Genomic DNA, 57,671 nt, shown 5'->3' with positions numbered 1-57,671 from the left:
GACCGCGAGGACCGCACCGAGCAGCCGCACCGGGCCGCGGTGCGCCACGAACCACCAGAGGCGGCACAGACCACCAGGCCGAGGAGTCCGGCTCCGATGACGACGAGTCCGCCCTCCCCCAGCGCGAGCAGAAGCACGACGACCGCGCCGATCGCCGCGAGCACGGCCAGACGCGCCAGCACTCGCGCGGCGCCGTTCCGGCTGGAGCCGGTGGTGCGCATCCCTCCCATGGCTGCCTCTCCTGCCCGGGCGTGACCGCGAGCCGGTCCGGGGCACCAGCGTGCACCTTCCCGGACCGGCGGGCATCCCAGCGGCGCCGAGCGGACGGCCGTTCGCGCCGCGCCCGGCCCTTCAGACCGTCGTGTGCAACCGTCGCGTACTGCGCCCGGCCTCTGCCGACGACCGCCTGCTGCCGAGCCACCCGAGCAGGAAGGCGGCCGGGACGGAGACCAGGCCCGGGGTGTGGAACGGATACCAGTCGAAGGCCACGTCCGGCCACAGCGCGTACTCGGTCCCGGAGACCGTGGGCGAGAAGAAGGTGAGGACGACGCAGAGCAGCAGTCCCCCGTACACGGACCACAACAGCCCTCGGCGATCGAAGGCCGGCCAGAAGAAGGAGTAGATCAGCACGGGGAAGACGCATGTCGCCGCGACGCTCAGCGAGAACGTGACCAGGAACTCGACGGGGTAGCGGTGGACGGAGACCGACAGCGACACCCCTGCGAGGCACAGGACGGCTACGCCGACACGAAGTACCCGCACCTCTCCTGTGTCGGTGAGGGGTCGCCCGGTCCGGGTGAGGACGTCGTGCGTGAGGGAGACGGCGGCGGCGAAGGTCACGCTGGTCACGGCCGTCAGCACGGTGAGGAAGGCGACGCAGGCCACGGCGGTGATGAGGACCACGCGTGCCGTGGCCCCGTGGTCGAGGACGCCGGAGGCAAGCAGAATCGGGGCCGCCTGACCGTTCGCGTCGACAGCCCCGATCGCCTCCCCTCCGACCACGGCCGCCGCCGCGAATCCGACCGTGATCAGAAGGACGTAGAAGGCGCCCGTCAGTCCCACGGCGATGCTCGTGGCCCGTCGGGCCGCCCGCCCGCTCCGTGACGCGGCTACGCGGAGGATGAGATGCGGCATCATCGCCATGCCGAGGATCACGACCATGTGATCGCCGAGGGTGTTCAGCGGTCCCAGGCCCGCCGTATGCGCCCAGAGCCCCCGGCTCAGGTATCCGTCCGGCGCCGCGCTCCTGTCCACCGCGGCCGAGAGCAGGTCGCCGGGACTCCATGAGAACCTGCGCAGGGCGAGCAGGCTGATCACCGCGAGGGTCAGCAACGTGATGGGCACCTTGACGACCTGCAGAAAGCTGGTTCCCCTCAAGTCCGCCACGGCCGCGAAGCAGGCGACGAGACAGCCCATCAGTACCGTGCAGGTCACCTGGGCCGCGTCGCTCGACATGCCGATCAGCAGCGCCGCGCTGATGCCGGCGGCCCGCAGCTGGACGATGAGCAGGGGGATCGTGATGACGAGCGTCACCACCGCCGCCGCCGTTCGCGGTCCCTGACCCGACACGCGCAGGGAGAAGAGACCACCGGGCGTGTGACAACCGCTGTCGCGGATTCTGCGGGCCAGGAGGAGCAGGACACCGAGTGCGATGACGCTGTCGACCGCGGAGGCGATGCCGTCGTAGCCGAACAGGGCGATCGCCCCCGACGCCGTGAACAGTGTGACGACCGTGACATACTCGCCCGCCAGGGCGAAGCCGTTGAAGACAGGCGAGAGTGACCGGTCGGCGGTGCAGAGGCGTTCCGGGTGTTCGTCCTGGCTCGCGACGGCGAGGACCCACAGCAGACACAGGCCGATGAAGACCAGAAAGGCGATGATCACAGGGGATCGGGCCGCCGAGCCGACCGGGTCGAGTGCGCCCGAGCTCAGGAGGAGCGGAGTCTTCACCGGCTCACCACCCGGGCTCTCGCGCGGCAGGGCCGCCGGCTGTTCCGGCCGGGGGCCGTTCGACGGGATCGCACAGTCGCGCGGACCGGGCCTCGTACCACCACACGCTGCCGAGGAGGACACCGAGTTGCAGGACGCCCCATACGACGCCGAGGGTGAGTCGCCCGTACACGGTGGCCCCGCAGAGCGCGGTGGAGCAGGACAGCACGACGCCGATGGCGAGGGGCACCGCGTTGACGACCAGGAACCTCCGCCGGACGTGCTGGGCGGCGCGGCCAGGGTCGTCGCCAGGGCGCCGCGTCGGCGGTCGGCCGGGTGGACCCGAGACGGGGGAGAAGGGCACTAAAGCCTCCGGGCAGTGCGGGTGATGCGGGCAGGAAGGGGGACGGATGCGCAGCGGCCTGGCCGGCCACCGCTCCACGACCGCCGTCCGGGCCCGTGGGACGTACGCGATCCCGCCCCGGTCGAGGACGGCGGAGCGTCGAGGCGCGAAGGTCGGCCGCTTGCGCCACAGGGCGGCGAGGTCCTCGTGGAACGCGTCACCGGCGAGCCGGTCGGCGAGCAGAGTGCCGAGGCAGGGCGCCTGGGCGAGGCCGTGGCCGTGGCCGTCGCAGCCGATCGCATGGCAGACGTTCTTGGCGGCCTCACCGGCGACCGGAAGCGCACGACGGCGTCAGCGCGCCCCACTCGTCCATGGACCGTGCGGTCCGCTGGTTCGGGATTGCGATGGTCCGAGCCGCTGCGGGCCAACGCGATGGCTGCTCGCCGTCAGTCGCTCTCGGTGACGGCGATCCACTCGTCGTAGAACGGCGGCATGGTGGAGGCACGCTGCGTGAAGCGCGGGGAGCGCTTCTCACGGAAGGCCGACACTCCCTCGGCTCCATCGCCGATGCTGGCGTAGAACATCGCCAGGGACTCCACCCGGTGTGCGTCCTGCGGCCGTTCGAGGTTCGCGTTGCGGACCGTCATCTGCCGGGTCAGCGCGGTCGCCACGGGTGAGCGGCCCAGCGTCCAGCGGTCCGCCAGCGCGCGGGCCTCCTTGGCGAGGCGGTCGGGGTCGTGGACCGCGTTCGCGAGTCCGACGCCCTCGGCGGCCTCCGCGTCGAGGATCTCGGCGGAGTACAGCAGGTCCAGCGCCTTGGGCATGCCGACCAGGCGGGGCAGGAACCAGGTCGAGGCGGCCTCGGGCGTGATGCCCAGACGGCCGAAGACGAGGCCGAACCGCGCGTTCGTCGACATCAGCCGGGCGTCCATGGCCAGCGTCATGGTCGCCCCGATCCCGACGGCGGGACCGTTGATCGCCGCGATCACGGGCTTCCGGCAGGCATGGATCGCGAGCGTTACCCTGCCGCCGGTGTCCCTGACCCGGCGGATGTCCGGGCTGTTCAGATCGCCCATGTCGGCGTACGTGGGCGTGCGGGACTCGTCGAGCCCGAACACGTTGCCGTCCGAGCCGAGGTCCATGCCGGCGCAGAACGCCTTGCCCGCGCCGGTGACGACGACTGCCCGTACGTCGTCGTTCTCGTTCACCTCGGTGAACGTCCGCTCCAGTTCCCCGGCCATCGTCGGCGTGAAGGCGTTCAGGCGGTCCGGCCGGTCCAGGGTGACGGTGAGGACGCCGTCCTCGATGCGGTGATGGAGGGTGGTCCAGGTCATCTTCAAGGTGCTCCTGCTTCGTACGGCGGGCTGCGTGGCCGGGGTCATCCGCGGAGGTCGGCGAGCCGGCCGATGATCTTCTCGGCGTCGGCCACGATGCCGCTGACGATCTCGTCGCAGGTGGCCACCGACTCGATGAGCCCCTGCGCCTGGCCGGCCCACCACAGGCCGTCGTCCATGTGCCCCTGCTCAAGGACGCGGGTACGGCCCCGGACGCCGGAGGCCAGCTCGGCGACGTCCTCGAAGACCGCTCCGGGACGCCTCGACCGGGCGACGATCTCCTCGGAGATCGCGTTGCGCGCGACGCGGCCGGTGTTCCCGAACTCGCGGAAGACCAGCTGGGTGGCCCGTTCGTCGTTGGCGACGATCTGGTCCTTCACGTTCTGGTGCACCGGCGCCTCCGCACTGGCGACGAACCGGGTGCCCATGTTCACCGCGCATGCCCCGAGCGCGAGTGCGGCGGCCAGTCCGCTGCCGGTGGCGAAGCCGCCGCTTGCGACGACCGGGATGTCCAGCCGGCGTACGGCGGCGGGAATGAGCACCAGGCCGGGGATGTCCTCCTCACCGGGGTGCCCCGCGCACTCGAAGCCGTCGATGCTGACCGCGTCGACGCCGAGGGTCTGCGCCTTGACCGCGTGCCGCACGGCCACCGCCTTGTGGATCACCTTGACGCCCGCGGCCTTGAAGGCGGCCACGTGCTCGGCCGGGTTGCTGCCGGCCGTCTCCACGACCCGTATGCCGCTCTCGATGATCGCCGCCCGGTATTCCGCGTAGGGGACGGGCTTGAGGGTCGGCAGGATGGTCAGGTTGACGCCGAACGGCCGGTCGGTCATCTCACGGCACCGCGCGATCTCCCGCGCCAGCGCCTCCGGGGTGGGCTGGGTCAGCGCGGTCAGGAAGCCGAGCGCACCCGCGTCGGCCACCGCGGAGATGAGTTCCGCGGTGCCCACGCCGGTCATGCCGCCGCAGACGATCGGATGGTCCACTCCGAACAACTCGGTGAAGGTAGTCGAAATCATGGGTGAGGCCGGCCAGGGCCCTCTCCGTTCTCCAGCCGTCGCCGTACGCGAGTCCCACGGCGACCTCCGTGTCGCCGTCGGCGTGGCGGGCCGAGAGCGAGATTCGATCCCGAATCGGGTTCGAGTTTAGAGTCGCCCAGTGAGCAACTGTCAAGGCCCCGACGAGACCGCAGGCCGGCCCGACCGACGACCGCGGTCCGGACAGGCGGGCGACCGATTCCTTGGATACGTTCCCTTCATGGAGAAGGACGTCTCCGCCTTCCTCAGCCGCCTTGCGCACGAGCTGAGACCACGTTCGGATCAGTGGGCCGGCCTCCTGATGGAGCGCATGCGCGGCGAGCTTCCCGAACTGTGGCAGCACGAGGACCTCGCTCGGCTCGCATTGAGGGAGACGGCCGACCACGTCACCGCCTTCCTGGATGCCCTGGAGCACGGCCGCGACCTGACCGAGGCGCAGGCACCTCCCACCGCCCTCGAACTCGCCCGCGGGTTCGCCGAAGACGGCGTACCGCTCAGCGCCCTGCTCCGCACCTACCGCCTCGGGCACGTCAGCCTGCTCCAGCTGCTCCAGGAAGAGGCCACCCGGCTCACCGACGACCAGCAGCTCACCCACGCCGCGACCCTCCAGCTGATCGCGGCGGGATTCGCGTACGTAGACCGCAGTTCGGAGCAGGTGGTCGCCGCCTACCAGGAGGTGCGCGACCGGCGGGTGCAGCGCAGGCTCATGCTGACCAACGAGGCGAGCAGGCGGATCGGGACCACCCTCGACACCGCCCGCACCGCTCAGGAGCTGGCGGAGGTCGGCGTCGACGACTTCGCCGACCTCGTCACCGTCGACCTCCTCGACTCCGTCCTCCACGACGGTGAGTCGCAGCCGCCGACGGATGCGCCGGTGCTGCGACGCGTCGCCCAGAGGTCCGTCCTGGACGGCTGCCCGGACTCCCCGGTCGGCACGGGGCGATCGCACGTCTACCCGGCCGAGTCGGCGCCGGCGGAGGTACTGGCCACCGGGCGTCCCCTCCTGCTCCGCGTCACGGCATCGGACGTGCCCACGTGGCTGGCGCCGCCCGGCCCGCCCGTCTTCGGCTTCCACTCGGTCCTGCTGCTGCCCCTGTACGCGCGGGGAACCACCCTGGGCCTCGCCCAGTTCGCCCGCCACCGCAGGACCACCCCGTTCGACGACGAGGACCTTCTCCTGGCGCAGGAGATCGCCACGAGGGCGGCGGTGAACATCGACAACGCCCGGCGGTACACCCACGAGCGCACCACCGCCCTCACCCTCCAGCGCAGCCTGCTGCCGCAACGCCCGGTGGACCATTCCGCCGTCGACACCGCCGCCCGCTACCTTCCCAGCGGCTCCCGGGCGGGCGTGGGCGGCGACTGGTACGACGTGATCCCGCTGTCCGGCGCCCGCGTCGCCCTCGTCGTGGGCGACGTCGTCGGCCGCGGACTGCACGCCGCCGCCACGATGGGCCGCCTGCGCACCGCCGTCCGCGCCTTCGCCGACATCGACCTGATACCCGACGAACTGCTCACCCACCTCGACGACGTGGTCATCCGCCTCCAGCGGGAGGAGGCCCGCGAGGACGGCGAGCTCAGCGCCACCTGCCTGTACGCGGTCTACGACCCCGCCACCCGTCTCTGCTCCCTGGCCAGCGCCGGGCACGTCCCACCAGCCGTGGCGACGCCCTCGGCCGCCGCCTTCCCGGCCCTGCCGATCGGTCCGCCGCTGGGACTGGGCGGCCTCCCGTTCGAAACGGCGCAGTGGGAACTACCGGAGGGCAGTCTGCTCGCCCTGTACACCGACGGCCTCGTCCAGAGCCGTACGCACGACCTGGACACCTCGCTGACGCGGCTGGGCGACGCCCTCGCACAGACGTCAGGGTCCTCGATGTCGCCGGACGAGGTCTGCGACCGGCTGTTGGCGACCCTGCTGCCGGGGCGTCCCGCCGACGACGTGGCCCTCCTGGTCGCACGCACGCGGGCACTCGATCCCGGCCACGTCGCCACACTGGACCTGCCGTCCGACCCGGCCGCGGTCTCCGGAGCGCGTCGCTTCACCGCCGAGACGCTGGGCGCTTGGGGGCTCGACGAGCTGTCCTTCACCACGGAACTCATGGTCAGCGAGCTGGTGACCAACGCGATCCGCTACGGCAAGCCCCCCGTCCACCTGCGGCTCGTCCTCGAATCCACCTTGACCTGCGAAGTGTTCGACGCCAACAGCACCGCGCCCCACATGCGCCGTGCCCGGACCTTCGACGAGGGCGGCCGCGGTCTGCTGCTGGTGGCCCAGCTCGCCGAACGCTGGGGCACGCGGCACACCCGCGAGGGCAAGGTCATCTGGGCGGAGCAGGCCCTCCCGTAGGGCCTCCTCTCCGGCCCCTGCGGTATCGAGCCGGTCTCATCGACAACCAGACCTTGACGGCACTTCACCGGAAGCTAAACTCGAATTCGATTCGGAATCGAGTCACGCGCCCTCGGCCTGCCGGGCCGGCCGCGACACGGGAGTCGCCGCGCGTGTACGGCGACGGAAACAGAACGGAGCGGGTCATGGCCCACTGTGATGACGTTGTGGTGTTCGAAGCCGGGGTCGTCGCATGACGGCGCGGCGGGTCGTGTTCATCGGCGCCGCGGGCGAGATGTGCAAGGTGGCCATCGAGCGCTTCGCCCGGGCGGGAGGCGGCTGGGAGCTCACCCTCTGCGACATCCGGCCCGAACTCCTGCAGCCGCTGGTGAAGCGGCTGCCCGCCGGCCGGGCCAGGGTCCGGCGGCTCGACCTCTACGACCGTGACGCCCTCCTCGAGGTGGTCGACGGCGCTGCTCTCGTCGTCCTGGGTGCGGGGCCCTACATCCGCACCTCCGAGCCGGTGATCTCGGCCTGCGTCGAGGCGAAGGTGCCGTATCTCGACTTCGACGACGACGTCGAGAGCACCCAGCACGCGCTGAGCCTCGCCGAGCAGGCCCAGGAGGCGGGCATTCCGCTCTACATCGGGTGCGGCGCCTCGCCGGGCATGAGCAACGTGCTGGCCGTGGACGCCGCGAGCGAGCTGGACACCGTCGAGGACATCGAGATGTTCTGGACGGTCGGCGACGAGCGGCCGCACGTGGGCCGGGCCGTGATCCAGCACCTCATGCACATCGCCGCCGGCGACTGCCTGACATGGGAGAACGGCGGGCCGGTCAACCACGAGTCGTACGTCGAGACCGGATCGGCGCCGATGGGCGGTGGCCTGGGCGAGACCCTGCTGTACGAGACCGCCCACCCGGAGCCCGTCACCATGCCCCGTCGCTTTCCCGGGGCGCAGCGCATCCGCTGCCTCGGCGGTATGGACCCGGCGCCGGTCAACGGCCTCGTCAAGGGGCTCGGCCAGGCGATCGAGTCGGGCCGGATGACCTCCGAAGAGGCGGTCGACTTCATGATGGCGATCGTCAAGAGCCGCTTCGGCACTCCCCTGGGCTGGCGCCACGCCCTGGGCGGCATGATCGCCCAGGTCCGCCGCGGCGAGAGCGGATCGGGCGAGCTGCTCAAGTTCCTCGGGGCCTCGGCCGTCCGCCGGCGGTACACCTGGCGGGGCGGCCTGCTGGCCCGCGTCAGCGGGACCCGCAACGGGCGCCCGGCCGTGGCCGTCCGTCGTACGCCGGTCAGCGGGCCGGGCTCGTATCTCGTCGCCAGCATGGCCACGGTGACGGGGACGGCCTGCGCCGCGTTCATGGTGCTGGCGCTCGACGAGGCCGGGAAGCGCGCCGGCTCGTTCGCCCCGGAGGACTGGGCCGAGCCGGAGGCCTTCTACAACGCCCTGGAGCGCGTGGGGACACCGCGCTACGAGATCGTCGAGTCGGTGCACTAGGGACGCTCCCGACTCGACCCTGACCAGGGCATCGCCGCGACCGCGCACTCGGGAGGTCCGCGAGCGGCGATGCCCTGGTCGTCCACCACCCCTTCGTGTGCCGTCCGCCACGCCCTTCCCTGGAGCCGCCGAGATGCCCCGCCCCATCACCCCCGTCCCGCGAACGCGCAACCCCTTCCCTCAGGTTGACCTGGTGAGGGACGCGAACGGGGTCCCCAGGTACCCGGATGCGCCCGCGACGCTGCTCGACGCACTCCGTACGCACGTCGAGATCCGCCCCGACGCGGAAGCGGTCGTCGAACTCGGCGGGGACCGGCTCACGTACGCGCAGCTGTGGCGGCGTGCCACGCGGGTGGCCGGGGGGCTGCGGGCCCGCGGTGTGACACCCGGGGACCGGGTGGCCGTGCGGTACGCGGCGGGCACGGACTGGGCCCTCGCCTTCTGGGGCACTTTGATGGCCGGCGGCATCTCTGTGGCGGTCAACACCCGGTCGGCCAGACCGGAGGTGGAGTTCGTCCTCGCCGACGCCGACGTGAAGGTCGACCTGCCGCCCGATGCCCCGCTGCCGGACGGCGATCCCTACGTCGCCACGGACCTCGGCACCACCGACGTGGCCGCGCTCTTCTACACCTCGGGCACGACCGGGCGCCCCAAGGGGGTGCCGACCACGCACGAGGCGTTCGTGACCAACGCCGAGAATCTGATCCGCTGTCTCGGCATCCCGCGGGACGCCGGCCCTGAGCTGCGGACCCTGATCTCGGTACCGCTGTTCCATGTCACCGGCTGCAACGCGCAGTTCGTCGTCGCCGCCTGTCTCGGCGGCACATCGGTGATCATGCCCACCCTCGATCTGCCGCGGCTGACGGCGGCGTTGACGGAGCAACGGATCTCGTTCGTCGTGACCGTGCCCGCGGTGTACTCCCTGCTGCTCCGGCATCCGGCCTTCGTCGGTGCCGACGTCTCGGGGGTGCGCTGGCTGGCGTACGGCGGTGCCCCGATCGCGCCGTCACTCGTGCGCTCGCTGAAGGCGGCCTTCCCGGAGGCCACGGTGATCAACGGTTACGGCATGACCGAGACGGCGTCGCTGATCACCGTCCTGCCGGACCGGGACGCCGCCGAGCACGCGGACTCCGTCGGCTACGCGGTGCCGTCGGTGGAGCTCGGCGTCGCCCCGATCGGTGACGACCCGTACACGGGCGAGCTGGTGGTCCGTGGTGTCACGGTGACCACCGGGTACTGGCGCAGGCCGGAGGCCACGGCCGAGACGATCGCGGACGGATGGCTGCACACCGGGGACATCGTCCGGATCGACGAGGCCGGGCGCGTCCACATCGTCGACCGGATCAAGGACATCATCAACCGCGGCGGCGAGAACATCTCCAGCGTGGAGGTCGAGGCGGTGCTGCTCTCCGCCCCCGGTGTCGCCGACGCCGCGGTCCTCGCCGTACCCGACGAGGTCATGGGGGAAAAGGTCGGGGCCGTCCTCTTCGGGGACCGGACGGAGATCGACGTCGCCGAGGTGATCGCGCACTGCCGGGACCGGCTCGCCGACTTCAAGGTTCCGCAGTACGCCACGGTCGTCACCGAGGCGCTGCCGCGCAACGCGGGAGGGAAGCTCCTGAAGAACCGGCTGCGCGAACAGGTGCGGTGGGGCGACCCGCTGCGATAGCCGTCCGAGCGCGACGGGGCGCGCCGGTGTCAACCCGCCCCATCAGAGGCATACGTCTCCAGGTACGCGGTGACGAGGCGGCGCGCCTCGTCGATCGTGGCGCCGTCACCAGCGGGCGAGCGCCGGAACGCACTGTCGAAGAGCCGGGTGCCGACCTCGAAGGCGAGGAGGAGGGCGAGCAGGGGCGTGTCGTCGGAGAGGAGGCCCCGCTCGACGAGGTACCGCCAGAGCCGCTCCGCCTGCGCCTCGTCGAAGGCACGCACCAGTTCGTCGAGCGTGGTGTGACGGCCGGCGAACCAGAGCTCCGTGCAGCTCCGGTGTCGGCGGAGGTAGTCGAGGAGCAGGTCGATCATGACGTCTACGGCCTCGCGCAGCGTCTGCGCCCTCGGTTCGGCCAGCGCGGCGCCGATGAGCCTGTCGAGTTCGCTCAGGTGCCGCTGGAGCAGCTCGGCGTCGACCTGGTACCGATCGGCGAAGTAGTGGTACATCGAGGCGATCGGGATGCCCGCCCGCTCGCCGGTCGCCTTCAGCGTGGCGGCCTCGTAGCCCTGCTCGGCGAGCAGGGCCTCGGCGGCGTCGAGGATGGCCTTTCTGCGCTCCATCCCGCGACGCTGCGCCCCTGGGCGGGCCGGGGTCCGGGTTGTCGCATTTTTATCGAACACGATTCGAGATCGTATCAGCCTCGGCCCCGAGCTTCCTGCTCGGTGCGTATTGACAGGCCTTGAACAGCCCATAAACTCGAAGTCGAATCGAGATCTAGTCTACGCGGCGAGCACAGGGAGAAGCCCATGCATCCGGTCCGGGCCGTTCCCGAGCCGCGCAGGCCCCACGGACGCATCCACCTCGCCGGAGGCGACAGCGCACCGATGGGCATCGGAGGGGCCGAGGGCGCCGTGGAAACCGGCGCGAACGCCGCCCGGAACGTCGCGGCGGCGTCGGCCGCCGGCCGCCACTGACCCCCTATCCGTCGAGGAGAAACCATGGCCGAGAGATTCGCGGGACGGACCGCGATCATCACGGGCGCCGGCCGCGGCATCGGGCTCGCGATCGCCGAGCGGCTGGTCGCCGACGGCGCGAAGGTGGTGATCACCGGACGCAAGCCCGATGCCCCGGCCTCGGCCGTCGCCGCGCTCGGCGGCGCCGACCACGCGCTCGCGGTCGCCGGCCACGCCGCCGACACGGCCCACCAGGACGAGGAGCCCGGCATCGGGATGTACGGAGCCGGCAAGGCAATGCTGATGCACCTCACCAAGGAGCTCGCCATCGAGGTCAGCCCTCGCGTCCGGGTCAACGCGGTCGCCCCCGCCGTGGTGAAGACGAGGTTCGCCGCCGCGCTCCACGAGGGGCGCGAGGACGCCGTCGCGGCGGAGTACCCGCTGGCGCGGCTCGGCGCCCCCGATGACATCGCCGGCGTCGTGGCGTACCTGCTCTCCGGGGACGCCGAGTGGATGACCGGGCGGACCCTGGTCGTCGACGGCGGGCTCGCCGCGGCAGGCGGTGCTTGATGGCAGCGCAGGAGGCAGGCGCGACCCCAGGGCTCGACCTCGCCCGACTTCGCCCCTGGTTCGCCGAGGCCGTGCCGGCAGCCCGGATCGGCACGCTGTCGGCCACCCTGATCACCGGCGGCAAGTCCAATCTGACCTACCGCCTCACCGACGGCCGGTCACACTGGATTCTGCGCCGGCCGCCCCTGGGCCACGTGCTCGCCACCGCCCACGACATGGGGCGCGAGTACGCGGTGATGGCGGCGCTCGCCGACACCCCGGTCCCGGTGCCACGGCTGCACGGCCTCTGCCTCGACACCGGCGTCATCGGCGCCGAGTTCTACGTCATGGAGGCGGTCGAGGGCCGGCCGTACCGCAGGGCCGCGGAATTGGCACCCCTCGGTCCCGCGCGGGTGCGGCGGATCTCCGGTGCCCTCGTGGACACCCTCGCCGACCTCCACACGGTCGACGCGGAAGCGGTCGGGCTCGGCGGCTTCGGCCGCCCCGAGGGCTTCCTCACCCGCCAGGTGACGCGCTGGCGCAAACAGCTGGCAGCCTCGTACTCCCGCGACCTGCCGGCCGCCGTCACCCTCCGCGCCGAACTGGAGGCACGGGCACCCGCGATGGACGCGGCCACCCTCCCCGGCATCGTCCACGGCGACTTCCGGCTCGACAACGTACTGGTCGACGGAGACGACCGGCCGCGCGCCGTCATCGACTGGGAGCTGGCCACCGTCGGCGACCCGGTCACCGACCTGGCGCTGATGCTGCTCTACACCCGGCTGGCCCGGCTCGTCGGCCCCGAGATCGCCCCCGACGCCGGAGACGCACCCGGCTTCCTGGGCGAGCCGGAGATCGTCGCCCGTTACGCCGCCCGCAGCGGGCGCGACCTCGGCGGCCTCGGCTTCCACCTCGGCCTCGCCGCCTTCAAGCTCGCCGCGATCCTCGAAGGCATCCACTTCCGCCATCTGGGCGGGCAGACGGTCGGACCCGGCTTCGACCGTATCGGCGAGGCGATCCATCCCCTGCTCGACGCCGGACTCGCCGCACTCAAGGAACACTGATCATGCACTTCGCCTTCGACCCGCGCACGGAACTGCTGCGCGAGAACCTGCTCGACCTGATGTGGAGTCATATCCACCCGGCGGAGCCGGTGTTCGCGCAGCAGCTCGGGGCTCTCGACGACCGTTGGGCCTGGGACTCGGTCCCGGTGCTCGGCGAGCTCCGGGCCGAGTCCCGCCGACGCGGTCTGTGGAATCTTTTCCTCCCCGGCGAGGAGGGCGCCGGCCTGACCAATCTGCAGTACGCGCCCCTCGCCGAGATCACCGGCCGATCTCCCGAACTCGCGCCTGCCGCCCTCAACTGCGCGGCACCGGACACCGGCAACATGGAAGTGCTGTCCATGTTCGGCACCGAGGCCCAGCGCAAGGAGTGGCTGGAGCCGCTCCTCGCGGGCGAGATCCGCTCCGCGTTCGCGATGACGGAGCCCGACGTGGCCTCCTCCGACGCCACCAACATCGCCACGTCGATCGTGCGTGACGGCGACGAATACGTGATCAACGGCCGCAAGTGGTGGATCACCGGAGCGATGAACCCCAACGCCCAGGTGTTCATCGTGATGGGCCGGACCGACCCCGAGGCCGACCGGCACCGACGGCAGTCGATGATCCTCGTCCCGCGCGACACTCCCGGCCTCGAGATCAGACGCGCCATGGAGGTCTTCGGGTACGACGACCACGACCACGGCGGCCACGCCGAGCTGGTCTTCGACGACGTACGGGTCCCGGCCGCCAACCTCATCGGCCGGGAAGGCGACGGATTCGCCATCGCCCAGGCGCGGCTGGGCCCGGGACGGGTCCACCACTGCATGCGTGCCATCGGAGTCGCCGAACGGGCCATCGAGATGATGTGTGCCCGCGCCGAGCAGCGGGTCGCCTTCGGCAGGCCGCTCGCCCGCCAAGGCGTGATCCGCGACTGGATCGCCGAATCCCGGGTGCGGATCGAGCAACTGCGCCTCCTCGTCCTCAAGACCGCCTGGCTGATGGACACCGTCGGCAACAAGGGCGCCCACGCCGAGATCCAGGCCATCAAGATCGCCACACCCCGGACGGTCCAGTGGATCCTCGACAAGGCCATCCAGATCCACGGAGCCGGCGGCCTCTCGCAGGACTTCCCGCTCGCCCGCGCCTACGCCGGCATCCGCTCGCTGCGCTTCGCCGACGGCCCCGACGAGGTGCACAAGAACGCCCTCGCCCGCGCCGAGCTGAGCCGCCGCGCGGCCGCAGGCGACTGCCGACCGGCGGGAGCCGACCCCTCGCAGCCCCTCCCCACCACGGCCAGGAGCCACCCGTGACGAACACGACCACCAGCCGGACCGCGCCGTCGTCCGGACCGTCCACGGACGTCGACGTGCTGATCATCGGCGCCGGGATCTCCGGCATCGGCGCGGCCTCCCACCTCAAGGCCCTCCGCCCGGGCACGTCCTTCGCGATCCTGGAGGACCGCGACGCCATCGGCGGGACGTGGGACCTGTTCCGGTACCCCGGCATCCGGTCCGACTCCGACATGCCCACCTTCGGTTACGGCTTCAAGCCGTGGGCCCACCGCAAGTCGATCGCCGACGGACACCTCATCCTCGACTACCTGCGGCAGACCGTCGACGAGTACGAGCTGGCCCGGCACATCCGGTTCGGCCACCGGGTCGTCAGCGCGGAGTTCTCGTCCGCGCAGGGGCGGTGGACCGTCACCGCGCAGCAGCACGGCAGCCGGAAGAAGGCGAGGTTCACCGCGCGCTTCCTGTTCCTCGGCACGGGCATGTACGACCACGACGCCGGATTCACACCCAAGTTCACGGGCATCGAGGACTTCGCCGGCACGGTGATCCATCCGCAGCACTGGCCGGCGGACCTCGACCACACCGGCAAGCGCGTCGTCGTGATCGGCAGCGGCGCCACGGCCGTCACCCTCATCCCCTCGATGGCCCGCACGGCCGGCCACGTCACCATGCTGCAGCGCTCACCGAGCTATGTGTTCTCGTTGCCGGCCCACGACTCCCTGGCCCACGCGCTGCGGAAACTGGTCGGTCACAAACGGGCGCACCGGATGGTCCGGCGCAAGAACATCTTGTTCACGCGTGGGATCTACAAGGCCAGCCGGCGCATGCCGAAGCTCATGCGCAGACTGCTCATCGCCAACGTGCGCCGGCAACTCCCCCGGCACTTCGACGTCGACACCCACTTCACCCCGCGCTACGACCCCTGGGACCAGCGGCTGTGCGTGGTGCCCGACGGCGATCTGTTCAAGGCGATCTCGGCCGGGCGGGCCTCGGTCGTCACCGACCACATCGACCGGTTCACCAAGACCGGCATCCTGCTGAAGTCCGGCCAGGAACTGACGGCCGACATCGTCGTCACCGCGACCGGGCTCACCATGTCGCCCTTCGGCGGAATCCGGCTGAGCGTCGACGGCCGCGAGACGAAACCCTCGGACACCATGGCGTACAAGGCGATGATGCTGTCCGGCGTGCCGAACCTCGTCTTCGCGCTCGGCTACACCAACCTCTCCTGGACACTCAAGGTCGATCTGGTCTGCGAGCACTTCTGCCGCCTGCTCGACCACATGGACGCCCACGGCTACACCACCGTCGCACCCGTCCTCGACGACCCGACCGTCGAACGGGTGCCGTACATGGACCTGAGGTCGAACTACGTCCTACGAGGCATCAGGGAGTTCCCCCGGGCGGGGACGAGCGGCCCGTGGACGGTGGAGATGGCGTACGAGAGGGACGTCGAGCGGCTGCGTGAGGGGCCGGTCGAGGACAGCGCCCTCCGGTTCACCGTCGGCGGCCCGGTGCCGTCGGCCCGGCCGGAGGCGGCACGGTGAAGCGCGACCTCACCTTCGTCAGCCATGGCGCCCGCTGCGCCGCCTGGCACGTGCCGGCCGGCAGCGACGCCCTGGCCGGCCCGGGCGGACGGCCCTGCGTGGTCATGGCCCACGGCTTCGGCGGCACCCGGGACAGCGGCCTGCTGAACTACGCCGAAGGCTTCGCCGAGGCCGGCATCGACGCATTCGTCTTCGACTACCGCGGCTTCGGCGACTCCGACGGCATCCCCCGCCAGGACGTCTCGGTCCGCCGCCAGCGACAGGACTACCACGCGGCCCTCGCGGCCGCCCGGCGGCTGCCCGGCGTCGACCCGGACCGGGTGGTGCTGTGGGGGGTGTCGTACGCGGGCGGGCACGCCCTCGTCGTCGCCGCCCAGGACGCCCGCGTCGCGGCGGTCGTCTCGCTGACGCCCGTGACCGACGGTCTCGCCTCGCTGGCCCATGTCGTGCGCCACGCCGGGGTCGGCCGGCTGCTGCGCCTGGCCGGGCACGGGCTGCGTGACGCCGCTCGCGCCCTGACCGCCCGGCCGCCGCACCACGTACCGGTCGTCGCGGAGCCCGGGTCGCTCGCCATGATGGGTGTCCCCCACGCGCAGGAGATCTGTGCCTCGTTCGCCGGTCCCACCTTTCGCAACGAGGTGTGCGCACGCGCGGCGCTGAAGGTCGGCCTGAACCGGCCCACCACCTTCGTCGGACGCCTGGCCTGCCCGATCCTCGTGCAGATCGGCACGAAGGACCGCATCGCACCTGCCGGGGCGGCCCGGCGGACCGCCCGGAAGGCCGACCGGCGAGGGGACCTGCGCGAGTACCCCGTGGACCACCTGGACGTCTATGCGGGGCCGGGACAGCGGCGAGTGCTGGCCGACCAGCTCGACTTCCTCGCACACGTCCTCGATCCGGCGCGTTCGCCCCGGTAGCCGGGACGGCGCCGGGCTCCCCGGGTCCCGGTGACCCCTCTTCGTTCGCCATCACGCTGTATTCGTTCAAGGGACGGGATGAGCATGTACGACTACGTCATCGTCGGCGCCGGGTCCGCGGGCTGTGTTCTCGCGGCGCGACTCTCGGAGGACCCCGACGTGCGGGTCGCGCTGATCGAGGCCGGCGGCCCCGACACCGCGCAGGAGATCCACGTCCCGGCCGCCTTCCCGCAGCTGTTCAAGTCCGAGCTGGACTGGGACCTCGATTCCGACCCGGAACCGGGCATCGGCGGGCGGCGGACCTATCTGCCCAGGGGCAAGGTGTTCGGCGGCTCCAGCTCGATCAACGCGATGATCTACATCCGGGGCAATCACGCCGACTACGACGGATGGGCGGCGGCCGGGGCGACCGGCTGGGGTTACACCGACGTACTCCCGTACTTCAGGCGCTCGGAGGACAACGAGCGCGGCGAGGACATCTACCACGGGGTCGGCGGACCGCTGACGGTCAGCGACGGCAGGTCCGGACATCCCCTCGCCTCGGCCTTCGTGCGGGCCGCCGAACAGGCGGGGCACAAGGCCAACGACGACTTCAACGGTGAGACGCAGTTCGGTGTCGGCCGCTACCAGTTGACGCAGCGCGGCGGTCTTCGCTGCAGCGCCGCCGTCGCCTACCTGCACCCCGCCCTCGACCGGCCGAACCTCACCGTCCTCCCCTCGGCCCGCGCTCACCGCGTGGTGATCGAGGGCGGCCGGGCAGCGGGTGTCGAGGTCGAGCGGGGCGGCGGTGTCGAGGTCGTGCGGGCCGAGCGCGAGGTGATCCTCTCCGCGGGGGCCTACGAGTCCCCGAAGCTCCTGATGCTGTCCGGCATCGGTCCCTCCCCCGCCCTGTCCGCCTTCGGCATCGAGGTCGTACGCGACCTCCCGGTCGGGCAGGGCCTCCAGGACCACTACATGACGCTGCTCAACTTCCGTACCGACGCCGAGTCGCTCATCGGCGCGGCGAGCCCCGAGAACGCGGCCCTGCTGCAGAACGAGGGGCACGGCCCGCTCACTTCCAACGTGGGTGAGGCCGGCGGCTTCTTCCGCAGCCGTCCCGAACTGGACGCCCCGGACGTGCAGTTCCACGCCGCTCCTGTGCTCTTCCACCAGGAGGGGCTCGGCGCGCCGATCGGCCACGGCTTCTCCTTCGGCCCGTGCGTGGTCGCTCCCACGAGCCGCGGCGCGGTGACCCTGCGCTCCCCGCGCCCGGACGCGGCACCCCGGATCGTGCACAACTATCTGACGTCCCCCGAGGACCGGGCGAGCATCGTCGCGGGCATCCGGATCGCCCTGGACATCGCCGCGCAGTCGGCGGTGGCCGACCTGGTCACGGGTCCCTTCGACGTACCGGCCTCCGACGCCGACACGGACCTCCTCGCCTGGGCGCAGCGGTCCGGGCAGACGCTGTACCACCCGACGTCGACGTGTGCGATCGGCGCGGTGGTCGACCCGGAGCTGCGGGTGTACGACGTGCCGGGCCTGCGGGTGGTCGACGCCTCCGTCTTCCCGACGGTGCCGCGCGGCAACACCAACGCGCCCACGATCATGGCTGCGGAGAAGGCGGCCGACCTCATCAAGGGAGCCGCGTGATGACCGCCGCCCTGCCGCCCACCGAACAGAGGTGGGCCCTCGACCTGGCCGTCAACGACCTGGTCCGCGGCGAGGCCGCTTGGGCCGCCTGTGACCGGGCGAAGCGACGGAAACTGCTCGAACAGATGCAAGCAGCCACCGCCGAGGCGGCCGAGGCGTGGGTCCGCGCGGCCGTCGCCTACAAACGGCTGCCCGACGACAGCCCGCTGATCGGCGAAGAATGGATCACCGGCCCCTACCCGGTGCTGACCTCCCTCGGCGCGCTCGCCGCAAGCATCACCGCCCTGGAGAAGAGCCGCAGTCCCGTCGACGGGTTCTCCTTCGGCCAAGCACCCGGCGGACGGGTCACGGTCCGCGTCCTGCCGCACAGCATCTGGGACCACCTCCTGCTGAACGGTTTCAGCGCCGAGGTGTGGATGCCGCCCGGCGTCACGAAAGATGAGGTGCGGGAGCGCGCGGGCCTCGCTCTTCTCCGCCCGGCCGACTCCGGGGGCGTGGGCGTCGTGCTCGGCGCCGGGAACATCACCTCGATCCCGATCCTGGACGTGCTCTACGAGCTGTACGCGCACAACCGCGTGGTGGCCCTCAAACTGAACCCGGTCACCGACGGGCTCCTCGACGTCTTCAACCGGGTGCTGGCGCCGCTGATCGACCTCGGGGCGGTCCGGATCCTCACCGGGGGCGCCGACGTCGGCGGGTACCTGGTGCATCACCCGAAAGTCCGCCATGTCCACATGACCGGCAGTGCCGCGACCCATGACGCGATCGTCTTCGGTACGGGCACCGAGGGCGCCGCCCGCAAGGAGGCAGGCACGTCGCTGCTCGACAAGCCGGTCACCAGCGAACTCGGCGGTGTGTCCCCCACGATCGTCCTGCCGGGCGGCTGGTCCGAGGCGGACCTGCGCTACCAGGCCGAGCACATCGCCACCCAGAAGCTGCACAACAACGGCTACAACTGCGTGGCGAGCCAGGTGGTCGTCGTCAGCTCCGACTGGGCGCAGAAGGACCGCTTCCTGGCCCACCTGCGCGCCGCGCTGGCCGACGCCCCCGCCCGCCCCGCGTACTACCCCGGCAGCGACGACCGGGTCGCCCGCGCCCTCGACACGTACGGCGGCGACGCCGAACGGATCGGTACGGGCCGCGTGCTGATCACAGGACTCGACCCGGCGGAACCTGGGCCGGCTCTGACCACGGAGCACTTCGCCCCCGTCCTCGCCGTCCTGGAACTTCCCGGCGACACACGTCAGTTCCTCGCCGAGGCGGTCCGCACCGCGAACGAGAAGTTCGCCGGTACTCTCGGCGCGAACCTGATCGCGCATCCGGGCACCATGGCCGTGCTCGGCCGTGCGCTGGAGGAGGCGATCGCCGAACTCCGTTACGGAACCGTCGCGTTGAACGCCTGGACCGGAGTCGGCTATCTCACCGCGACCGCGCCGTGGGGCGCCTTCCCGGGCCACAGCCTCGACGACGTGCAGAGCGGCATCGGCGTCGTGCACAACGCGCTCCTCCTGGACGGGCCCGAGCGCACGGTGGTCCGGGGCCCGTTCCACCCCGCGCCCCGAGCGCTCCTCCATGGGAAGACGACCCTGTCCCCCAAGCCGCCGTGGTTCGTCACCAACCGCACCGCCGCCACCACGGGCCGCCTCCTCGCCGACTTCGCCGCGGCTCCCCGCTGGTCCGCGCTGCCGAGGATCTTCGCCTCCGCGCTGCGCGGCTGACTCCGCAACCGCCCCGGACGGCCACGTCGGCCGGGGCACACTCGGCGGAGTCACCTGCTGGTGGGCGCCAACTGGGCGCCCACCCCTACGCCAACTCCGTACTCGTGCGCGGCGCCGCCGGGACACTGGTCATCGATCCGTCACTGTCGCTCGTCGGAACGGCGCCGCCTGCGACGTGGTGATGGCCCCGACCACACCGACGGGCTCGCGTCCCAGCGGGGCGTCACCGACGGGCGTCCTCAGCAGCTCCTCCACGACCAGACGGTCGGCAGCAAGGCCAAGTAGCCATAGCTGCAGGGCACTTGCTGCTGCATGGCGCGGGAGACGGGCCAGAGGGTGGCGCTATGCCGGGGTGGTCAACCGGGGCATGTCCTCGGCGCGTTCGTCGAAGCCGACGATCCGTGGGACGGGGACGCGCCCCCGCGCAACAGGCAAAGGAGTGGACGCCGCTCCCGGCTACGCCTCGCCCGTAACGCGCACAGGGGTATGCGCACGTTGCGGGCGACTGCACGGGGCGCGCGAGCGGGTAGCGCTCAGGCTGCTGCTGCAGCGGCCAGTTCCCGGAACTGATCGACTCAGCCGCCGCTCTTGCGCCTGAACGACCGCTGGCTCTTGGCCGGGCCGTGCGCCGCACGCACCTTCGACGCGTCCGGCTTGGCGGCAGCATCATCCGCATCCGCCTGCGCACCGCGCTTGCGCGCCAGGGCCTCGCGGAACTTGCGCTTGAGGTCGTCGTTGCCGTCGCTGTCGGGCGCCAGAGGGGACGTCTCCGGGGCAGCCGGCTCCGAACCTTCCGTCGTTACGGGCTCTGCGGTCATGGTGACCTCCTGGGTTCGGGGGTGGGCAAGCACAGCTTGTCATGCCGGGCGCCGTGCGGGGCGCCGACAACATCATCCTGCTCCGTTTCGGCGGGCTTCCCTGCCGCGGTCGAGCGCGGTCGAGCGCGCTCGCTTCGTGGGCGCGGGGCACAGGACGGGTTTCGGGCCGGGCCGCGGGTTGTCAGCCCTTGGCCCGGGCATACTGCCAGGGCATCGGCTCTCAGCCGTTTCGACGCACGAGGGCGGCCTTGCGGGCCTCGGCGAGTTTGCGGGCCTCGCCGGCCTTTCGGGACTTGCCGCCGGCGCCGCGGGAGGGGTCCTTGCTGGTGCCGAGGCCGCGGAAGGGAGCGTTGCTGTTCTTGGGTCGGGGGACGGCGGGCCCGCCGTCGAGGGGGATACCGGAGGGAGCCTTGGCGCCGGTGATCCGGCTCAGCTCCGCCTCGCCCGAGCGCACCTTGGTGACGGTCGGCTCGATGCCGGCCTCGGCCATCATGCGGCTGGTCTCGCGGCGCCGGCCCGCCGACACGAGCGTGACCACGCTGCCGGACTCACCGGCGCGGGCGGTGCGGCCGGCACGGTGCACATAGTCCTTGGGGTCGGTGGGCGGGTCGACGTTGACCACGAGATCGAGGCCGTCGACGTGCAGGCCACGGGCCGCGACGTTGGTCGCCACCAGGACGGTGATCTGGCCGTTCCTGAACTGCGCCAGGGTCCGTGTGCGCTGTGGCTGGGACTTGCCGCTGTGCAGGGCCCCGGCGTGCACCCCGCTGGCCCGCAGATGCCGGGTGAACTGGTCGACGGCGTGCTTGGTGTCGAGGAACAGCAGTACGCGGCCGTCGCGGGCGGCGATCTCCGTGGTGACGGCGTAGCGGTCAGGGCCGTGGACGACGAGAACGTGGTGCTCCATCGTCGAGACCGTGCCCGCGGACGGGTCGACCGAGTGGACGACGGGGTCGTGGAGGTAGCGGCGGACCAGCTGATCGACGTCGCGATCAAGAGTGGCCGAGAAGAGCATCCGCTGACCGTCGGGGTGCACCTGGTCGAGCACGCCGGCAACCTGCGGCAGGAATCCCAGGTCGCACATCTGGTCGGCCTCGTCCAGCACGGTGATCCTTACCCGTCCCAGGCGGCAGGCGTTGCGCTCGACCAGGTCGTGCAGGCGTCCGGGGGTGGCGACGACCACCTCGGCTCCCTGGCGCAGAGCGGCGACCTGCCGGCCGATCGACATGCCGCCGACGACCGTGACCATCCGCAGCCGCAGTGCCTCGGCGTACGGCGCCAGCGCCTGGGTGACCTGTTCGGCCAGCTCCCGGGTGGGCACGAGGATCAGAGCGAGGGGCCGGTTGGATTCGGCACGCCGCCCTGCGGTACGTGTCAGCAGCGGCAGGCCGTAGGCGAGCGTCTTGCCCGATCCGGTGCGCCCACGCCCCAGGACGTCACGCCCCTGAAGGGCGTCGGGCAGTGTGGCGGCCTGGATCGGAAAGGGGTCGCGCACCCCGAGTCCGCTCAGTGTCCGCAGCACCTCCACCGGCAGTTCCAGACCGGCGAAGGAGGCGGCCGGGGGCAGTACCGGCTTCGTGGACCCGGGCTTGGCGGGACCGCCGTGAGCGGTGCCGGAGTCGTGGGGATGCTTCATGAACAGCCTTCCGCAGGGAGACGTACCGAGGAAGGCCCGGCAGGATTGAACAGCCCGCGCACAAGCGGAGCCGAACAGCAAAATCGCCCACCGCGACGACCACGCAAAAGCATGACGTTAACACAAGGCATGTCATCGCGTCGGGAGGGGCTCAGGCACGAGTACGTCCTCGACCTGCGCACCCTGCGCCAGGCGCCGCTCGCCGAGCGGCCCGGCGAACGAACAGGCCGCCCGCCTGGGCAACCGCACCGGCGCCCACACCCTGCCCACGAACGCAAGATCGGCAGTAGCGACCTTCGGAGCGTTCCGGCGGACGGCACGAAAAACCCGCGTCTGCTGCCGCCGGCGCCTCGTCGCCGGTGCCCCTGTGGACGCCACCCCCGGCCTGCCCGGCCACCCCAGAGGGGCGCCGGTTCGGGAGCTTAGGTACGTTTCCGGTATGGGCATCGATGTCGACGCGTTCCTCCGTCGTCTGGCTGATGAGCTCAGACCCCGGGCGGAGGAGTCGGCCGACCTGCTCCTGCGACGCCTGCGCGTGGACATGCCCGAGCTGTGGGATTACGAAGAGATCGCCGAGCTCGCGCTGGAGGAGACGGCCGGGCACATCACCAGGTTCCTGGACGTGCTCGAAGGACGCATCGACGCCACGGAGGTCGAGGCGCCGCCCGAGGCGCTGGAGCTCGCCCGCCAGGCCGCCCGGCGCGGGATGCCGATCAGCCGGCTGCTGCGCTCCTACCGCCTCGGTCACATGGTCATGGTCCAGCTGATCCAGGGCGAGGCCGCCCGGCTCAGCGACGACTGGGAGCTGAGGAACGCCGCGGCCTCGCGGCTGGTCGGCGCGGCTTTCGCGTACGTCGACCGCGGCTCGGAGCAGGTCGTCGCGGCCTATCAGGAGGAGCGCGACCGGCGGGTGCAGCGACGGCTGCTGCGGGCCAACGAGGCGAGCCGGCGGATCGGTACGAGTCTCGACACCGCCCGTACCGCCGAGGAGCTGGCCGAGTTCGGCACCGAGGACTTCGCCGACCTCGTCACCGTCGACCTCCTCGAGTCCCTTCTCCACGACGGCGACGCCCATCCGCCCGCGCCGGCCACGCGCACGCCGGTGCTGCGTCGTATCGCCCAGCGTTCGGCGCTGGACGACGACGTGGACCTGCCGGTCGCCACCGGCCGGACGCACACCTACCCGGCGGAGTCGGAACCGGCGCGCGCTCTGGCCTCGGGTCAGCCGCGCCTGCACCGCGTCACGGCGCCCGCGTCCGACCACCACTCCGCGCTGCTGCTGCCCCTGCGGGCCCGCGGCGACATCCTGGGCCTCGCCCACTTCCTCCGCCGCGCCACCGCGGCTCCCTTCGACGACGACGACATTCTGCTGGCCCAGGAGATCGCGGCGCTGGCGGCGGTGTCCATCGACAACGCCCGCCGGTACAGCCAGGAGCGCACCACCGCACTCACCCTCCAGCGCAGCCTGCTGCCGCAGCGCGCGGTGGAGCAGTCCGCCGTCGACACGGCGTCCCGCTATCTGCCCAGCGGTGCGCGGACCGGCGTGGGCGGCGACTGGTACGACGTGATCCCGCTGTCCGGAGCGCGGGTCGCCCTCGTCGTCGGCGACGTCGTCGGCCGCGGTCTGCACGCCGCCGCCACCATGGGCCGCCTGCGCACGGCCGTGCGGTCGTTCGCCGACATCGACCTGATGCCCGACGAACTCCTCACGCACCTGGACGACGTGGTGATCCGCCTCCAGCACGAGGAGGCGCGGGACGAGGGCGAGTTGAGCGCCACCTGCCTGTACGCGGTCTACGATCCGGTGTCCCGCCTGTGCACGCTGGCCAGCGCCGGCCATGTCGCGCCGGCCGTGGCAACTCCTCGTCCCGGCCGTGGCGTCGACGCCACCCGGGCGGTCGAATTCCCCGAGATGCCGATCGGACCGCCCCTGGGCCTGGGCGGACTCCCCTTCGAGACGGTGCAGTTCGAGCTGGCGGAGGGCAGCCTGCTGGCCCTGTACACCGACGGCCTCATCCGGAGCCGTGGCCGTGACGTCGACTCCGCGCGCGCCGCACTGTGCGACGCCCTCACCGACGGACCGGACGCGCCGGAGGAGATCTGCGACCGACTGCTGACCGCCGTACTGCCCGGCGACCGCTCCGACGATGTCGCCCTGCTGGTGGCGCGGACCCGGGCCCTCGATCCCGGCCATGTCACCACGCTGGACCTGCCCTCGGACCCTGCGGCCGTCGCAGGCGCGCGCGGCCACACGTCCGAGACGCTCGCCACCTGGGGGCTGGAGGAGCTGTCCTTCCCCACGGAACTGATCGCCAGCGAACTGGTCACCAACGCGATCCGCTACGGCAAGGGCCCGATCCAGCTCCGGCTGATCCTGCAGTCCACGCTCACCTGCGAGGTCTCCGACACGAACAGCACCTCCCCGCACCTGCGCCGCGCCCGCACCTTCGACGAGGGCGGGCGCGGGCTGCTGCTGGTCGCCCAGCTCGCCGAGCGCTGGGGCACACGGCACAGCCGCGAGGGCAAGGTGATCTGGGCGGAACAGGCCCTGCCCAGCGAGGCGGACGGCGTCCTCAGATGACGCCCTGCTCCACTGGTCTCTCGGCGTGAACCGTGTGACCGAAAGCGGACAGGTCGGCGAGATCGCAGTCAAGGGCCACAACGTGATGAAGGGCTACTACGGCCGGCCGGAAGCCACCGCAGAGGTCATCCGCGACGGGTGGCTCCGCACCGGCGACCTCGCACGGCGCGACAAGGACGGCTTCTACTACATCGTCGACCGATCGAAGGACCTCATCATCAGAGGCGGCTTCAACGTCTATCCGCGTGAGATCGAAGAGGTCCTGATGACCCACCCGCAGGTCAGCCTGGCCGCCGTCATCGGCGTACCTCACGACAGCCACGGCGAGGAGATCAAGGCCTACGTCATCCTCGAGCCCGGCTCCTCCCTCGCCACCGATGAGCTCGTCACCTGGGCCAAGGGGGAGATGGCGTCCTACAAGTACCCGCGCATCGTCGAGTTCGTGCCCAGCCTGCCGATGACCGCCACCGGAAAGATCCTCAAGCGCGAGCTGGCCCGCTGAACAATCCCGCGACAGCTCTGTACGGGTGCGGGCAGCGGGTCGGCCCTGGAACGGCGCCGGCCCCCACACCCGCTCCTGCGCGGCCTGCCGAAGGGACCCATCGACGGCGGAACGTTCGACGGCGGCGCCGTCCGTTGCGGAGACCCTGCCGCGAGCCACGTAGCTTCAGGGTTCTTCAGGACTCATGCTGACCGCCGGCCGACTTCTCTGATGCATCGCCAGGCGATTGCAGGAGAGCTTCGCCCGCCCTGCTGGACCCCACCGCGACGAGGCACAAGCCTACGCGGCAGCCGCCGAAGGGCGTCCGTGAGCACCGTCACTCTGGCGGTCTGGGCGGCGGTCAGGAGCGAGGGCGCTCGACCGGGAGCTGGGTCGCGCACCGCCATGGGCCCGCCGGCCCAGGCACCTCCGTTCCGCCTCGGAGGAGGACCCACGGTGCCGCGCCGCCGAGCGGGGCCTGCTCGCTGTGCGGTCCGGCACCTTCACGTCGAGTGGCCGCGGCGGCGGCGTGGAGCTCATGCCGGCTCCCGGCGTGCCGGTCACTGGACCAGCTCGATGTGGGGGTGGGACGGGTCGGCCGGGCAGGCGTGGAGCTGGAGGTTGTAGCCACCGACGATGTCGATCAAGGTGAAGTTGCCGTTCCGGGCGCCCAGAGGAGGCGGGGACGGGTCCGTCCGGTCCTCCTCGGCGATCCAGGTCCCGCTGCCGCCGTCCCATTCCAAGGAGGCGATGGTGAGGAGCGGGACCTCCTCGGTGCCGCACTCGGGGCAGGGGCGGGGCTTGGGGTCGGTGAGGCCCCAGCGGGTCCAGCCGCCGGTCTTCCAGCCGGGGGCGGTGGAGAGGTTGTTCAGATAGAGCTCGCCCGGGTCGTCCGCGTACGTGTTGTACCGCGCGGGGTCGATCGACTCCCAGCGGCTCATGTCGTCCAGCTGGTCCTGAAGTTCCTTGTCCAGCTCCGAGGGGTGGGGGTATTCGGTGACCTGCTCCGGTGAGAACAGGCACGGCTCCGGGAGGTAGCAGTCGCGCTGAACGATGGGCGGCTCGGGCGGTGCGTCGAGGACGTCGGTGACGGTGGCGGAGGAGCGCCAGAAGAGGGCTGTCCGGGGGTGGGCCATCTCGTGGTCGAAGGGGCACCACAGGACCTGGAGGAGATCCGCGCCGGACGGGCGCGGGAAGGAGACGTCGCGAGCGTAGAGCTGGGCGACGGGCAGGAGGGGGATCGGGCCGTCGAACCACGGACGGTCCGCGAGCCGCTCCCAGGTCGCCCGTTCCTCGGGAGTCCACTGGGGTGCCTCGGGGTCGAGGCGCCGCCGCTCGGCCGCTGCGGCGCGGTCGCGGCGGAGGATCCGGACGTCGTCCGGGGTGTGGACCACCGGCGCCGCCCGGCTGTCGTGCGGCTCGTCGCAGTACGGCCACGGCTCGTCGGCGGGCCACAGCAGCGGCCCGCCGACGGAACTGTCGTGCACCGTCGGCGACCCCGGCCGCGGATGCAGCCGGGTCGCCGTGCGCGCCAGCGGGGCCAGCTGAGGGAAGAGCGCGGTCACGCCGAACGGCCGCGGCGGGGTGGTGAAACTCATGCCGGCTCCCGTTGGTGCGAACTGAGTGGGATCAGTTACCGAGGTTGTACAACCCAGTGTTCGCGTAGGTGTTGGTGACGTAGACGTTGGGGAACAGTTCCTCGGTCGTCCCGTTCGCCCGTTGGATATTAGCGTTCATCGTGACGCCCACCGGAATGGTGCTGTTCGCGTCCTTGTAGACGGGTGTCACCTGGTAGAAGATCGCGTCGTTCGTTCCGAGAACCCGAGTGGGATCGTTGCCCTTGACCAGGTCCTCCGCGATCTTCTCGTACGTCCGCATGCTGGGCGAGCCCGTGTTCATCCCGACCTGCCAGCAAGGGACGAGGTTGAACCGAGTCCTCTTGCTCGTGCCCTTTCCACCGAGGACCTTCGGGATGAGATGACACCGGGACTGGTCGTAGGGGAGGTTGTTCGCCTTCGCGTACTCCACCGCGTCCTTCATGCCGGTGACGGGATTGCTGGTATCGGTCCCCTCCTTGACGTTCAGCCCCACGCACGCCTGCGCCCGGGCCGGCCTGAATCCGCCCCCGCCCGCCGGGTCGCTCTGGTTGACGAGAGGAACCGCCTCGGTGGTGTTGTAGAACCAGCCGTCGCCGTTGGGAAGCGAGTTGATCGGTGCGGGGTCGTTCAGGCAGCTGGCCTGCGGACCGGTGTCCGGCAACGAGAACGTCAGCTCGAACTGGTCGGCGTCGATCACCCGCTGGTCCTTGAAGCCGTCGGCGAGCTCGGTGTCGGCGAACTGCTTCTCGGCGGGCGTGACATGGGCCTGCACGCAGGGTGAGGTACGGTCCAGGACGTGGGCGTCGTTCAGGACGTAGGTGTCCCATTCGCCGTTGCCGAGGTTGGGGATCACCGTGACGCACTGCGCGCCGGGGGCACCACCCTCCTTCGCCTCCCCGAAGGGGAAGTCTGCGCAGGTGTCGGGGTCGACGAGCTCCGGCTCGGCCGTGAAGCCGCCGCAGGTGGCGGCGGTGCGGTTGGCCACGCCGTTCGTCGACCGGGTCAGCGGGCTGCCGTTCTTCCCCCAGGCGCCGTCGAGGTTGTTCTGGGCCCAGCCGTAGGCGGCCACGGCGCCGCCCGCGTCCGCGCTCGTAGCCTTCATCGGCACGACGGCCATGACGGAGGGGACGGCACAGCCCGCCACCGAAGTGCCGCCGACCGCGTCGTCACACCTGATCTGACGCGAGTTCTTCCACGATGCGTTCGGGTCGGTCGCAGTCGCGCCCGGGGACGTCACGTACATCGCGTAGGACGTGTAGAAGGAGGCGGAGGAGCCCGTCGTCTGGGGCGAGGAGTAGGTGACGTTGCCGGTGAGGGTCTGGCCGAGGGTGATCGCGCCACCGTACCAGGGGGCGGTCTTGGTGGCCGTGCAGCCGGCGTCGCAGGACGCGCGGAACTTGGCGTTCAGGGAGGTGACATCCCCGGAGGCGCCCGTCATCGTGACGGTCACCTGCTCGCTCCAGGTCGTGGCCGTCGGGGACAGGTCGGCGCCGGTCGAGACCGCCAGCGTGCCGCGTCCGATCTCCAGACCCCTGCTGTCGCGGAGGATGTAGATGACGTTGATGCCGCTCACGCAGTACGAGAAGCGTTCGTAGCTGTAGTTGCCGGGGCTGGTGATGTCGCAGCTGCCGGCGGCCGCGGTGGTGGAGGCGGAGGCGGCGGTGGCGGCGAAAGCGGTGCGGGTCTCCGCCTTGGCAGGGGCGGGGGTGACCGTCACACAGGACTCGACGGCACCCGCGCGGCGCTCCTTGGAGCCCGGCGCGGTGGCGGTGCATTCCTCACCGGAGCCGGCCGCGAACTTGCTGGTTTCGGTGGTCTCCGCGCTGGGCGCTGCGGACTTGGTGGTGGACGAGCCCTTCGCCGTCGCGGGCGGCTCGGCCGCCTGGCTCGTCGCGGCTGTCGTGAGGACGAGGGTCAGGGCGGTGAAGGCGGTCAGGACCGTCGAGCGGGCGCGTCTCCTTGTGGCGCGCCCGCCGCGTATTCCGTGCATGGGGGCAGGAACTTTCCGTGAGAAGAGGGGGGACAGGGGGGCGCCGCCTGGTCGCGGCGCCCCCGGGAGAGCGAACGGGCGGGATCAGGCCGCCCAGTCGTAGAGGTCGCTGAGGCCCTTCGTGACGCTGGAGACCAGGTCCTCGCCGGTGTCTGTGATCTTGCTGACGACGGGCTTGACGATGCCGCCGCCGAGCGCCTTGTCGGCGGCGCCGACCCACTTGTAGGCGCCGAAGGAGACCAGGCTCAGGCCGGTGCCGACGGCGGACTCCCAGAACGCGCCGCTGGTGAAGCCGTGTTCGATGCCCGTGAACAGGCTGCTGAGGGCGCCCGCGCCCGCGGAGACGCCGGCGAAGAAGCCGGCCGCGGCGAGGGCCGGCGGGAAGACGATGGCGGCGAGTGCGCAACCGGCCGCCAGGAACCCGGCGCCGATGCTGACCACGTTGGCGGCGTCCGCGTAGAACTGGGCGTCGTTCCACCACTCGTCGGCGTCGCCGTCCGCGGTGCCGTTCGGGTTGACCTGGTTGTTCTTGTCGCTGTTGGCCGGGTCCCGATTGGCCTCGCGCTCCTCCTGTGCCTTGAGCGCGGCCTCCTTGGCCTTCGCGATCTCCTCGGCCCGCTTCTTGTCGGCGGCGATCTGCTTGGCCTGGGCGTACGCGGCGGCGGCGGCCTTCGCGTCGGCGGAGGCGGCGAGCTCGGAGGCGCGGGCCGCAGCGGCGGAGCGCTGAGCCGAGGCCGAGGAGGCGATGGCCTGGCGCGCCGAGTCGACGGCCCTGTTGGCCGAGTAGTTGGCGGAGCGGGCGGCGCTGCGGGCGGTGGCGGCGGCGTTCTTCGCCTTGGTGGCGGAGGCCTGGGCGGCGGCGGCCGACTTGTCGGCGGCGTCGGCGTTGTCCCGCGCCTGCTGGGCGTAGTCGTCGGCCTTGGCGGCGGAGTCGAGCGCCTTCTGCGCCCACTGCTGGGCCTCGGCAGCGGCCTTGCGGGCGTCGGCGGCGGCCTTCGAGGCGAGGGCCGCGTCCTCCTGCGCCTTCTCCGCGATCTTCGCGGCGGCGGCGATGGCCCCGCGGACGGCGGCGACGTGGGTGGCGGTGTCGAAGTCGAGCTGGGCCGTGCGGTACTGGATCACGGAGATGAAGTTGCGCAGCATCCACTGCGGTCCCTCGAGCGCGACCTCCGCGTAGGCCTTGGTGAAGGCGCCCGCGGTGCTGATCAGCTCGCCGGCCCGGACCCGGTCGTCCTCCTGGATGGCCAGCGGGTAGGCATGGTCGAAGAAGTAGTTGAGGGACTCGGTGGTGTTCTGGTCGAGCGCATCGTTGGCGGCCTCGGTGACGGCCTTGCCGGCACCCTCAGCGATGATCTTGCTGATGGCGACGCGCAGGTCCTCGTCCGAGGCGCGCTTCATGCCGCCGGTGAGGAAGTCGCCGACGGCCTTGGAGTCGGTGCTCTCCAGCGCGGCAGCGGCGGCCGCGGCGACCTTCGGTCCGGCGATCGTCGCCACGTGGAGGGTGGTCTCGCGGTCGTCCTGCTCCTGGGCGAGGGCCCGGTCGAGGTCGATCCAGGCGTAGACGTCGTCGTCGGAGCCGGCGAGGGCGTGCTGGGCGGCCTGCCGGGTGTGGGCCCCGCGGGCGTCGATCAGGGCGACCGCGGCCTGCCGGCCCAGGGTCGCGGCGACCGCCATGTCGCCGGAGTACAGGGCCTGTTCCGCCTTGGCGATGAGGTCCTTGGTCGCTTGGGCGGTGCGCTCCGCCATCAGCCGCTTCTCGCGGACGTCGGAGAGCTCGGCCTGTTCGATGGCGGCGAGCTGCCGGGCCTCCTCGATGGCCTGCTGCTTGTCCTGCTCCAGGGTCTGCGCCTCGGCTGCGCGGGCGTTCTTCTCCACCTCGATGGCGTCGCTGACGGCCTGGGTGGCGGTGTTGGCGGCCTTCACGGCCTCCGCGGCGTGGGCGGTCGACTTGTTGGCGTAGTCGACGGCCTGACCCGCGTACTTCACGGCCTCCTCGGCGGCGGCCGCGGCCTTGTCGGCGTGGGCGGCGGCGGAGTTGGCGGCGTCGCGGGCGGTGCGGGCCGCCTTGGCGGCGGCGGTCGCCAGTGCCTGGGCGGCGGATGCGGCGTTGGTGGCGCGGTTGGCGGCGCTGGTGGCGATGGCGGCCTGGCGCTTGGCCTCGGCGGCCTCCGCCTGGGCGGCACCGGCGGAGACGGCGGCCTGGGCGGCGGCGGTCGCGGCGGCGGCCGAGTTGCGGGCGGCGGAGGCGGCGGCCAGGCCGGCGCTCGAGGCCGCGTCGCCGGCGAGGGCCGCCTTGTCGGCAGCGGCGGCGGCACTGCGGGCCTTGGAGGCGGCGTTGCGGGCGGCGACCGCGGCGTTCTTGGCGGCCTCGGCCTTGCCGGCGTCCTTGGACGCGGCGATCGCGGCGTTGTAGGCGCGGGCGGCGGCGTTGCCGGCCTTCGCGGCGGCCTGGGCGGCGCCTGTGGCGGCCCAGGAGGCGCGGCGGGAGGCCTGCACGGCGGCGTTGGAGGCGTTGATGGCGTTGCGGGCGGCGTCGGCCGCGCCCTTCGCCGCGCTCGCCGCCTTGCGGGCCGCGGCCCCCGACTTCTGCACGTCGCTCTGGGCGGCGGCGGCCTCGGCGGCGGCCTTCTCGGCGGCCTCCTTGGCCTTGGCGGCGGCAGTCTCGGCGCGGGCCCCGGCCTCGACGGCCAGGTTCGTCTCGCGCTCGGCGCGCCTGCCCTCGCGCTCGACGACGGCCACCAGTTCCTCGATGGTCGCCGACTCCTGGTCGCGGGCGCGCGCGATGTGCTGGCCGGTCTCGATGAACCACTCGACGTCCTTCGCGGTGCCGCTGAGCGCGCGGTCCGCGTACTTCTGCACCTCCGGGCCGCCGGTCAACAGCATGGTGGTGACCTGGACCCGGGTGTCCTCCAGCCGCGCGTCGTACTGCTCGTCGCCGAGGAAGGTGATGAGGGCCTGCTCGGTGCCGGCGTCGAGGGCGGCGTTGGCCTCGCGCACCACGGCCTTGCCGCCGGTGGACGCGACGATGCTGGTGGCGACCTGGAGGTCCTCCCGGATGGCGGCGGCGAAGCCCCCCGAGAGGAAGGAGGCTATCGCTGCGTCGCCGTTGTCCAGGGCGGCGACGGCCTCGCGGCGCAGGCCCTTGCCCGCGCGGTCCAGGCTGCGGGCGATCGCGACCCGGTTGTCCTGCACGGTCTGCTGCGGCAGCGTCTCGGCGAGGAAGGTCCGGACCTCGGTGTCGGTCCCGTAGAGGGCCGTGGTGGCGGCGGCCTTGACGCCCTTGCCGCCGGTCAGCCACGCGCGGACGACCTTGGCGCGCTCGGTGTCCGGCAGCGGCACCGGGTCGGCGCCTGCTGTCTCGGCGGCCGCGGCCGTGCCCGGCCGCAGGACCGAGGGGGTGGCGGCGACAGCGGTTGCGGCCGCGAGTGCGCCGAGGACGCGGCGTCTGCTCCAGAAAGCCGTCTGCATACGGGACTTGCCCTTCTACGAGTAATGCGGTGACGTGTCGGATATCTCGCCGGGACGGACCGCGGATCCATGGATCGACGCCCGCCACAATTCGGGAACAGTATCAACGTTGTAGAGATTCTGCGGACGTTGGATCCGCCGGTTCCCCAACGGTGCGTCGATACATGGGGATTTGACGGCTCGGCACATTTTTTTGGCGGAATCACGACGCCAGCCCATACGACCTTCTCTCGGCGTGACGCAGGTCACGGAAAACTTGCTTCCAATGTCCAGGTATGAGCAGTTCACGGCGCTGGACGTGGGTGCGTCGCCGTGCTGGGATGCCAGAGCCGATGACGATCAACGGGGTTCGAACAGTGCGTCGCGGAGGCGTGCCGATGGCACGCAAGGGGGCTTTCATTCCGCGTCTGCGGCTTCCCCCTGTTCGCGACCCGTTTCGCGACCGGTGGTTTTCAAGTCCGGGCGGTGACCACGAAATCGGGGACGCAGTGAAGGAAATCAGCACCAACGTCGGAAAGCCGCGGAGAATGCGGCTCACGGTGCGGGTACTCGCCGCCGCCGGCGGCGCGCCGGCCTGGATCGCGGTTGTCGGCGGCGCGCAGGGCGGAGGCACTGGCACCGCGGAGGCCGCCGACACCGCCGCGCTGGCCGCTGACTGATTTCCTCGGCCGACGCCGTCAGCCTCCAACTCGTGCAGGAAACGCTCAACCACGATCGGCGTGACGGATATCAGCTTCCGTGAACCCGGACGCGGAACGATATGGACGTTGATGGAGCTGTTGACGTGCTCGCCCGTTGAATATTCGGTCATCCGGCGCTGCCGTTCGGCGGTTCACAGGACTCCGGCTTCGGACGGATCCACGGCGAGTAGGGGCTGCGTTGCCTTCACCTCCGTGCAGTCGACGACGGTGCAGCGGTTCACCCCGCCGATCGCGCTGACCTCCTTCGCGGTTCCGGCCGCCACGAGGGAGCGCGCGGTGCGGCTGGCCCGGGCACTCCACCGGCGCCGCTGAGCGGCCGGGCGGCGCCCCGACGGCCGGACCGTCCGGCCGGTCAGGCGTCCAGCAGCGGCGCCAGGTAACGGCGGGCGAAGGCCCGGGCCTGGTCCTCGTCCTCCATCTCGATGCAGCTGGCGGGGTTGAGCAGGAAGGACACGGCGACCCGCACCATCAGCTCGGCGACCGGACGGGGGTCCTCGTCGGCGCGGCCCTCGGCCTGCTGCGCGCGGCGCAGATGGGCCGTCAGGTACTCGACGGTGGCGGAGAGCGAGGAACTGCCCTGCACGGTCGTCGGCGCGCTGCGCTGCCGGGCCCGGCAGGAACGGGACGGCACGTGGGTGATCGACGGTCAGAAGACCTGGATGTCAACGCGCACTTCGCGAGGAGCATTCTGCTGGTGGCCCGGACCGGCGAGGACAAGCACGGCGGTCTGACCATGTTCCATCTGCCCGTCGGCACCCCGGGCGTGGCGGTGCGGGGCATCGAGACCATGCGCGGCCGGGAGGTCAACGACGTCTTCCTCACCGGCGTGCGGCTGCCCGCGGACGCCGTCGTCGGCCAGGTGGACGACGGCTGGGGGCAGTTGATGGCCGGCCTGAACCACGTGGCGCCGACCGCCATCCAGCCGCCGTCGGCCGTCTCGTAGACGCCGTAGTGGGGGCAGCCGCCGTCGAGCAGGTTGCGGCCGCGGGCGTCCTGCCAGGTGCCCTCGGCGAGCATCCCCCAAAACATGGCGGTCAGGTGCGCGGTGCCGTCCACGATCGCGGCATCCAGCACCTGACCGCGGCCGGTGGCGCGGGCGGTGAGCAGCGCGGCGAGGACACCGGTGGTCAGGTAGAGGGAGCCGCCCGCGTAGTCGCCGAGCAGGTTGACGGGGAAGACGGGTTGCCCGTCCGGCGCGCCGATCATGGACAGGGCGCCGGCGGTGGCGATGTAGCCGATGTCGTGTCCTGCCAGGGACGCGAGGGGTCCTCGCTGACCCCAGCCGGTCATCCGGCCGTACACCAGCGCAGGGTTGACGGCCAGGCACTCCTCGGGACCGACCCCGAGCCGCTCCGCGACACCGGGTCGGTACACCTCCAGCAGGATCTCGGAGCGCGCCGCCAACGCCCTCACCGTCCCCGGCCCTTCGGGCGACTTGAGGTCGATCAGAACGGATCGCTTGTGCCGGTTGCACGACCGATGGGAGCTGGACCTCGTCGCACAGATGTGATTTTCGATTAACATAGCGAGGTGTGTTGCCGTCGGCCATGGTGGTGACCGAGGGCTCGCCGCCAATGTCGGCAGCACCGCACAGCGTGCAGCGCAGCGACTGCTGGGGGCGCCTCGCCGGGAGGCCGTACCACCATGATCTTCCAGCTCGGTGCGTGCCGACTGAACGGGTGCTGGTGCAGGTCAGCCGAACGTTCGTCGCGGCCCTCGGGCGGGACCGGATCCGACCGGCCCACCCGGAACCACGGCCCTTCCCCCGGAATGCCTCCCTCTGCGCCGAACGAACGTCAGGGTGCCTTCGGCGGGCGCGCCCGTCGTCGCGGCCGTAGCTTGGGACGGTGACGCCGGACCGGGGATTACGGAGCACGTGATGCCGAACATCGACTACGAGGCCCTGTTCGCCGTGACGCCGACGCCCTGTCTGATCCTCGATCCGCACCTGGTCATCGCCGATGTCAACGACGCCTACCTCGACGTGGTGCGCCACCACCGCGATGACCTGATCGGGCGCCGTATGTTCGACGTGTTCCCCGCCAACCCCGACGACCCCGGTGCGGACGGGGTACCGAACCTGTCGGCCTCGTTCGCCCGGGTCCTGGAAAGCGGCCGCCCGGACACCATGGCGCTCCAGCGTTACGACATCCCGGTGCGGGACCGCCCCGGAGTCTTCGAGGAACACTGGTGGTCGCCCATCAACACGCCGGTCCCCGGCCCGGACGGCACCGTCGCCTGGATCATCCACCGGGTCGAGGACGTCACCGCCTTCGTCCGTACCCGCCGCTTCGGCTCCGCCGACGCCCGGGACGGCCGGCTCAGCACCCGTGAGGAGGGGATGGAGACCGAGCTCTACGCCCGCGCCAGGGAACTGCAGCGGCTCAACGAGGAGCTCCGCAGGGCACACACCCGGGAACGGCAGGTGGCGGTGACCCTGCAGGAGGCGATGCTGCACTCACCCGATCTCGCCCACCATCCCGACATCGTGGTCCGCTATCTGCCCGCCATCGGCTCGCTGAACATCTGCGGCGACTGGTACGACGCGGTGGACCTGGCCGACGGGCGGTTCTCCGTCGCCGTCGGCGACGTCGTAGGGCACGGCCTCCGGGCCGCCACCGTCATGGGCATGCTCCGCAGCGCCCTGTCCGCCGCCAGCCGCGCGGTACCCGGTCCCGCCCAGGCACTGGAGGTCCTCGGACTCTACGCCCGCTCCGTCGAGGGGGCGCTGGCCACCACGGCCGTCTCCTGCCTCGTCGACGCCCGCAGCCGTCTCGTGATCTACAGCAGCGCCGGGCATCCGCCACCGGTCCTCCTTCGCCGTGACGGCAGGTGCGACCTCCTCGACCAGGCCACCGACCCGCCCCTCGGAGCCCGCCCCGAACACGTCCCCCGGCCGCAGGCCGTGGCCTCCTACACCACGGAGGACACCCTCGTCCTGTACAGCGACGGCCTCATCGAACGCCGCGACGAGGACATCGACACCGGTCTGGCCCGGCTCACCGGGATCCTCGCCCGGTGCGGGCACCTCGGGCCCAAGGAGATCGCCGACACCCTGCTCGACCGCCTGGGTCTGACCGCGGGCGGGAGCGACGACATCGTCCTCGTCGTCGTCCGCCTGTGACGGGCCCCGGCCGCCCGCGCCGCTCAGCGGCGGACGAAGGCCAGGACCGCGGCGAGGGTCATCGGGCTGGCGCGTCGGCAGGTACAAGTACGGCGCCCCGCAGGCGGGGTCGGTGATCTGCAGGCGCACCGCTGTCGGAATGCAGGAGCGCAGCGCCAACAGGGCGTGGGGATCGGTGCGGCGCGTACGCCACAGGAACGCCTCGTGCTCGTCGAGGATCTCCACGCTGCCGAGGGCGTCCAGCGGGATCTCCGTGTCCCCGACCGTCAGCGAGTGGTGGGTGAGCCGGACGCGCCGGGCCCCGTGACGGGCGATCGCGGACGCCACCACGGCCGTTCCCACGATCAGTGCGGCCAAGGCACCCAGCGGATGGACCCGCAGGGCCACCAGGGCGAGACCGAGGCCGGCGCACAGGGCCATGGCCCACCACGAACGAGGGACCACCAGCCGCTCTTCGTCCAGGTACATGGCCTCAGTCCGGCATCGGTGTCCGGCCGGGCGACGGCGAGGACCGCCGTGCGGCGGCCTCGCGGGGAGCCCGTGCCGGTTCACGTCGTGCGCCCTACGCCGCCTTCTCCACCGTCCGCCGGGCGAACTGCGTGCGGTGCAGCTGGGCGTAGCGGCCGCCGGCCGCGAGGAGTTCCTCGTGCGTGCCGCGCTCCACGATCCGGCCGGCCTCGACCACCAGGATCTGGTCGGCCGCGCGGACCGTCGACAGCCGGTGCGCGATCACGACGGCCGTCCTGCCCTCCAGCGCCTCGGTGAGGGCCTCCTGGACGGCGGCCTCGGAGGTGTTGTCCAGGTGGGCGGTGGCCTCGTCGAGGATGACGACGCGCTGGCGGGCCAGCAGCAGCCGGGCGATGGTCATGCGCTGGCGTTCGCCGCCGGAGAGCCGGTAGCCGCGCTCGCCGACCACGGTGTCGAGGCCGTCGGGCAGGGACCGTACGAGGTCGTCGAGGCGGGCGCGGCGCAGCGCGTCCCACAGCTCGGTCTCGGTGGCCTCGGGGCGGGCGAGCAGCAGGTTGGCCCGGACCGTGTCGTGGAAGAGGTGGCCGTCCTGGGTGACCATGCCGAGGGTGTCGCGCAGTGAGCGGGCGGTGAGGTCGCGGACGTCGACGCCGCCGATGCGTACGGCACCCGCGTCGGTGTCGTACAGGCGGGGGAGCAACTGGGCGATCGTCGACTTGCCGGCGCCGGAGGACCCGACGAGCGCGATGGTCTGGCCGGGTTCCGCGCGGAAGGACACGCCGCGCAGGACTTCGGCCCCGCCCCGGGTGTCCAGGGTGGCGACCTCTTCGAGGGAGGCCAGGGAGACCTTGTCGGCGGACGGGTAGCCGAAGCGGACGTCGTCGAACTCGACGGCGACCGGGCCGTCGGGGACCTCGCGGGCCTCCGGCTTCTCGTCGATGAGGGGCTCGAGGTCCAGCACCTCGAAGACCCGCTCGAAGCTGACCAGGGCGCTCATGACCTCCACCCGGGCGCCCGCCAGCGCGGTGAGCGGCGCGTAGAGGCGGGTCAGGAGCAGGGCCAGGGCCACGACGGCGCCCGGGTCCAGGGTGCCGCGCAGGGCGAAGAAGCCGCCGAGTCCGTAGACGAGGGCCAGGGCCAGGGCGGAGACCAGGGTCAGCGCGGTGATGAAGGCCGCCTGGGCGGTGGCGGTGCGGACGCCGATGTCCGCGACGCGCCGGGCGCGGTCCGCGAACTCCTTCGACTCCTCCTCGGGGCGGCCGAACAGCTTGATCAGCGTGGCACCGGGCGCCGAGAAGCGCTCGGTCATGCGGGTGCCCATCGCCGCGTTCAGCGTGGCGGCCTCGCGTTGCATACGGGCCATGCGGCTGCCCATCCGGCGCGCGGGAATCACGAACACCGGCAGCAGCACCAGGGCGAGCAGGGTGATCTGCCAGGACAGGGTGAGCATGACGGCGAGGGTGAGCAGCAGCGTCACCAGGTTGCTGACCACGCCGGACAGGGTGTTGCTGAACGCCCGCTGGGCGCCGATGACGTCGTTGTTGAGTCGGGAGACCAGCGCTCCCGTACGCGTACGTGTGAAGAACGCGACCGGCATGCGCTGCACATGATCGAACACGGCCGTCCGCAGATCGAGGATGAGGCCCTCCCCGAGCCTCGCCGACAGCCTCCGGGAGAGGATGCCGAGCACGGCCTCCGCGACCGCGATGAGCGCGATGAGCAGGGCGAGGCGCACGACGGTGCCTTCGTCGCCGCCCGACACGATCGCGTCCACGACGTTCCCGGCCAGTACGGGGGTGGCGACGGCGAGCAGCGCGGTCACGATCCCGAGCAGCACGAAGCAGGCGATGCGGCGGCGGTGCGGGCGGGCGAACGCGCCGATGCGGCGCAGGGTCGCGCGGGCGAAGGGACGGCGCTCCTGCTCGGCGTTCATCACGCTGTGCAGCTGGGTCCAGGCTGTGGTCTCCATGCTCATGCGAATGACGGTAGAACCTCAATCAACCTTGAGGTCAAGCAGCGACCGCCGGCCGGCCGTAAGCCGTCGTCCGCCCCTCGGACATCTGTGGTTGGCGCGGCCGGGGGAGTCTCCCCTGATGTGACAGCGGTACGACTCCCCGAGAAGCCCCTCGCCCGCCGCCTCCCGGTCCGCCGGCTCCTGTGTGTCCTTCCGCTGCTGCTGGTCACCGTGGTCGCCGTGCAGCACCGGTCGGTGCTCGTCGAGGGCTTCGGCCATCTCACCACCGCCGAGTGGCCCTGGCTGCTGGTCGCGGCCGGCGCGACCTGTCTGACCTGGGTCGCCGCCGCCTGCACCCGGCAGGGCGCCGTCGTGGAACGGCTGCCCCAGCGGCGGCTCCTCGCCACCCAGTTCGCGGCGGGCGCGGCCAACCACCTGCTGCCCACGGGCCTGGGCGCGAGCGCGGTGAACCTGCGGTTCATGACGGTGTGCGGGCTGCCGCTCGCCCGTTCCTCGGCCGCCCTCGCGCTGTATCTGCTGGCGGAGAGCGTCGGCCGGCTCGCCCTGCTGGGGGCGCTGCTGATCGCCTTCCCCGGGGCGCTGCGGCTCGGCACGCTGCTGCCGGAGGCGGCCGTCGGACCGCTGCTGCTCGTCGTGGCCACGGTGCCGGTCGTGGCGGCCTGCGTCCTGTTCCTGGTGCGGCGGCTGCGGACGGCCGTGGTCTCCTTCCTGCGGACGGCGCTCGGCGAGGCCCGCGCGGTGCACACCCGGCCGTCCCGGGCACTGGCATTGTGGGGCGGGGCTCTCGCCTTCCCCGCGCTGCAGGCCGCCGGACTGGTCCTGGTCGGGCGGGCGCTGGGGCTGGCGGTGCCGGCCGGGCACATGGCGGTGGCGTACCTGGCGGCGACGGTCGCCGTCGCGCTGGTGCCCACACCCGGCGGCCTCGGCTCCGTCGAGGCGGCGCTGGTCGTGGCCCTGGTGGCGGTCGGCGGCCCCGCGGCCGTGGCCACGGCGGTGGTCCTCGCCTACCGGATCATCACCGTGTGGCTCCCGCTGGCGCCCGGGGCGCTGACGCTGGCGGCGCTGGTGCGGCTGAAGGTGATCTGACGGCGGACCCGCGTCGCGGTGCCGGAACCGGTCTCAGCCCGCCGTGACGCGCACCGGGCCGCCCTCCGGGTCGATCCGGTGGGCCCAGCGTGCCGTCAGCGTCAGGGTGCGGTTCGGGACGGCCGTGCGCAGCCGCGGGCGTTCGCGGTGCAGCGGGCGGCCGTCCTGGGTGACGTGCAGGACCGGGCGGGGCAGCAGGGCGGTCGTGCGCAGGACGTAGGGGAGGCGGTCGGCCGGGGTGACGCGGTTCGGCGCGATCCAGCGCAGCGGCGGGTCGGCGAGCAGGGGGACGCCGCCGGGCCATGCGGCGCCCGTGAGCCAGTCGCGTACGGCGGTCGCCGCGTGCGTCCCCTCGCGGGCCGCCGTGGCCGCGCTCTGGACGGCGTGCAGCACGCTGCCGACGGCGAAGACCCCGGGGTGCGAGGTGCGCAGGGCTCCGTCCACGGCGGGGCCGCGCGTGCCGGGGTCCAGGGCGATTCCGCCGCGCCGGGCCAGTTCGTGATCGGGGACGAAGTCGCCGGTGAACACGACGGTGTCGCAGGGCAGGGTCGCGGCGCGGCCGTCGCGGTGGCGGACGCGTACGCCCGTCGGGCGTCCGTGGCCGAGGAGTTCTGTGATCGTGGTGTCGGTGAGGAGGGGGATGCGGTGGCGGAGACGGGCGTCCAGGGCTCGGGCCGGCGTGGTCTGGGCCCGGGGCAGGTGCGTGACCAGGGCGACGACCTCGGCCCCGGCGGCCCGTACGGTGCCGGCGGCGGCGTAGGACACGTCCTCCGCGCCGACGATCACCGCGCGGCTGCCGATCGGCTGCCCGTACAGGTGGACGGCCTGCTGGAGTTCGCCGGTGGTGTAGACGCCGGCGGGGCGGGTGCCGGGCACCAGGCGGGCGGCGCGGGGGCGTTCGCGGGCGCCGGTGGCCAGCACGACCGCGCCCGCGGCGACGTTCTCCGGGCCCTCGGGTCCGACGGTGGTGAGCGTGCGCGGGCCCGCCCAGTCGAGGGCGGTCACCCCGGTCCTTACGACGGCTCCGGCGCGGGTCGCGGCGTCGGCGAGCAGCCGGGCGCAGGCGGGTCCGGTCAGCGGGTGCAGCGGGGTGCCGAAACCGCCGTGGGCGCAGTGCCGGGGCACTCCCCCGGCCCGCTGCTCCCGGTCCAGGACCTCGACGCGGGCCCCGCCGGCCGCCAGCCGGGACGCGGCCGCGAGTCCGGCGGGGCCGGCGCCGATCACGAGGACGTCGACGTGCCGGGTCATCCCTGGGCCTCCTCGAACAGCGCCCGCACCGCGGCCCCGCAGTAGAAGCCCTGGCAGCGTCCCGCCCCGGCCCGGGTCCGGCGGCGCAGGCCGTCGAGGCTGCGGGGCGGGATCGTACTGGCGAGGGCGTCGCGGATCTCGCCACGGGAGACCCGCTCGCAGTGGCAGACCAGGCGACCGTGGTCCGGGTCGGCGGCGACGAGGTCGGGCCGCTGGTACGGGCGCGGGAACGCCTCGCCGAGGTTGGGCATGCGCACCGGGGCCGGCGCGCGCTCGGGGCCGGGGTCGAGGCCGGCGTCGGTGAGCAGGGCGGTGACGTGCGCCGCGATGGCGAGGGAGGCGGTGAGGCCGGTGGACCGGATGCCGCCGACGGTGACGTAGGCCTGGTCGGGGTGGGCGGCGATCCGGTAGTCGTCGACTCCGGTGGCGGCGCGCAGCCCCGCGTAGACGGCGGTGACCTCCTCGTCCAGCAGTGCGGGCAGGATACGGCGGCCCTGCTCGCGCAGCCGGTCGAGGCCCTCGGCGGTGGAGTTGGTGGCGGTTCTGTCGTCCAGGTCCTCGGCGGTGGGGCCGAGCAGGACGTTGCCGTGGACCGTGGGGGCGACCAGGACGCCCTTGCCGAGGGCCGTGGGCACGGGCAGGAGGATGTGCCGGACCAGGGCGCGGGCGAACTTGTCGTGGACGATGAGCTGGCCGCGGCGAGGGGTGACGGTGAAGTCGTCGTGCCCGAGCAGCCGGTCGAGGGTGTCGGCGTGCAGTCCGGCCGCGTTGACCAGCCAGCGGGCGCGGAGGGGGCCGCGCGGCGTCGTCAGGTGGTGGACGCCGTCGTGGCGTGCCGCCCCTTCGACCGGTGAGTCGAGGTGCAGGTCCACTCCGTTGCGGACGGCCTGGGTGGCGTACGCCAGGGTCGTCGTCCACGGGCAGATGATGCTCTCGCCGGGCACGTGCAGGGCGCCGAGCGCGCCGGGACCGAGGTGGGGTTCCCGGTCGTACAGCTCGGCGGGGCCGAGGAGGCGGGTGGCGTGGTACTCGTTGCGCTCGGCCTTCTCGGCGAGGCGGGGCAGGGCGGCGAGCTGTTCCTCGTCCCAGGCGACGAGGAGCGCGCCGACCGGTTCGACGGGGATGCCGGACTCGGCGGCATAGGCGGCGAGTTCGCGGGCGCCCTCACGGACGAGCCGTGCCTCCAGGGTGCCGGGAACGGCGTCGAACCCGGTGTGCAGGATGGCGGTGTTGGCCTTGGAGGTGCCCTGGCCGACGTCGTCCTGCGCCTCGACCAGCGCGATGCGCAGCCGGGGGTGGTGCGCGAGCCGGCGCGCGATGGCGGAGCCGACCACACCGGCGCCGACGATCGCCACGTCGTACGGGCCGGTGGGCAGGGGTCCGGAGGTCGTGACCGTCATGCGGGGGTCCGTTCGAGCGGCACGGGTGCGGTGGCCGTCATGCCGCGGGTCCGCACGAAGGGCGCGGGCGCGGTGGCGGTCACGCCTGGGGCCCGCACGACGGACACCGGCACGGTCACCGCCACGCCTGGGGCCCGCACGACGGACACCGGCACGGTCACCGCCACGCCTGGGGCCCGCACGAAGAGCATGGACGCGGTCACCGCCACGCCTGGGGCCCGCACGAAGAGCACGGACGCGGTCACCGCCACGCCTGGGGCCCGCACGACGGACACCGGCGCCGTCGCCCTCATGCCGGGCCCCCGGCGAGCAGTGCGGCGACCGCTGCGCGGAAGCGGGCGAGGCGTTCGGTGGCCTCGGTGGCGGTGATGCGCGGTTCGTACACGGCGGCCGGTGGGCCCTCGGGCAGCGCCTCGGTCACCGTCAGGCCCGGCCGGGCGCCGAGCCGGGCCAGCGCACCGACGCCGAGCGCGGTGGCGTCCGGCAGCGCGGACACCTCCACGGGGCACTGCAGCAGGTCGGCCTGGGTCTGCATGAGCAGGGCGGAGCGGGTCAGTCCGCCGTCGACGCGCAGGGACGCGAGGGGGGCGCCGAGGTCGGCCGCCGTGGCCTCGGCGAGTGCGACGACCTGGGCGGCCAGGCCCTCGCACAGGGCGCGCACCAGGTGTCCGGGCGTGGTGTCGAGGCCGAGCCCGGTGAGGGAGCCGCGCAGGTCGCCGCGCCACCAGGGGGCGGCGAGCCCGGCCAGCGCGGGGACGAAGGTGACGCCGCCGCTGTCCGCGACGGTGCTGCCCACGGTGTCGAGGTCGGCGGCTCCGGTGATGACGCCGAGGTCGGTGAGCCAGCGCACGGCGGACGCGGCTGTGTAGACCTGGCCGTCGAGGCAGTAGCCGGCGCTTCCGGCGAGCCGCCAGGCGATGCAGCTCACCAGGCCGGAGGTGCCGCGCCGGGGGGTGTCGCCGGTGTGCGCGAGGAGGAACGCGCCGGTCCCGTAGGTGCACTTGGCGGCACCGGGCGCGGTGATCCGCTGGGCGAGCAGGGCGGCCTGCTGGTCGACGGCGAGGCCGGTGAGCGGGATCGGCGTCTTGGTGCCGAAGGCGTCGGTCGTCCCGATGGCACCGGCGTTGTCGACGACGTCGGGGAGCCCTTCGGCGGACAGGCCGTACAGCTCCAGGGCGCGTGGCGACCAGGTGGCGCGGTCGAGGTCGAGGAGCTGGGTGCGGGAGGCGGTGGCGGCGTCGGTGACGCAGGCGCCGGTGAGCCGGTGGACCAGCCAGGCGTCGGAGGTGGTGACGCGGCCCTCGGGGGTGAGGTGCCGTCGTATCCAGGCCATTTTCGGCGCGGCGAAGTACGGGTCGAGGGGCAGGCCGGTCAGGTGCCGCAGCTCGTCCGCGTGCGGGGCGAGGTCCGCGCAGACGCTCTCGGCGCGGCGGTCCTGCCAGACCAGCGCGTCGGTCAGCGGGCGGCCGGTTTCCGGGTCCCAGGCCAGTACGGTCTCGCCCTGGTTGGCCAGGCCGAGCGCTGCGACGGGCTCGCCCGCCTCGGCCAGCGCGCGGCGGCCGGCGTCGACCACCGAGCCGTACAGGTCCTCGGGGTCGACCTCCACCCGGCCGGCGGCCGGGTACCGGGGGCGGACCTCGGCGAAGCCGGTGCCGATGACGCCGCGTTCGGGGCAGATCACCAGGGCCTTGGTGCCGGACGTGCCCTGGTCGACGGCGAGCACCGCACTGGTCATCGCACCCCTCCCGGCCGTCCGCGCCGAAGGCTTCGGCGATCACTGCGCGCCAGCCTGCCGCCGCGAGCACATCCCGTCAAGGACGTCTGACCCACAGTCAGGTCCAGCTGGCGGCAGTGACGTTGCGCGGCTGGGGGAAATCCGGACAGAGGCGGAACCTCCGCCTCTATAGTGGCCGCCGACCACTCGCGACTCCTCGACCGCCGCCCAGGGGAGGCTGTTTGTTACTCCACCCTGCCGTCCCGTCCGTTCCGCCCCCGGGAGCGGGCGGGTGAGGGCCAGAGACGGAGCGCGCCCCGCCTACGATCCCGCCGGTCACGACACCGCGTTGCGCGCCGCCCTGCAGGAACTGCGCGCGGGACGCTGGATGTCGATGCGCAGCCTGCTCGAACAGACCACGACCTGGTGGCAGTGGACGCAGCGCACCCAGGTGCTGGCCGCCTCGGCCGCCGGTACCGACGTGGTGCGGGCGTGGCGCGCGGAGGAGCCGCACAGCGTGGCGGCCGCGGTGATGCACGCCCGGGTCGCGGTGGAGCGCGCGCTGCGGGCGCACCGCGAGGAGCACCGTCGCACGCGCGAGCTGTGGCTCCAGGGCTGGCACGCGAGCGACGCGGCGACGCGTGCCGCGCCCTTCGACCCGGTGCCGTGGGTGTGCCTGCTGGCGCTGGCCCGGCTGGACGAGGAGCAGCGCTGGGCGGAGCACCGAGTGGCGCCGCCGGAGCCGATGCTGCCGCCGGGGCCGTGGGGGCTGCTGGCCCGGGCGGCGGAGCGGGACCCGTACAACCGGGAGGCGCACCATCGCATGCTGCAGTTCCTGTACCCGCGGGGTGACTCGGGGCGGCTCGCTCGGGCGGCGGGGTTCGCGCAGTGGGCCGCCGGATCGGCTCCGCCGGGTTCGGCGCTGCACGTGCTCCCCCTGTACGTGCGGGTGGAGCGCTATCGCCGCTCGGGCGGCCGGGACGCCGCTCTCGATCTGCACTGGGTGTCGGAGGACGCCACCCGTGAGGCGCGTCAGGCGTACCACTCCTGGTTCGTGCTCACCCACCGCGCCGAACGCTCCCTGCTGGACCTCAATCACCTGGCCCACGCCCTGTGGGGCGCGCTGCAGTTCCCCGAGGCGGCCCAGGTGTTCGACGCGCTCGGCCCGTACTGCACCCCGGTGCCCTGGGCGCACCGCGCGCCGGGCGCGGGCGATCCCGACCGGGCGGTGGAGGTCTTCCTCCAGGCCCGGGCCCGTAGCCGGTCGGCCGCCCGCGACGGCGGCCGGCGTCCCTGACCCCCCACTGCCTCCGGAGGCCCCCGCATGTCATCGAACCCTGACCCGTCCGGTGCGACCGACGAGGAGCAGCGCCTGCGCGAACTCGGCTACCGGCCGGTGCTGGCCCGCCGCATGGGCGGATTCGGCAACTTCGCCATCAGCTTCTCGGTGATCTCCATCCTGTCCGGCTGCATGACCCTGTACGGCTTCGGGCTGGGCACCGGCGGCCCCGCGGTGATGCTGTGGGGCTGGGCGGGCGTCGGCCTGTTCGTGCTGTGCGTGGGGCTCGCGCTGGCGGAGGTCACCAGCGCGTACCCGACCTCCGGCGCGCTGTACTACATGGCCGACCGGCTCGGGGGCCGCCGCTGGGGCTGGTACACGGGCTGGCTGAACCTGCTGGGCCTGCTCGGCGCCATCGCCGGTATCGACTACGGGGCCGCCCTGTTCACGGGCGCGTTCCTGAACCTCCAGTGGGGCTTCGAGCCGACGCCGGGGAAGACGATGCTGATATTCGTCGTGATCCTGCTGCTGCACGCCGTGCTCAACCTCTTCGGGGTGCGGCTGGTCAGTGTGCTGAACTCCGTCAGCGTGTGGTGGCACCTGGCCGGTGTGGCCCTCATCGTCGGCGCGCTGGTGATCGTCCCCGACCACCACCGGTCGCCGTCGTTCGTGTTCACGGAGTTCGTCAACGACACCGGCTGGGAGAGCCCGCTGTACGTGGCCGCGATCGGCCTGCTGCTCGCGCAGTACACGTTCTCCGGGTACGACGCCTCGGCCCATCTGTCCGAGGAGACCTCGAACGCCTCGGTGTCGGCCGCGCGCGGCATCGTGCGGGCCATCTGGGTGTCGTGGCTCGCGGGGTTCGTGCTGCTGGCCGGGCTGACCTTCGCCATCCAGGACTACGACGCCACGCGGAACACCGCGACCGGGGTGCCGCCCGCACAGATCCTGCTGGACGGTCTGGGCACGGACGGCGCGAGCGCGCTGCTGCTCGTGGTGATCGTCGCCCAGTTGTTCTGCGGCAACGCCGAGGTCGCCGCCGCCAGCCGCATGGTGTTCGCCTTCAGCCGGGACGGGGCGCTGCCCGGCTCCGCCCTGTGGCGCAAGGTGTCGGCCCGGACCCAGACGCCGGTCGCCGCGGTGTGGCTGTCGGTGGCCGTCGCCTGCGTGCTGGCCCTGCCGTCGCTGTACTCGGCGACGGCGTACGGCGCGGTCACCGCCATCAACGTCATCGGCATCACGCCCGCGTACGCCATCCCGGTGCTGCTGCGGCTGCGGGCGGGCGACCGGTTCACGCCGGGGCCGTGGAACCTGGGCCGGTGGAGCAGGCCGATCGGCTGGACGGCGGTGGTGTGGGTGGCGTTCGTCACCGTGCTGTTCTGTCTGCCGCAGTCGTCGCCGGTGACGGTCGACACGATGAACTACGCAGCCGTCGCCCTCGTCGTCGTACTGGTGCTGGCCACGGTGTGGTGGTTCGTCGCCCGTCGTTCGTACGGGACGCCCACGACCGCCGCGTACGGCGACGACCGGGAGCAGGCCGAACTGGCCGAGGGCATCGTCTGAGACACCGGTCGGTACGGACTGCCGTGCCGGATGCGGCAGGATGAGCGATCGCGCCGGTCGAACTGTCCTTCGGACCGGCGCGATCGCACATCCCGGAATCGAGCAGGTGACGACGTGACGAGACTTCACATCCGCCCGTCGGCGAGGGCTTTCGCCGCCGCACTCCCCGGAGGTGACCGGTGACGCGCGACCTCACGGTGGACGACCTGGTGCTGGCCGGCATCGCGCTGGCCGCGGGCCTGGTGGGGGCGTTCCTGCTGCGCATGCTGCTGCGCTGGCTGGCGGGGCACGCCAAGCGGACGCGCTGGAGCGGTGACGACGTGATCGTCGACGCCCTGCGCTCGATCGTGCCGTGGGCCGCGGTCGTGGGCGGCACGGCGAGCGCGGCGGCGGCGCTGCCGCTGACGAGAACGGTGCAGCACAACGTCAACCAGGTCCTGACCGTGCTGCTGATCTTCGTGGCGACGGTGTCGGCGGCGCGGGTGATCGCCGGACTGGTGCGCACGGTGACGACGTCCCGCTCCGGGGTCGCGGCGTCCGCCACGATCTTCGTCAACATCACCCGCATCCTGGTGCTGGCGATCGGCTTCCTGGTGGTCCTGCAGACGCTGGGCATCTCCATAGCGCCGCTGCTCACCGCCCTCGGCGTCGGCGGTCTGGCGGTCGCCCTGGCCTTGCAGGACACGCTCGCCAACCTCTTCGCCGGCATCCACATCCTGGCCTCGAAGACCGTGCAGCCCGGTGACTACATCCAGCTCAGCAGCGGCGAGGAGGGCTATGTGGAGGACATCAACTGGCGGCAGACCACCGTCCGCGAGCTGTCCAACAACCTGGTGGTGATCCCGAACGGGCAGCTCGCGAAGTCGAACATGACCAACTTCATGCGCCCCGAGCAGCAGCTGACCATCATGGTCCAGGTCGGCGTCGCCTACGACAGTGACCTGGACCACGTGGAGCGGGTGACCACCGAGGTGGTCGCCGAGGTGATGACCGAGATCACCGGGGCGGTGCCGGAGCACGAGCCGGCCGTGCGCTTCCACACCTTCGGCGACTCCAGGATCGGGTTCACGGTGATCCTGGGTGTCGGCGAGTTCAGCGACCAGTACCGGATCAAGCACGAGTTCATCAAGCGCCTGCACAAGCGGTACCGCGAGGAGGGCATCCGTATTCCGGCGCCCGCCCGGACGGTGGCGCTGCAGCAGGGGACCGTGGTCATCCCGCAGCAGCGGGCGGGCGAGGACGCCGTCCCCTTCACCTGATCGACCGCTTGTTCGACAGGGGCGCGCGGCCGGGTGTCCGGAATCTCCGCGCGACCCCTGTCGAGCCGAGGTCGATCACGAGATATCTTGATGTCGAGCAATGTTGCAGACGTGGAGCGGAGCACCCGGTGACTGACTCGACCATCATCTATACGCACACTGACGAGGCCCCGGCCCTGGCGACGTATTCCTTCCTGCCGGTCATCCGGGCGTACGCCTCGCAGGCGGGTGTCTCCGTGGAGACCCGGGACATCTCGCTGGCCGGGCGCATCATCGCCGTGTTCCCGGAGTACCTGACCGAGGACCAGCGCATCCCGGACGCCCTCGCCGAGCTCGGTGAGCTGGCCAAGACGCCCGCCGCCAACATCATCAAGCTGCCGAACATCTCGGCGTCGATCCCGCAGCTCAAGGCCGCGATCGCCGAGCTGCAGGGCCAGGGCTACGCGCTGCCGGACTACCCGGACGACCCCAAGACCGACGAGGAGCGCGAGATCCGCGCCCGCTACGACAAGGTCAAGGGCTCCGCGGTCAACCCGGTCCTGCGTGAGGGCAACTCCGACCGCCGGGCCCCGGCCTCGGTGAAGAACTACGCGAAGACGCACCCGCACCGCATGGGCGCCTGGACCGCCGAGTCCAAGACCAACGTGGCGACCATGGGCGTCGACGACTTCCGTTCCACCGAGAAGTCCGTGGTGATCGCCGAGGACGGCGCGCTGCGCATCGAACTGAAGGGCGACGACGGCTCCACCACCGTCCTGCGCGAGTCGGTGCCGGTGAAGAAGGGCGAGGTCGTCGACGCCTCCGTGATGCGCGTCGCTGCGCTGCGCGAGTTCCTCACCGCGCAGGTCGCCCGCGCCAAGGCCGAGGGCGTCCTGTACTCGGTGCACCTGAAGGCCACGATGATGAAGGTCTCCGACCCGATCATCTTCGGCCACGTGGTACGCGCCTTCTTCCCGAAGACCTTCGCGAAGTACGGCGAGACCCTCGCCAAGGCCGGCCTGACCCCGAACGACGGTCTGGGTGGCATCTACAAGGGCCTGGAGGGCCTGCCCGAGGGTGCCGAGATCAAGGCCTCCTTCGACGCCGAGCTCGCCGAGGGCCCGGAGCTGGCGATGGTCGACTCCGACAAGGGCATCACCAACCTGCACGTCCCCTCGGACGTCATCATCGACGCCTCCATGCCGGCCATGATCCGCACCTCCGGCCACATGTGGGGCCCGGACGGCCAGGAGCACGACACCCTCGCCGTCATCCCGGACTCCTCCTACGCGGGCGTCTACCAGGCCGTCATCGACGACTGCCGCGCCAACGGCGCCTACGACCCGTCGACCATGGGCTCGGTGCCGAACGTCGGCCTCATGGCGCAGAAGGCCGAGGAGTACGGCAGCCACGACAAGACCTTCGAGATCCCCACCACGGGCACGGTCCGCCTGGTCGACGAGGCCGGCAACGCCGTCATCGAGCAGACCGTCTCCGCCGGTGACATCTTCCGTGCCTGCCAGACCAAGGACGCCCCGATCCGCGACTGGGTGAAGCTGGCCGTCACCCGCGCCCGCGCCACCGGCGACCCGGCGGTCTTCTGGCTGGACGAGGGCCGCGCCCACGACGCCAACCTGATCGCCAAGGTCGAGCAGTACCTGTCGGAGCACGACACCGAGGGCCTGGACATCAGGATCCTGTCCCCGGTCGAGGCGACCAAGCTGTCGGTCGAGCGCATCCGCCGCGGCGAGAACACCATCTCGGTGACCGGCAACGTGCTGCGCGACTACCTCACCGACCTCTTCCCCATCCTGGAGCTGGGCACCAGCGCCAAGATGCTGTCGGTCGTCCCGCTGATGGCCGGCGGCGGCCTGTTCGAGACGGGCGCCGGCGGTTCCGCGCCGAAGCACGTCCAGCAGCTGGTCAAGGAGAACTACCTGCGCTGGGACTCCCTCGGTGAGTTCTTCGCCCTGGTGCCGTCCCTGGAGCAGTACGCCGAGGCCACCGGCAACACCCGTGCCAAGGTCCTCGCCGACACCCTCGACCGTGCCACGGCGACCTTCCTCAACGAGGACAAGTCCCCGACCCGGCGTGTCGGCGGCATCGACAACCGCGGCAGCCACTTCTACCTGTCCCTCTACTGGGCGCAGGAGCTGGCGAAGCAGACCGACGACGCGGACCTGGCCAAGGCCTTCGCCCCGCTCGCCGAGACGCTCGCCGCCAACGAGCAGAAGATCGTGGACGAGCTGATCGCCGTCCAGGGCAAGCCGGCCGAGATCGGCGGCTACTACCAGCCCGACCCGGCCAAGGCCGCCGAGGTCATGCGCCCGTCGGCCACCTGGAACGAGGCGCTGGCGTCCCTCGCCTGATCCTCGGAGCCTTCCCGGGCACCCCCGTCTCCGTCCCGGCGGAGGCGGGGGTGCCCGTCTCTCACCAGTCCCGGGTGGCGATCAGCTCCTCCGGGTCCGCGTCCGGAAAGCCGTAGGTCCGGGCGACGAACCAGAAGTCCTCACCGATCACCTCCCGGGCCACGGTCTCGATCTCGCTGCCGGCCGCGTCGAACTCGTCCTCCAGCGCGTTGAACTCCTCGGTCGCGGCGTGGGTCAGCGCGTACAGCGCCGTCACATCGGCGGGACGGTCCGCCTCGATGCGCTCGCACAGCCGCAGCAGGATGTCCTTGCCCCGGTCCACGACGTGGTCCGGGTAGTACCCGTCCTCGTACATCCCCCGCAGGAACGGATGTGCGGCTGCCTGCTGGTTGGTGATCGGCACGATGTCTCCCGCCCTCGTCGTCCTGGTCCCCCGGCATCCGCACGTGATCCTGCCGCACGCCACTGACAACGCCCCTGGAGCAGCCCCGTGACCGACGGCCCGCAGTCCTTCGACATCCTTCCCGGCGCCGCGCACTCCCCCGTGATCCTCCACGTGCCGCACTCCGCGCGGGAGATACCGCCCGCCGTGCGCGCGGGCATCGTCCTGGACGACGACCAGCTGCGGCGGGAGCTCGATCACATCACCGACTCGCACACGGCCGAGATCGCCGAGGAGGCGGCCGGGCTGGCCGGCGTCACGCCCTGGCGGTTCGTGAACCGGATGTCGCGGCTGGTCGTCGATCCGGAGCGGTTCCCGGACGAGCGGGAGGAGATGACGGCCGTCGGGATGGGCGTCGTGTACACGCGGACCACGCACCGTGCCGTCCTGCGCCCCGACGGCACCGACCCGGAGCCGCTGATCGAGCGGTACTTCCGTCCGTACGCCCGAGCGATGACCGAGGCCGTCGCCGACCGGCTCGCCGCCACCGGCCGGGCCGTGATCGTCGACGTGCACTCCTACCCCACCGAGCGGCTGCCCTACGAGCTGCACGGCGAGGGTCCGCGCCCGCCGGTCTGCCTGGGCACCGACGCCTTCCACACGCCGCCGGCGCTGCTCGCCGCGGCCCGCGAGGCGTTCGCCCCGTGCGGGGAGACGGGGCTCGACAGTCCGTTCAGCGGGACGTACGTACCGCTGGAGTTCTACGGGAAGCGGAGCGAGGTCGGCGCGCTGATGGTGGAGATCCGCCGGGACACGTACATGACGGAGCCGGGCGGTCCGGCCGGGCCCGGCCTGTCCCGCCTCGCCGCGTCCCTGGCGGCGCTCGTCGACGCCGTCTCGGGCTGACCACCGGCCGCAGCGCTCCCGCGCGCCAGGGGTACGACGCCTCGGCCGGTGGGCCCGCGCGCGCGTCGCCCCGGAGGACGTCGGCCTGCACGACACGCGCATCACGCCGGCGACCTGGGGGACGTCCCGCCCGGCACCACCCGGACGCGCCCCCGCCCTCGCCCGGGTCCGCCCGGAGCGGGAGCCCGGCCCGCCTCGGTCCGTCGGCAAGGCACATCGCCATGGCACCGTTGCCGCGCTCAGCGGACGCGGGCCGGATCCCTCATCGACGAACCGCGGGCGCGCCCTGCCCGCCGGACAGCGGCCCGGCGTCCAAGACCATGGGCCGCGGCCCCCGAACCCTGCCGTCCGCCCGGAACGCAGGCCCGGCCCGCATCAGCCCCTCGACGATGGACATCGCCATGGCATAGTTGCCGCGCTCAGCGGACGCGGACCGGATCCCTCATCGACGAACCGCGGGCGCGCCCTGCCCGCCGGACAGCGGCCCGGCGCGCAAGACCATGGGCCGCGGCCCCGGACCCTGCCGTCCGCCCGACGGGCCCCGGCGGGGCGGTGCCTCAGGCGCGCAGCCACTCCGTGACGACCAGGTCCTCGCCGGTCCGCAGCCGCAGTGCGAACGGACCGGCGGGCGGTGCGTCGCCGGTGAACCGGCCCATGTCGTCCGCCTGGATCCGGGCATGGGCCCGCGGGCCGCTCAGCACATCGATCCGGGCCGGACCCGGCGGCAGCACCTGCCCCATCAGGCCCTCGGCGCTCACCTCCACGTCGACCGTCACCTCACCCGCGCGGAACGTCAGCATCCGCGGCGGATCCGTCTCCCCCCTGACCGGGATGGCGTCGACCAGCGAGTCGAAGGTCAGCTCCGCGACCCGGGCGTCCAGATCGTGCAGGGCATACGCCTCGACGGCGATCTGCCGCAGCCCGGCCGGTACCGGATCCAGGATCGCGGCGGCCTGCCGCAGTTCCTCCTCCAGCAGCGCGGTGTCCCACTCCCCTTCCGTGAACTCCCCCTCGACGAAGGCGTCGTCGTCGAAACCGTCGTGTGTACCGCTCATGTCGTCCCCCGTGCCTCCAGACGGGCCCGCAGCCTGCGCAGGCAGCGCTGGCGCGTCGGCCCGATGCTGCCCACCGCGATTCCCAGCGCGGCGGACACCTCCTGATAGCTGGGCGGCGGTGACGCGATCAGCACCCGCAGCAACTGCCGGCACCGCTCCCCCAGTTCTTCGAACTCCTGCCACAGCCGCCTCACGCGCTCGGTCTGCGCGGCGGCCTCCTCGGAGTCGAGCACCGACTCCTCCGGCGTACGGTCCTCACTGACCCGGTCGAGCAGTTGCGGGTCGTCCGTCGGCGTCCACCGCCTCGCCGCCCTGAGCAGCTTCAGGCACTCGTGCCGTGCCGTGCTCGCCAGCCAGGAGCCGGCCTTCTCCGGTTCGCGGATCCGCCCCAGGTGCTGGGCGAACCGGAACCATGCGGTCTGGTACACCTCGTGCGCGTCTGCGTCCGACAGCCCGTGCGCCCGTACGACGGACCACACCAGCGGCCCCAGCCCGTCCACCAGCGCCTTCCAGGCCGCCGCGTCCCCGTCGGCGGCGGACAGGACGAGCTCCCCGACATCTCCACGGTCCACGGTCCCACCCCTCGTGTACGACACGTCATCGTACGCCGTGGAGGGGGCGGCTCCGCCCCGCGTGCCTCCGCTCACGCCCCGTCGGCCGGCGGGTCGACGGAGACCGGGCGCCAGGTGGGCGGGAGCAGCGCCGGTACGTGCGCACCGCGGACCTCCGCGTACTCGGTGTTCGCCGCGAGCAGTCGGACCCGGGCCGCGCGCGGGTCGGTCTCCCCCTTCGCCGTCATGTGGGAGGCCACCAGTCCGGCGACCACCGGGGTGGCGAACGAGGTGCCGCTCCACTGCGCGTGCCCCTCGAACATCACCTGGTCCGGCTTCGCGGGCGCCTCGCCCGGCTCGCTCAGCACACCGGTGTGCCGGGGGTACTGGCAGGTGCAGGCGTAGCCGAAGCCGTACCGGCAGGCGTCGTACGTGGAGTGCTGGTACACGTACGGCACGGGCGTGCCGAAACCGGTGAGGGCGCTGGTGAGGCGCTCGCCGGGGGCGTAGACCTTGACCCAGCCGCCGTGGTTGCTGAAGCAGGCGCCGAACTCGCCGTCGGCGCGCAGCGCGCCGACCGACAGCACGGCGTCCTCCCAGCCGGGCAGGTCGGCGTAGGCGGCGGGCCAGAAGGGCGTCGCGCTGGCGTTGTTGCCGGCGGCGGCGACGAGCAGCGTGCGCTGCTCGCGCAGTTCCTCCATGAAGGCCTGCACGCCGAGCAGGCCGTCGGTGCGGCCGTTGGACGTGCCGGCGGAGAGGCTGATGACGTCGGGCCAGCCGTGCCGGTCGACGGCCTCGAAGAGCTTCTCGCCGAACTCCGACTCCAGGACGGCGCCGGCGTCGTTGAGCGTGTTGCGCACGACGAGGTCGGTGTTGGGGGCGACGGCGGCCAGGAGCCCGGCGATGAAGGTGCCGTGACCGACGTACTGCTGGAGGATCCCGTCGTCGTCGCACTCCTGGACCTGGGCGTCGCCCTCGGTGTGGGCCAGCAGCGGGTAGGAGCGGTAGTCGCGCATGAGGCCGGTGTCGATGACGAGGACGCCGACGGCGGTGCCCGCGTCGTACGCCGTCTCGGCGGCGGCCGGGTTCGGCGGCTCGCTCAGCGGTACCGGCACGGGCTCGTCGCCGGGGCAGGCGTTGACGGCGATGGACACCACGTGGTTGCGGCTGATCAGCCGGCGGCCGGCCCGTCCCTCCGCCGTGCGCAGGGAGCGCAGGGCGTTCGCGACGGTGGGGTCGCCGCTGCGGTCTCCCTGGCCGGGGTCGCCGACCTGGATCCGGGTGATGCCCGTGCGGTTGGTCTCGGGGCTCGCCCGGCGCACGTGGTCCGGGGTCAGACCGGCGAACGTGGTGAAGTGCTCCCGCACGGTGTCCTCGACGAGACGGGCCTCCTCGCCGTCGCGGGCGAGGACGACGCCCTTCTCGTAGAAGAACTCGGCGGAGTCGTCCGGACCCATCGCCAGAGGGACGTCGGGCATCGAGCGCTGGATCTGGTCGAACTGTTCGCGGAATCGCTGTGGTGCCATGGCGTGTCCTCCACTGGAGCGTCCGTCGTGGCGACGGCCGCGGCGACGGTCGTCAATCAGAGTCCCGGGGTGGCTGATTGATACAGACTCGAACCTGTGTGACGTGGTTCCGGGCCACTACCATCCGTGGGGTGACAGCGGGAAGCGACTCGGTTCTCCAACTGCTGCCGATGGTGTTCGCCGCCCCCAACGAGGCTCTGGCGAGGGCGGAAGAGGTGCTCGACGCCGATCCCCCGCCGCTGCACGCCTCCGTCGCCCACCAGGTGATCGGCATCTGGCAGCGGGACTTCGGCGACATGCGGCGGGCCCTGGCCCATCTGCGGCGCGCCCGCGGCCTCGCGGCCCGTGCGGACTCGGCGGAGCGGGAGGCGGACGTGCTCGCCACGCTCGGGGTGGCGCTGGTGCACAGCGGCCGCACCCGGGACGGTCTCGCGGCGTTCGAACGGGGGGTGGCGCGGGGCACCGGGCACACCCGGGCGCGGGTGCTGTACCGGCGGGCGTACGTCTGGTGGGTGCTGGGCCGGCACGGTGAGGCGCTGGAGGACGTGCGGCGGGCGGTCCCGGTGCTGCGGCAGGCGAACGACGTGATCTGGACGGCGCGGGCGCTGACCCTGCGGGCCACGGTGCATCTGGCGCTCGGCGCGGTGGAGCGGGCGGAGGCCGACTTCGGCGCGGCGGAGGCACTGTGGGACACCACGGGCCAGGAGCACGACAAGGCCGACGCGGTGGAGAGCCGGGGGCTGGCCGCGTTCCGGTCCGGTGACGTCCCGGCGGCGCTGCGGCTGCTGGACGAGGCGGAGGAGCGGTACGCGAAGCTGGGCACCCCGACGTTCATGCTGACCATCCGGCGCTGCGAGGTCCTGATGGCGGCAGGGCTGGCGCCGGAGGCGCTGGCGGAGGCGGACGCGGCGATCGTCGCGCTGGACGGCATCGGCGGGCAGTCCACCCGCAAGGCGGAGCTGCTGCTGGTCGCCGCGCGGGCGGCCCGGCTGGCGGGCGACGCGCAGACCGCGATCGCGCGCGCGGCCGTCGCGGTGCGGCTGTTCGCGGCACAGCGGCGCACCTGGTACGAGACGCACGCCCGGCTGGTGCTGATCGAGGCGCGGGTCGCGGCCGGGCGCGGGTCGGGACGGCTGGTCGCGGACGCGGCGGCGGTGGCGGAGCGGCTGGCCGCGTTCGGTGCGCCGGCCGCGCCGGAGGCGTCGCTGCTGGCGGGCCGGATCGCGCTGGGCCTGGGCTGGACGGCGGACGCGGAGCGGCATCTGGCGGTCGCCGCGCGCAGCCGGCACGGCGGACCACCGCTGGCGCGGCTGACGGGCTGGGCGGCGCAGGCGCTGCGGGCGCGGGCGGCCGGGTCGACGCGGGGCGTGCTGGAGGCGTGCCGGCGGGGTCTGGACGTGCTGGACGACCACCGGATGACGCTGGGGGCCTCGGAGCTGCGGGCGCGGGCCACCGAGCAGGGCGCCGAGCTGGCGGCGCTGGCCCAGCGGGCGAGTCTGGTCTCGGGCGGGCCGCGGCGGCTGCTGGTGTGGAGCGAGCGCTGGCGGGCGACCGTGCTGTCGGCGCCGCCGACCCGGCCGCCGGCCGATCCGGTGCTGCTGAGCGCCATGACGGCGTTCCGGGAGATCGCCGCCCGCGCGGAGGAGGCCCGGACGGACGGCGGCCGGCCCGTGCCGGCCCTGGAACGGGAACAGCGGCGCCTGGAGCGGGAGATCCGCTCCCGGACCCTGCACATGCGGGGCGAGGCGCCCGGCGACGGAAACCGGTTCGACGTCGGGCGGCTGCTGGAGCGGCTGGGCGACGACATACGGCTGGTGGAGCTGGCCGTGCTCGACGGGCGGGTGCACGTGCTGCTGTGCGGGCAGGGACGGGTACGGCGGTTCGAGGCGGGGCTGCTGGCCGAGGCCGAGCGGGAGGCCGAGCACGTACAGGCCGGGCTGCGACGGCTGGCCCACCCCGGCGCGGAGGCCCGGCTGCCGATGGTGGAGGCGGCGGGCGCACGGCTGCAGGAGCTGTTGCTCGGCCCCGCGGCGGCGCAGCTCGGCTCCGGCCCGGTGGTGGTCGTCCCGCCCGGCCGGCTGCACCGGGTGCCGTGGGCGCTGCTGCCCGCGCTGCGGGAGCGGGTGCTGAGCGTGTCGCCGTCGGCGAGCAGTTGGCTGCGGGCCCGGGAGACCGCCCCGCCGCCCGGCGGCCGCCACGTGCTGGTGCGCGGCCCGGGACTGGCGAGCGGCGGCGCGGAGGTCCCGGAACTCGCCGGCCTGTACGGGGGTCCGCCGCGGTCGCAGGACGCCCGCCCCGGCGCACGGCTGCGGACCCCGACGTCCATCGCCCGGCCCGGAGCACCGACCGGGCTGGACGGACACCGGCCCGGAGAGGCCGAGGGACGGACGGCCGCGGGGACACCGGCCTCGACGTCCAACGGCCGCCCCGCAGCGCCGACCCCACCGGACGGACACCCGGCCGGGGAAACCGACAGGCCACGAGACGCAGGGGCACGGGAGGGAATGTCCGGCGACGACCGGTCCGGGGAAACCGACGGACCGACAGACGCGGGGACACCGGCCTCGACGTCCAACGGGCGCCCCGCAGCGCCGACCCCACCGGACGGACACCCGGCCGGGGAGACCGACAGACCACGAGACGCAGGGACACGGGAGGTGGTGTCCGGTGGCCGGTCCGGGGCGTCCGACGTGCGGGGCGGGGATGTGGTGCGCGCGGGGGTTCCGACCGTGCTGGAGG

General features: G+C 72.5%; 39 protein-coding genes and 8 pseudogenes (2 of these 47 only partly in view). 24 read left to right on the top strand and 23 right to left on the bottom strand.

The window, feature by feature from the left end; genetic code table 11:
- From IE260_RS11850 to IE260_RS11830, 5 genes and pseudogenes are all read right to left on the bottom strand, one after another.
- Positions 1 to 221 (bottom strand): annotated as a pseudogene (locus IE260_RS11850) (diacylglycerol/lipid kinase family protein); it reaches 1,140 nt to the left of the window's first position.
- Between the two features lie 130 nt (positions 222 to 351).
- Entirely contained in the window at positions 352 to 1,950 is a 1,599-nt protein-coding gene (locus tag IE260_RS11845; protein WP_189870738.1) for a sodium:solute symporter family transporter, read from the bottom strand.
- A 4-nt stretch (positions 1,951 to 1,954) separates the two neighbouring features.
- The gene (locus IE260_RS11840) at positions 1,955 to 2,293 is read right to left on the bottom strand and encodes a hypothetical protein (protein WP_189870736.1); all 339 of its coding nucleotides are present in this window, start codon (positions 2,291 to 2,293) and stop codon (positions 1,955 to 1,957) included.
- Positions 2,294 to 2,718: 425 nt separating this feature from the next.
- Entirely contained in the window at positions 2,719 to 3,606 is an 888-nt protein-coding gene (locus tag IE260_RS11835; RefSeq protein ID WP_189870735.1) for a crotonase/enoyl-CoA hydratase family protein, read from the bottom strand.
- A gap of 44 nt (positions 3,607 to 3,650) precedes the next feature.
- Positions 3,651 to 4,625 (bottom strand): NAD(P)H-dependent flavin oxidoreductase, encoded by a 975-nt coding sequence (locus IE260_RS11830; protein WP_189870734.1) that lies wholly within the window; start codon positions 4,623 to 4,625, stop codon positions 3,651 to 3,653.
- Between the two features lie 238 nt (positions 4,626 to 4,863).
- On the opposite strand from IE260_RS11830, the gene IE260_RS11825 reads away from it, so the two are divergent.
- The 3 genes from IE260_RS11825 to IE260_RS11815 all read left to right on the top strand — a co-directional run bounded on the left by IE260_RS11825 (position 4,864) and on the right by IE260_RS11815 (position 10,142).
- A complete protein-coding gene (locus IE260_RS11825; protein WP_189870733.1) occupies positions 4,864 to 6,990 on the top strand; it encodes an ATP-binding SpoIIE family protein phosphatase in 2,127 nt (708 codons plus the stop codon).
- Between the two features lie 232 nt (positions 6,991 to 7,222).
- Positions 7,223 to 8,473 (top strand): saccharopine dehydrogenase family protein, encoded by a 1,251-nt coding sequence (locus IE260_RS11820; protein ID WP_189870732.1) that lies wholly within the window; start codon positions 7,223 to 7,225, stop codon positions 8,471 to 8,473.
- Positions 8,474 to 8,666: 193 nt separating this feature from the next.
- Positions 8,667 to 10,142, top strand: coding sequence for a class I adenylate-forming enzyme family protein (locus IE260_RS11815; RefSeq protein WP_229880657.1), 1,476 nt, complete (start codon positions 8,667 to 8,669; stop codon positions 10,140 to 10,142).
- Positions 10,143 to 10,171: 29 nt separating this feature from the next.
- On the opposite strand, the gene IE260_RS11810 is transcribed toward IE260_RS11815, so the two are convergent.
- On the bottom strand, positions 10,172 to 10,744 hold the full coding sequence (locus tag IE260_RS11810; protein WP_189870730.1) for a TetR/AcrR family transcriptional regulator: 573 nt from the start codon (positions 10,742 to 10,744) through the stop codon (positions 10,172 to 10,174).
- Positions 10,745 to 10,930: 186 nt separating this feature from the next.
- On the opposite strand from IE260_RS11810, the gene IE260_RS11805 reads away from it, so the two are divergent.
- From IE260_RS11805 to IE260_RS11770, 8 genes and pseudogenes are all read left to right on the top strand, one after another.
- Positions 10,931 to 11,098: an FAD-dependent oxidoreductase gene (locus IE260_RS11805; protein ID WP_189870727.1), complete on the top strand. Its 168-nt coding sequence runs from the start codon at positions 10,931 to 10,933 to the stop codon at positions 11,096 to 11,098.
- Between the two features lie 24 nt (positions 11,099 to 11,122).
- The gene (locus IE260_RS11800; protein WP_189870725.1) at positions 11,123 to 11,647 is read left to right on the top strand and encodes an SDR family oxidoreductase; all 525 of its coding nucleotides are present in this window, start codon (positions 11,123 to 11,125) and stop codon (positions 11,645 to 11,647) included.
- Positions 11,647 to 12,690 carry a phosphotransferase family protein gene (locus IE260_RS11795; RefSeq protein WP_189870723.1) on the top strand — a complete coding sequence of 348 codons (1,044 nt, stop codon included), beginning with the start codon at positions 11,647 to 11,649 and terminating at the stop codon, positions 12,688 to 12,690. Before IE260_RS11800 ends, IE260_RS11795 begins: the two co-directional genes overlap by 1 nt.
- A 2-nt stretch (positions 12,691 to 12,692) precedes the next feature.
- Positions 12,693 to 13,898: pseudogene (locus IE260_RS11790) on the top strand (acyl-CoA dehydrogenase family protein); the annotation flags it as partial.
- Positions 13,899 to 13,975: 77 nt separating this feature from the next.
- Positions 13,976 to 15,508 carry a flavin-containing monooxygenase gene (locus tag IE260_RS11785; RefSeq protein ID WP_189870719.1) on the top strand — a complete coding sequence of 511 codons (1,533 nt, stop codon included), beginning with the start codon at positions 13,976 to 13,978 and terminating at the stop codon, positions 15,506 to 15,508.
- Positions 15,505 to 16,425, top strand: a complete 921-nt coding sequence (locus IE260_RS11780; protein ID WP_189870717.1) for an alpha/beta hydrolase — start codon at positions 15,505 to 15,507, stop codon at positions 16,423 to 16,425. The genes IE260_RS11785 and IE260_RS11780 overlap by 4 nt, the downstream gene beginning before the upstream one ends.
- A 78-nt stretch (positions 16,426 to 16,503) precedes the next feature.
- Positions 16,504 to 18,057 (top strand): GMC family oxidoreductase, encoded by a 1,554-nt coding sequence (locus IE260_RS11775; protein ID WP_189870715.1) that lies wholly within the window; start codon positions 16,504 to 16,506, stop codon positions 18,055 to 18,057.
- Positions 18,057 to 19,775, top strand: a complete 1,719-nt coding sequence (locus IE260_RS11770) for an aldehyde dehydrogenase family protein (protein WP_189870713.1) — start codon at positions 18,057 to 18,059, stop codon at positions 19,773 to 19,775. Before IE260_RS11775 ends, IE260_RS11770 begins: the two co-directional genes overlap by 1 nt.
- Before the next feature lie 575 nt (positions 19,776 to 20,350).
- On the opposite strand, the gene IE260_RS11765 is transcribed toward IE260_RS11770, so the two are convergent.
- Positions 20,351 to 20,593, bottom strand: a complete 243-nt coding sequence (locus IE260_RS11765) for a DUF5302 domain-containing protein (RefSeq protein WP_189870711.1) — start codon at positions 20,591 to 20,593, stop codon at positions 20,351 to 20,353.
- A gap of 220 nt (positions 20,594 to 20,813) precedes the next feature.
- A complete protein-coding gene (locus tag IE260_RS11760) occupies positions 20,814 to 22,229 on the bottom strand; it encodes a DEAD/DEAH box helicase (protein WP_189870709.1) in 1,416 nt (471 codons plus the stop codon).
- 439 nt (positions 22,230 to 22,668) lie between these two features.
- Between IE260_RS11760 and IE260_RS11755 the strand changes: the two genes are divergently transcribed.
- Both IE260_RS11755 and IE260_RS11750 read left to right on the top strand, forming a co-directional pair.
- Positions 22,669 to 24,810 (top strand): ATP-binding SpoIIE family protein phosphatase, encoded by a 2,142-nt coding sequence (locus tag IE260_RS11755; protein WP_189870707.1) that lies wholly within the window; start codon positions 22,669 to 22,671, stop codon positions 24,808 to 24,810.
- Between the two features lie 52 nt (positions 24,811 to 24,862).
- A pseudogene (locus tag IE260_RS11750) lies at positions 24,863 to 25,312 on the top strand (AMP-binding enzyme); the annotation flags it as partial.
- Between the two features lie 539 nt (positions 25,313 to 25,851).
- Here IE260_RS11750 and IE260_RS11745 read toward each other — a convergent pair.
- The 3 genes from IE260_RS11745 to IE260_RS42565 all read right to left on the bottom strand — a co-directional run bounded on the left by IE260_RS11745 (position 25,852) and on the right by IE260_RS42565 (position 32,347).
- Positions 25,852 to 26,889: a hypothetical protein gene (locus IE260_RS11745; RefSeq protein ID WP_189870706.1), complete on the bottom strand. Its 1,038-nt coding sequence runs from the start codon at positions 26,887 to 26,889 to the stop codon at positions 25,852 to 25,854.
- A 31-nt stretch (positions 26,890 to 26,920) separates the two neighbouring features.
- Positions 26,921 to 28,879, bottom strand: a complete 1,959-nt coding sequence (locus tag IE260_RS11740) for a DNA/RNA non-specific endonuclease (RefSeq protein WP_229880655.1) — start codon at positions 28,877 to 28,879, stop codon at positions 26,921 to 26,923.
- 84 nt (positions 28,880 to 28,963) lie between these two features.
- Complete coding sequence (locus IE260_RS42565) at positions 28,964 to 32,347, bottom strand: ALF repeat-containing protein (RefSeq protein ID WP_189870704.1); 3,384 nt, start codon at positions 32,345 to 32,347, stop codon at positions 28,964 to 28,966.
- 377 nt (positions 32,348 to 32,724) lie between these two features.
- Here IE260_RS42565 and IE260_RS11730 point away from each other — a divergent pair, with 377 nt between their 5' ends.
- Positions 32,725 to 33,006, top strand: a complete 282-nt coding sequence (locus IE260_RS11730; RefSeq protein ID WP_189870702.1) for a hypothetical protein — start codon at positions 32,725 to 32,727, stop codon at positions 33,004 to 33,006.
- Between the two features lie 152 nt (positions 33,007 to 33,158).
- Positions 33,159 to 33,360, top strand: a pseudogene (locus IE260_RS11725) (aldehyde dehydrogenase family protein); the annotation flags it as partial.
- A gap of 40 nt (positions 33,361 to 33,400) precedes the next feature.
- Here the strand turns inward: IE260_RS11725 and IE260_RS11720 are convergent.
- Positions 33,401 to 33,634, bottom strand: a pseudogene (locus tag IE260_RS11720) (TetR/AcrR family transcriptional regulator); the annotation flags it as partial.
- Here IE260_RS11720 and IE260_RS41595 point away from each other — a divergent pair.
- Positions 33,603 to 33,949: pseudogene (locus tag IE260_RS41595) on the top strand (acyl-CoA dehydrogenase family protein); the annotation flags it as partial. The pseudogenes IE260_RS11720 and IE260_RS41595 sit on opposite strands and share 32 nt — an antisense overlap.
- Before the next feature lie 2 nt (positions 33,950 to 33,951).
- On the opposite strand, the pseudogene IE260_RS41590 reads toward IE260_RS41595, so the two are convergent.
- Positions 33,952 to 34,518 (bottom strand): annotated as a pseudogene (locus IE260_RS41590) (CoA transferase); the annotation flags it as partial.
- 409 nt (positions 34,519 to 34,927) lie between these two features.
- On the opposite strand from IE260_RS41590, the gene IE260_RS11710 reads away from it, so the two are divergent.
- Positions 34,928 to 36,172, top strand: a complete 1,245-nt coding sequence (locus IE260_RS11710; RefSeq protein ID WP_189870698.1) for a PP2C family protein-serine/threonine phosphatase — start codon at positions 34,928 to 34,930, stop codon at positions 36,170 to 36,172.
- A 72-nt stretch (positions 36,173 to 36,244) separates the two neighbouring features.
- Here the strand turns inward: IE260_RS11710 and IE260_RS43030 are convergent.
- Both IE260_RS43030 and IE260_RS11700 read right to left on the bottom strand, forming a co-directional pair.
- Positions 36,245 to 36,640 (bottom strand): annotated as a pseudogene (locus IE260_RS43030) (DUF3093 family protein); the annotation flags it as partial.
- 94 nt (positions 36,641 to 36,734) lie between these two features.
- The gene (locus IE260_RS11700; protein WP_189870989.1) at positions 36,735 to 38,609 is read right to left on the bottom strand and encodes an ABC transporter ATP-binding protein; all 1,875 of its coding nucleotides are present in this window, start codon (positions 38,607 to 38,609) and stop codon (positions 36,735 to 36,737) included.
- Positions 38,610 to 38,735: 126 nt separating this feature from the next.
- Here IE260_RS11700 and IE260_RS11695 point away from each other — a divergent pair, with 126 nt between their 5' ends.
- Complete coding sequence (locus IE260_RS11695) at positions 38,736 to 39,701, top strand: lysylphosphatidylglycerol synthase transmembrane domain-containing protein (protein ID WP_189870696.1); 966 nt, start codon at positions 38,736 to 38,738, stop codon at positions 39,699 to 39,701.
- Between the two features lie 33 nt (positions 39,702 to 39,734).
- Here IE260_RS11695 and IE260_RS11690 read toward each other — a convergent pair whose 3' ends face one another.
- The 4 genes from IE260_RS11690 to IE260_RS11675 are packed head-to-tail and all read right to left on the bottom strand — an operon-like array spanning position 39,735 to position 44,084.
- Positions 39,735 to 40,949 carry an NAD(P)/FAD-dependent oxidoreductase gene (locus IE260_RS11690; protein ID WP_189870694.1) on the bottom strand — a complete coding sequence of 405 codons (1,215 nt, stop codon included), beginning with the start codon at positions 40,947 to 40,949 and terminating at the stop codon, positions 39,735 to 39,737.
- Entirely contained in the window at positions 40,946 to 42,349 is a 1,404-nt protein-coding gene (locus IE260_RS11685) for an FAD-dependent oxidoreductase (RefSeq protein WP_189870692.1), read from the bottom strand. Before IE260_RS11685 ends, IE260_RS11690 begins: the two co-directional genes overlap by 4 nt.
- Positions 42,346 to 42,642 carry a hypothetical protein gene (locus IE260_RS11680; RefSeq protein ID WP_189870690.1) on the bottom strand — a complete coding sequence of 99 codons (297 nt, stop codon included), beginning with the start codon at positions 42,640 to 42,642 and terminating at the stop codon, positions 42,346 to 42,348. The genes IE260_RS11685 and IE260_RS11680 overlap by 4 nt, the downstream gene beginning before the upstream one ends.
- Positions 42,639 to 44,084: an FGGY family carbohydrate kinase gene (locus IE260_RS11675; protein ID WP_189870688.1), complete on the bottom strand. Its 1,446-nt coding sequence runs from the start codon at positions 44,082 to 44,084 to the stop codon at positions 42,639 to 42,641. Before IE260_RS11675 ends, IE260_RS11680 begins: the two co-directional genes overlap by 4 nt.
- A gap of 271 nt (positions 44,085 to 44,355) precedes the next feature.
- Here IE260_RS11675 and IE260_RS11670 point away from each other — a divergent pair, with 271 nt between their 5' ends.
- From IE260_RS11670 to IE260_RS11655, 4 genes are all read left to right on the top strand, one after another.
- On the top strand, positions 44,356 to 45,360 hold the full coding sequence (locus tag IE260_RS11670) for a hypothetical protein (RefSeq protein ID WP_189870687.1): 1,005 nt from the start codon (positions 44,356 to 44,358) through the stop codon (positions 45,358 to 45,360).
- A 27-nt stretch (positions 45,361 to 45,387) separates the two neighbouring features.
- Positions 45,388 to 46,905 carry an amino acid permease gene (locus IE260_RS11665; protein WP_189870685.1) on the top strand — a complete coding sequence of 506 codons (1,518 nt, stop codon included), beginning with the start codon at positions 45,388 to 45,390 and terminating at the stop codon, positions 46,903 to 46,905.
- 179 nt (positions 46,906 to 47,084) lie between these two features.
- Complete coding sequence (locus IE260_RS11660) at positions 47,085 to 48,164, top strand: mechanosensitive ion channel family protein (protein ID WP_189870683.1); 1,080 nt, start codon at positions 47,085 to 47,087, stop codon at positions 48,162 to 48,164.
- A gap of 128 nt (positions 48,165 to 48,292) precedes the next feature.
- The gene (locus tag IE260_RS11655) at positions 48,293 to 50,512 is read left to right on the top strand and encodes an NADP-dependent isocitrate dehydrogenase (RefSeq protein WP_189870681.1); all 2,220 of its coding nucleotides are present in this window, start codon (positions 48,293 to 48,295) and stop codon (positions 50,510 to 50,512) included.
- A 61-nt stretch (positions 50,513 to 50,573) separates the two neighbouring features.
- Here the strand turns inward: IE260_RS11655 and IE260_RS11650 are convergent, their stop codons facing one another.
- Positions 50,574 to 50,915 carry a DUF5713 family protein gene (locus tag IE260_RS11650; RefSeq protein WP_189870679.1) on the bottom strand — a complete coding sequence of 114 codons (342 nt, stop codon included), beginning with the start codon at positions 50,913 to 50,915 and terminating at the stop codon, positions 50,574 to 50,576.
- An 87-nt stretch (positions 50,916 to 51,002) separates the two neighbouring features.
- Here IE260_RS11650 and IE260_RS11645 point away from each other — a divergent pair, with 87 nt between their 5' ends.
- Entirely contained in the window at positions 51,003 to 51,800 is a 798-nt protein-coding gene (locus IE260_RS11645) for an N-formylglutamate amidohydrolase (protein WP_189870677.1), read from the top strand.
- A gap of 557 nt (positions 51,801 to 52,357) precedes the next feature.
- Here IE260_RS11645 and IE260_RS11640 read toward each other — a convergent pair.
- The 3 genes from IE260_RS11640 to IE260_RS11630 form a co-directional block, all read right to left on the bottom strand.
- The gene (locus IE260_RS11640; RefSeq protein WP_189870676.1) at positions 52,358 to 52,855 is read right to left on the bottom strand and encodes a hypothetical protein; all 498 of its coding nucleotides are present in this window, start codon (positions 52,853 to 52,855) and stop codon (positions 52,358 to 52,360) included.
- Positions 52,852 to 53,427 (bottom strand): RNA polymerase sigma factor, encoded by a 576-nt coding sequence (locus tag IE260_RS11635; RefSeq protein WP_229880651.1) that lies wholly within the window; start codon positions 53,425 to 53,427, stop codon positions 52,852 to 52,854. Before IE260_RS11635 ends, IE260_RS11640 begins: the two co-directional genes overlap by 4 nt.
- Before the next feature lie 71 nt (positions 53,428 to 53,498).
- Positions 53,499 to 54,932, bottom strand: a complete 1,434-nt coding sequence (locus IE260_RS11630) for a S8/S53 family peptidase (RefSeq protein WP_189870672.1) — start codon at positions 54,930 to 54,932, stop codon at positions 53,499 to 53,501.
- 170 nt (positions 54,933 to 55,102) lie between these two features.
- Here IE260_RS11630 and IE260_RS11625 point away from each other — a divergent pair, with 170 nt between their 5' ends.
- Positions 55,103 to 57,671, top strand: the 5' portion of a protein-coding gene (locus tag IE260_RS11625; protein ID WP_229880689.1) for a CHAT domain-containing protein. Its footprint extends 455 nt past the window's final position; the window shows 2,569 of its 3,024 coding nt (coding positions 1–2,569); it begins with the start codon at positions 55,103 to 55,105; the stop codon falls past the right edge of the window.

Source organism: Streptomyces viridiviolaceus, assembly GCF_014650995.1.
In the GTDB taxonomy this organism is placed as follows: Bacteria; Actinomycetota; Actinomycetes; order Streptomycetales; family Streptomycetaceae; genus Streptomyces; species Streptomyces viridiviolaceus.
Note: the sequence above shows the minus strand (reverse complement) of the source record. Positions and strands in the feature narration are given on the sequence as shown.

Bases quoted from the DNA above. Each gene is read 5' to 3' on its own strand.
- IE260_RS11760 (WP_189870709.1), bottom strand. From the start codon at position 22,229: ATGAAGCATCCCCACGACTCCGGCACCGCTCACGGCGGTCCCGCCAAG.
- IE260_RS11675 (WP_189870688.1), bottom strand. From the start codon at position 44,084: ATGACCAGTGCGGTGCTCGCCGTCGACCAGGGCACGTCCGGCACCAAG.
- IE260_RS11820 (WP_189870732.1), top strand. From the start codon at position 7,223: ATGACGGCGCGGCGGGTCGTGTTCATCGGCGCCGCGGGCGAGATGTGC.
- IE260_RS11730 (WP_189870702.1), top strand. From the start codon at position 32,725: ATGGCACGCAAGGGGGCTTTCATTCCGCGTCTGCGGCTTCCCCCTGTT.
- IE260_RS11640 (WP_189870676.1), bottom strand. From the start codon at position 52,855: ATGAGCGGTACACACGACGGTTTCGACGACGACGCCTTCGTCGAGGGG.
- IE260_RS11685 (WP_189870692.1), bottom strand. From the start codon at position 42,349: ATGACGGTCACGACCTCCGGACCCCTGCCCACCGGCCCGTACGACGTG.
- IE260_RS11765 (WP_189870711.1), bottom strand. From the start codon at position 20,593: ATGACCGCAGAGCCCGTAACGACGGAAGGTTCGGAGCCGGCTGCCCCG.
- IE260_RS11805 (WP_189870727.1), top strand. From the start codon at position 10,931: ATGCATCCGGTCCGGGCCGTTCCCGAGCCGCGCAGGCCCCACGGACGC.
- IE260_RS11745 (WP_189870706.1), bottom strand. From the start codon at position 26,889: ATGAGTTTCACCACCCCGCCGCGGCCGTTCGGCGTGACCGCGCTCTTC.
- IE260_RS11830 (WP_189870734.1), bottom strand. From the start codon at position 4,625: ATGATTTCGACTACCTTCACCGAGTTGTTCGGAGTGGACCATCCGATC.
- IE260_RS11700 (WP_189870989.1), bottom strand. From the start codon at position 38,609: ATGGAGACCACAGCCTGGACCCAGCTGCACAGCGTGATGAACGCCGAG.
- IE260_RS11755 (WP_189870707.1), top strand. From the start codon at position 22,669: ATGGGCATCGATGTCGACGCGTTCCTCCGTCGTCTGGCTGATGAGCTC.
- IE260_RS11680 (WP_189870690.1), bottom strand. From the start codon at position 42,642: ATGAGGGCGACGGCGCCGGTGTCCGTCGTGCGGGCCCCAGGCGTGGCG.
- IE260_RS11770 (WP_189870713.1), top strand. From the start codon at position 18,057: ATGACCGCCGCCCTGCCGCCCACCGAACAGAGGTGGGCCCTCGACCTG.
- IE260_RS11835 (WP_189870735.1), bottom strand. From the start codon at position 3,606: ATGACCTGGACCACCCTCCATCACCGCATCGAGGACGGCGTCCTCACC.
- IE260_RS11810 (WP_189870730.1), bottom strand. From the start codon at position 10,744: ATGGAGCGCAGAAAGGCCATCCTCGACGCCGCCGAGGCCCTGCTCGCC.
- IE260_RS11775 (WP_189870715.1), top strand. From the start codon at position 16,504: ATGAGCATGTACGACTACGTCATCGTCGGCGCCGGGTCCGCGGGCTGT.
- IE260_RS11825 (WP_189870733.1), top strand. From the start codon at position 4,864: ATGGAGAAGGACGTCTCCGCCTTCCTCAGCCGCCTTGCGCACGAGCTG.
- IE260_RS11710 (WP_189870698.1), top strand. From the start codon at position 34,928: ATGCCGAACATCGACTACGAGGCCCTGTTCGCCGTGACGCCGACGCCC.
- IE260_RS11690 (WP_189870694.1), bottom strand. From the start codon at position 40,949: ATGACCCGGCACGTCGACGTCCTCGTGATCGGCGCCGGCCCCGCCGGA.
- IE260_RS11630 (WP_189870672.1), bottom strand. From the start codon at position 54,932: ATGGCACCACAGCGATTCCGCGAACAGTTCGACCAGATCCAGCGCTCG.
- IE260_RS11795 (WP_189870723.1), top strand. From the start codon at position 11,647: ATGGCAGCGCAGGAGGCAGGCGCGACCCCAGGGCTCGACCTCGCCCGA.
- IE260_RS11800 (WP_189870725.1), top strand. From the start codon at position 11,123: ATGGCCGAGAGATTCGCGGGACGGACCGCGATCATCACGGGCGCCGGC.
- IE260_RS11665 (WP_189870685.1), top strand. From the start codon at position 45,388: ATGTCATCGAACCCTGACCCGTCCGGTGCGACCGACGAGGAGCAGCGC.
- IE260_RS11740 (WP_229880655.1), bottom strand. From the start codon at position 28,879: ATGCACGGAATACGCGGCGGGCGCGCCACAAGGAGACGCGCCCGCTCG.
- IE260_RS42565 (WP_189870704.1), bottom strand. From the start codon at position 32,347: ATGCAGACGGCTTTCTGGAGCAGACGCCGCGTCCTCGGCGCACTCGCG.